Source organism: Pleomorphomonas sp. NRK KF1 (assembly GCF_023721755.1).
Classification (GTDB): domain Bacteria; phylum Pseudomonadota; class Alphaproteobacteria; order Rhizobiales; family Pleomorphomonadaceae; genus Pleomorphomonas.
On record NZ_JAMDLH010000007.1, the window covers coordinates 111,308 to 167,475 of the forward strand.

At 65.7% G+C, this 56,168-nt stretch carries 51 protein-coding genes, 1 tRNA gene and 1 other RNA gene (2 of these 53 running past the window's edge); 27 read left to right on the forward strand and 26 right to left on the reverse strand.

What is annotated here, in order from left to right:
* Positions 1–586 carry the 5' portion of a glycoside hydrolase family 5 protein gene (locus M4J39_RS17300; protein WP_251729663.1) on the reverse strand. The gene continues 680 nt to the left of window position 1, outside the view, so only the first 586 of its 1,266 coding nucleotides appear in the window; it begins with the start codon at positions 584–586; the stop codon falls past the left edge of the window.
* A gap of 184 nt (positions 587–770) precedes the next feature.
* Here M4J39_RS17300 and M4J39_RS17305 point away from each other — a divergent pair, with 184 nt between their 5' ends.
* A complete protein-coding gene (locus tag M4J39_RS17305) occupies positions 771–1,379 on the forward strand; it encodes a trimeric intracellular cation channel family protein (protein ID WP_251729664.1) in 609 nt (202 codons plus the stop codon).
* A 29-nt stretch (positions 1,380–1,408) separates the two neighbouring features.
* Here the strand turns inward: M4J39_RS17305 and M4J39_RS17310 are convergent, their stop codons facing one another.
* The 3 genes from M4J39_RS17310 to cpdR all read right to left on the reverse strand — a co-directional run bounded on the left by M4J39_RS17310 (position 1,409) and on the right by cpdR (position 4,598).
* Positions 1,409–3,433 (reverse strand): methyl-accepting chemotaxis protein, encoded by a 2,025-nt coding sequence (locus M4J39_RS17310; RefSeq protein WP_251729665.1) that lies wholly within the window; start codon positions 3,431–3,433, stop codon positions 1,409–1,411.
* Between the two features lie 574 nt (positions 3,434–4,007).
* Positions 4,008–4,082, reverse strand: a tRNA-Val gene (locus tag M4J39_RS17315).
* 153 nt (positions 4,083–4,235) lie between these two features.
* A complete protein-coding gene (gene cpdR / locus M4J39_RS17320) occupies positions 4,236–4,598 on the reverse strand; it encodes a cell cycle two-component system response regulator CpdR (RefSeq protein WP_026783912.1) in 363 nt (120 codons plus the stop codon).
* Between the two features lie 441 nt (positions 4,599–5,039).
* On the opposite strand from cpdR, the gene M4J39_RS17325 reads away from it, so the two are divergent.
* Entirely contained in the window at positions 5,040–5,936 is an 897-nt protein-coding gene (locus M4J39_RS17325) for an N-formylglutamate amidohydrolase (RefSeq protein WP_251729666.1), read from the forward strand.
* A gap of 497 nt (positions 5,937–6,433) precedes the next feature.
* The gene (gene hisN, locus M4J39_RS17330; protein WP_251729667.1) at positions 6,434–7,267 is read left to right on the forward strand and encodes a histidinol-phosphatase; all 834 of its coding nucleotides are present in this window, start codon (positions 6,434–6,436) and stop codon (positions 7,265–7,267) included.
* On the opposite strand, the gene M4J39_RS17335 is transcribed toward hisN, so the two are convergent.
* Positions 7,245–8,192 carry an alpha/beta fold hydrolase gene (locus tag M4J39_RS17335; protein ID WP_251729668.1) on the reverse strand — a complete coding sequence of 316 codons (948 nt, stop codon included), beginning with the start codon at positions 8,190–8,192 and terminating at the stop codon, positions 7,245–7,247. The genes hisN and M4J39_RS17335 overlap by 23 nt on opposite strands.
* 244 nt (positions 8,193–8,436) lie before the next feature.
* On the opposite strand from M4J39_RS17335, the gene M4J39_RS17340 reads away from it, so the two are divergent.
* Entirely contained in the window at positions 8,437–8,898 is a 462-nt protein-coding gene (locus M4J39_RS17340) for an Hsp20 family protein (RefSeq protein WP_251729669.1), read from the forward strand.
* A 117-nt stretch (positions 8,899–9,015) separates the two neighbouring features.
* Here the strand turns inward: M4J39_RS17340 and M4J39_RS17345 are convergent, their stop codons facing one another.
* Positions 9,016–10,128 (reverse strand): low specificity L-threonine aldolase, encoded by a 1,113-nt coding sequence (locus tag M4J39_RS17345; protein WP_371875475.1) that lies wholly within the window; start codon positions 10,126–10,128, stop codon positions 9,016–9,018.
* A gap of 522 nt (positions 10,129–10,650) precedes the next feature.
* On the opposite strand from M4J39_RS17345, the gene gltB reads away from it, so the two are divergent.
* The gene (gltB, locus tag M4J39_RS17350; RefSeq protein ID WP_251729670.1) at positions 10,651–15,375 is read left to right on the forward strand and encodes a glutamate synthase large subunit; all 4,725 of its coding nucleotides are present in this window, start codon (positions 10,651–10,653) and stop codon (positions 15,373–15,375) included.
* 134 nt (positions 15,376–15,509) lie between these two features.
* Positions 15,510–16,928, forward strand: a complete 1,419-nt coding sequence (locus M4J39_RS17355; RefSeq protein ID WP_251729671.1) for a glutamate synthase subunit beta — start codon at positions 15,510–15,512, stop codon at positions 16,926–16,928.
* 71 nt (positions 16,929–16,999) lie between these two features.
* On the opposite strand, the gene M4J39_RS17360 is transcribed toward M4J39_RS17355, so the two are convergent.
* Both M4J39_RS17360 and M4J39_RS17365 read right to left on the reverse strand, forming a co-directional pair.
* Entirely contained in the window at positions 17,000–18,118 is a 1,119-nt protein-coding gene (locus M4J39_RS17360) for a hypothetical protein (RefSeq protein WP_251729672.1), read from the reverse strand.
* A gap of 44 nt (positions 18,119–18,162) precedes the next feature.
* Positions 18,163–19,434, reverse strand: coding sequence for a lytic murein transglycosylase (locus M4J39_RS17365; protein ID WP_251729673.1), 1,272 nt, complete (start codon positions 19,432–19,434; stop codon positions 18,163–18,165).
* 239 nt (positions 19,435–19,673) lie between these two features.
* On the opposite strand from M4J39_RS17365, the gene galU reads away from it, so the two are divergent.
* Both galU and M4J39_RS17375 read left to right on the forward strand, forming a co-directional pair.
* Entirely contained in the window at positions 19,674–20,549 is an 876-nt protein-coding gene (galU, locus tag M4J39_RS17370; protein ID WP_251729674.1) for a UTP--glucose-1-phosphate uridylyltransferase GalU, read from the forward strand.
* A 215-nt stretch (positions 20,550–20,764) separates the two neighbouring features.
* Positions 20,765–21,403, forward strand: a complete 639-nt coding sequence (locus M4J39_RS17375) for a LysE family translocator (protein WP_251729675.1) — start codon at positions 20,765–20,767, stop codon at positions 21,401–21,403.
* A gap of 38 nt (positions 21,404–21,441) precedes the next feature.
* Here M4J39_RS17375 and M4J39_RS17380 read toward each other — a convergent pair whose 3' ends face one another.
* On the reverse strand, positions 21,442–22,083 hold the full coding sequence (locus tag M4J39_RS17380) for a LysE family translocator (RefSeq protein ID WP_251729676.1): 642 nt from the start codon (positions 22,081–22,083) through the stop codon (positions 21,442–21,444).
* A gap of 129 nt (positions 22,084–22,212) precedes the next feature.
* Here M4J39_RS17380 and M4J39_RS17385 point away from each other — a divergent pair, with 129 nt between their 5' ends.
* Positions 22,213–22,704, forward strand: a complete 492-nt coding sequence (locus M4J39_RS17385) for an Lrp/AsnC family transcriptional regulator (protein WP_251729677.1) — start codon at positions 22,213–22,215, stop codon at positions 22,702–22,704.
* Positions 22,705–22,785: 81 nt separating this feature from the next.
* Here M4J39_RS17385 and serA read toward each other — a convergent pair whose 3' ends face one another.
* The 13 genes from serA to tkt all read right to left on the reverse strand — a co-directional run bounded on the left by serA (position 22,786) and on the right by tkt (position 38,682).
* Positions 22,786–24,372 (reverse strand): phosphoglycerate dehydrogenase, encoded by a 1,587-nt coding sequence (serA, locus tag M4J39_RS17390; protein ID WP_251729678.1) that lies wholly within the window; start codon positions 24,370–24,372, stop codon positions 22,786–22,788.
* 210 nt (positions 24,373–24,582) lie between these two features.
* Positions 24,583–25,755: a phosphoserine transaminase gene (locus M4J39_RS17395; RefSeq protein ID WP_251729679.1), complete on the reverse strand. Its 1,173-nt coding sequence runs from the start codon at positions 25,753–25,755 to the stop codon at positions 24,583–24,585.
* Positions 25,756–25,931: 176 nt separating this feature from the next.
* Positions 25,932–26,786: an outer membrane protein gene (locus tag M4J39_RS17400; protein WP_251729680.1), complete on the reverse strand. Its 855-nt coding sequence runs from the start codon at positions 26,784–26,786 to the stop codon at positions 25,932–25,934.
* A gap of 216 nt (positions 26,787–27,002) precedes the next feature.
* Complete coding sequence (gene glmM / locus M4J39_RS17405; protein WP_251729681.1) at positions 27,003–28,349, reverse strand: phosphoglucosamine mutase; 1,347 nt, start codon at positions 28,347–28,349, stop codon at positions 27,003–27,005.
* 127 nt (positions 28,350–28,476) lie between these two features.
* A complete protein-coding gene (locus tag M4J39_RS17410) occupies positions 28,477–29,505 on the reverse strand; it encodes a peptidoglycan -binding protein (protein WP_251729682.1) in 1,029 nt (342 codons plus the stop codon).
* A 13-nt stretch (positions 29,506–29,518) separates the two neighbouring features.
* Complete coding sequence (locus M4J39_RS17415; RefSeq protein WP_251729683.1) at positions 29,519–30,520, reverse strand: flagellar motor protein MotA; 1,002 nt, start codon at positions 30,518–30,520, stop codon at positions 29,519–29,521.
* 127 nt (positions 30,521–30,647) lie between these two features.
* Positions 30,648–31,436: an inositol monophosphatase family protein gene (locus tag M4J39_RS17420; RefSeq protein WP_251729684.1), complete on the reverse strand. Its 789-nt coding sequence runs from the start codon at positions 31,434–31,436 to the stop codon at positions 30,648–30,650.
* Between the two features lie 259 nt (positions 31,437–31,695).
* Entirely contained in the window at positions 31,696–32,154 is a 459-nt protein-coding gene (locus tag M4J39_RS17425) for a GNAT family N-acetyltransferase (protein WP_251729685.1), read from the reverse strand.
* A gap of 154 nt (positions 32,155–32,308) precedes the next feature.
* Positions 32,309–33,301: a tetratricopeptide repeat protein gene (locus M4J39_RS17430; RefSeq protein WP_251729686.1), complete on the reverse strand. Its 993-nt coding sequence runs from the start codon at positions 33,299–33,301 to the stop codon at positions 32,309–32,311.
* A 66-nt stretch (positions 33,302–33,367) separates the two neighbouring features.
* On the reverse strand, positions 33,368–34,012 hold the full coding sequence (locus M4J39_RS17435; protein ID WP_251729687.1) for a thiamine phosphate synthase: 645 nt from the start codon (positions 34,010–34,012) through the stop codon (positions 33,368–33,370).
* 117 nt (positions 34,013–34,129) lie between these two features.
* On the reverse strand, positions 34,130–35,323 hold the full coding sequence (pgk, locus tag M4J39_RS17440; protein WP_251729688.1) for a phosphoglycerate kinase: 1,194 nt from the start codon (positions 35,321–35,323) through the stop codon (positions 34,130–34,132).
* 168 nt (positions 35,324–35,491) lie between these two features.
* Entirely contained in the window at positions 35,492–36,502 is a 1,011-nt protein-coding gene (gap, locus tag M4J39_RS17445; RefSeq protein WP_251729689.1) for a type I glyceraldehyde-3-phosphate dehydrogenase, read from the reverse strand.
* A gap of 146 nt (positions 36,503–36,648) precedes the next feature.
* Positions 36,649–38,682 carry a transketolase gene (gene tkt / locus M4J39_RS17450; RefSeq protein ID WP_256469792.1) on the reverse strand — a complete coding sequence of 678 codons (2,034 nt, stop codon included), beginning with the start codon at positions 38,680–38,682 and terminating at the stop codon, positions 36,649–36,651.
* 273 nt (positions 38,683–38,955) lie between these two features.
* Here tkt and M4J39_RS17455 point away from each other — a divergent pair, with 273 nt between their 5' ends.
* The 10 genes from M4J39_RS17455 to M4J39_RS17500 all read left to right on the forward strand — a co-directional run bounded on the left by M4J39_RS17455 (position 38,956) and on the right by M4J39_RS17500 (position 46,198).
* Positions 38,956–39,237, forward strand: a complete 282-nt coding sequence (locus tag M4J39_RS17455) for a DUF4164 domain-containing protein (protein WP_251729691.1) — start codon at positions 38,956–38,958, stop codon at positions 39,235–39,237.
* Positions 39,238–39,241: 4 nt separating this feature from the next.
* Complete coding sequence (locus M4J39_RS17460) at positions 39,242–39,595, forward strand: cell division protein ZapA (protein ID WP_251729692.1); 354 nt, start codon at positions 39,242–39,244, stop codon at positions 39,593–39,595.
* Positions 39,596–40,107: 512 nt separating this feature from the next.
* Complete coding sequence (locus tag M4J39_RS17465) at positions 40,108–40,299, forward strand: hypothetical protein (RefSeq protein ID WP_251729693.1); 192 nt, start codon at positions 40,108–40,110, stop codon at positions 40,297–40,299.
* 139 nt (positions 40,300–40,438) lie between these two features.
* Positions 40,439–40,594: non-coding RNA, 6S RNA (ssrS, locus tag M4J39_RS17470), on the forward strand.
* 52 nt (positions 40,595–40,646) lie between these two features.
* Positions 40,647–41,246, forward strand: a complete 600-nt coding sequence (locus M4J39_RS17475; RefSeq protein ID WP_371875479.1) for a 5-formyltetrahydrofolate cyclo-ligase — start codon at positions 40,647–40,649, stop codon at positions 41,244–41,246.
* Positions 41,247–41,278: 32 nt separating this feature from the next.
* Entirely contained in the window at positions 41,279–42,097 is an 819-nt protein-coding gene (locus tag M4J39_RS17480; protein WP_251729695.1) for a TIGR00282 family metallophosphoesterase, read from the forward strand.
* 130 nt (positions 42,098–42,227) lie between these two features.
* Positions 42,228–42,974, forward strand: a complete 747-nt coding sequence (locus M4J39_RS17485) for a YebC/PmpR family DNA-binding transcriptional regulator (protein ID WP_251729696.1) — start codon at positions 42,228–42,230, stop codon at positions 42,972–42,974.
* 253 nt (positions 42,975–43,227) lie between these two features.
* On the forward strand, positions 43,228–43,686 hold the full coding sequence (locus tag M4J39_RS17490) for a GFA family protein (protein WP_251729697.1): 459 nt from the start codon (positions 43,228–43,230) through the stop codon (positions 43,684–43,686).
* A gap of 133 nt (positions 43,687–43,819) precedes the next feature.
* Positions 43,820–44,839, forward strand: a complete 1,020-nt coding sequence (locus M4J39_RS17495; RefSeq protein WP_251729698.1) for a purine nucleoside permease — start codon at positions 43,820–43,822, stop codon at positions 44,837–44,839.
* 294 nt (positions 44,840–45,133) lie between these two features.
* Positions 45,134–46,198 (forward strand): alkene reductase, encoded by a 1,065-nt coding sequence (locus M4J39_RS17500; RefSeq protein WP_251729699.1) that lies wholly within the window; start codon positions 45,134–45,136, stop codon positions 46,196–46,198.
* A gap of 79 nt (positions 46,199–46,277) precedes the next feature.
* Here the strand turns inward: M4J39_RS17500 and M4J39_RS17505 are convergent, their stop codons facing one another.
* From M4J39_RS17505 to M4J39_RS17520, 4 genes are all read right to left on the reverse strand, one after another.
* Positions 46,278–46,496, reverse strand: a complete 219-nt coding sequence (locus tag M4J39_RS17505) for a helix-turn-helix transcriptional regulator (RefSeq protein ID WP_251729700.1) — start codon at positions 46,494–46,496, stop codon at positions 46,278–46,280.
* 3 nt (positions 46,497–46,499) lie between these two features.
* The gene (locus M4J39_RS17510; RefSeq protein WP_251729701.1) at positions 46,500–47,075 is read right to left on the reverse strand and encodes a DUF2975 domain-containing protein; all 576 of its coding nucleotides are present in this window, start codon (positions 47,073–47,075) and stop codon (positions 46,500–46,502) included.
* Between the two features lie 77 nt (positions 47,076–47,152).
* On the reverse strand, positions 47,153–47,800 hold the full coding sequence (locus M4J39_RS17515; RefSeq protein ID WP_251729702.1) for a DUF1062 domain-containing protein: 648 nt from the start codon (positions 47,798–47,800) through the stop codon (positions 47,153–47,155).
* 430 nt (positions 47,801–48,230) lie between these two features.
* Entirely contained in the window at positions 48,231–48,881 is a 651-nt protein-coding gene (locus M4J39_RS17520; protein WP_251729703.1) for a TetR/AcrR family transcriptional regulator, read from the reverse strand.
* A 125-nt stretch (positions 48,882–49,006) separates the two neighbouring features.
* Here M4J39_RS17520 and M4J39_RS17525 point away from each other — a divergent pair, with 125 nt between their 5' ends.
* The 8 genes from M4J39_RS17525 to M4J39_RS17560 all read left to right on the forward strand — a co-directional run.
* On the forward strand, positions 49,007–49,855 hold the full coding sequence (locus M4J39_RS17525; protein WP_251729704.1) for an enoyl-CoA hydratase/isomerase family protein: 849 nt from the start codon (positions 49,007–49,009) through the stop codon (positions 49,853–49,855).
* Positions 49,856–50,218: 363 nt separating this feature from the next.
* Positions 50,219–50,536, forward strand: a complete 318-nt coding sequence (locus M4J39_RS17530; protein WP_251729705.1) for a hypothetical protein — start codon at positions 50,219–50,221, stop codon at positions 50,534–50,536.
* 99 nt (positions 50,537–50,635) lie between these two features.
* Positions 50,636–52,030 (forward strand): hypothetical protein, encoded by a 1,395-nt coding sequence (locus tag M4J39_RS17535; protein ID WP_251729706.1) that lies wholly within the window; start codon positions 50,636–50,638, stop codon positions 52,028–52,030.
* Between the two features lie 219 nt (positions 52,031–52,249).
* Positions 52,250–53,626, forward strand: a complete 1,377-nt coding sequence (locus M4J39_RS17540) for a PAS-domain containing protein (protein WP_251729707.1) — start codon at positions 52,250–52,252, stop codon at positions 53,624–53,626.
* Between the two features lie 144 nt (positions 53,627–53,770).
* Positions 53,771–54,286 (forward strand): crossover junction endodeoxyribonuclease RuvC, encoded by a 516-nt coding sequence (ruvC, locus tag M4J39_RS17545; protein ID WP_251729708.1) that lies wholly within the window; start codon positions 53,771–53,773, stop codon positions 54,284–54,286.
* A gap of 17 nt (positions 54,287–54,303) precedes the next feature.
* Entirely contained in the window at positions 54,304–54,921 is a 618-nt protein-coding gene (ruvA, locus tag M4J39_RS17550) for a Holliday junction branch migration protein RuvA (RefSeq protein ID WP_251729709.1), read from the forward strand.
* A gap of 58 nt (positions 54,922–54,979) precedes the next feature.
* The gene (locus M4J39_RS17555) at positions 54,980–55,819 is read left to right on the forward strand and encodes an SDR family NAD(P)-dependent oxidoreductase (protein ID WP_251729710.1); all 840 of its coding nucleotides are present in this window, start codon (positions 54,980–54,982) and stop codon (positions 55,817–55,819) included.
* 249 nt (positions 55,820–56,068) lie between these two features.
* Positions 56,069–56,168 carry the beginning of an esterase-like activity of phytase family protein gene (locus M4J39_RS17560; protein WP_251729711.1) on the forward strand. It continues 2,090 nt past the right edge of the window, so 100 of the gene's 2,190 nt are visible here — the first part of the coding sequence; it begins with the start codon at positions 56,069–56,071; its stop codon lies off the right edge, out of view.

The window sequence follows — 56,168 nt, forward strand, 5'->3', positions numbered from 1 at the left end:
GGTCGGGCCAGCGGTCGGTCAGGGCGAGGTAGGACCCCCAATCCTGGTTGGGCTCGTTGATCGGTTCGAGAAGGGTCTTGTCGGGGGGGAGGGTGGCGAGGCGACCGGCGAGGCGCGTGACGAGGGCGAGGTAGCGGTCCCAGAGGATGGGCGGATGGTCATCGGTGCCGAGCACGTCCTGCAACCCGTCGGGCCGCTCCTGGTCGACAGGCAGCAGGTGCATGTCGACGATGACGGCAAAGCCCACGGCCTGAAGCCGCTCCGTCGCCGCGACGATGCGTCCGATCAGCGGACCGGCGCCGTCGTCGCCCGCCCAGAGCAGGGCGGCGGCGTCGATGTTGAGGCGGACGAAGTCGAAGCCCTCGGCTTTCAGGTTGGCGAGTTGACGATCATCGATGCGTCCCATCCAGTCGGGAAAGTTGCTCCTGTCGAACTCGGGCGCGAGAAAGGCGTCGCGGGCGGTCCACGTCTGCCAGACCTCGAAATTGATGCCGCGCTTGAGGACGGGCGCGGCCGTGGCCGGCAGCACGGTGAGGAGCGCGAGGCAAACCGCCGCCAGACGGGCGAGAGGCACGGAACGGGGCATCGGGTTCTCCTCCTGGCCGGGCGGGGGCCGGTGACGGGATCATGCCGGGACGCTGCGATCGACGCAACGGACAGGTGCGGTCGTTGACCATCTTCCGTCCGACGCGCCGACGTGAGAGAAGGCAGCCAGAAACTCATGTGATCCGGCGTGGGCATCCCCCTCCGGAAAGACCGGTAGACCCATCATGTTCCTCACCCTGGTCGACTTCGTCGGCTGTTTCGCCTTTGCCCTGAGCGGCGGCACCCGTGCCGTCGAGCGGCGGCTCGATCCGTTCGGTATCGTTTTCCTGGCCTTTGTCGCCGCCACCTTCGGCGGCATCATCCGCGACGTGGTGATCGGCGCCGTGCCGCCGGTTGCCTTTGCGACCTGGCACTATTTCGCCATTTCCTGCGTCGCCGGCTTCTGCTGCATCTTCGCCCACCACCTGATCGCGCGCCTCGCCGCGCCGGTGGCGGTGTTCGATGCGCTGGGCCTCGGGCTCTACGTGGTGGTGGGAACGCGCAAGGCGATGGATGCCGGACTGTCGCCCTTGATGGCGGCGGTGCTCGGCATGCTCACCGCCATCGGCGGCGGCATCGGCCGCGACATCCTGGCGGCGCAGACGCCGATGGTGCTGCACAAGGAAATCTACGCGCTGGCGGCGCTGCTTGGCGCGTTGGTGGTGTCGATCGGCGATTATTACAATCTGCCGGGCGTGCCGGTGGCCATCGTCGGCGGCGGCCTGTCCATCCTGCTGCGCCTCGCCGCCATGCGTTGGGACTGGAACCTCAAACCCCCGACCAGCCGCTCGTAAGCGGCTGGCCTGCAGGGACGGGGCGTTCCTCAGCCGGCGCGGATGCCGGAGAGGAAGGTGTCGACCTCGCGCCGCAGGGTGTCGGACTGCCGGGCAAGATCGGTGGCGGCGGCCAGAACCTGAGAAGCCGCGCCGGAAGATTCGGTCGCTGCCTGGGTGATGCCAACGACGTTCTGCGACACCTGATGGGTGCCGATCGACGCCTGACTGACGTTGCGGGCGATCTCCGATGTGGCGGCGCCCTGCTGGTCGACGGCGGTGGCGATCGACGTGGCGATGCGGTTGAGGTGCTCGATCACGCCGGTAATCGTCACGATCGCCTCGGCCGACGACTGCGTCGACGACTGAATCTCTCCGATCTGGCTGGAGATCTGCGAGGTCGCCCGCGACGTCTGGTCGGCGAGCTGCTTCACTTCCGCCGCGACGACGGCGAAGCCCTTGCCGGCCTCGCCCGCCCGCGCCGCCTCGATGGTAGCATTGAGCGCCAGAAGGTTGGTCTGGCTGGCGATGCTGTCGATGAGGTTGACGACTTCGCCGATGCGATTGGCGCTCTCGGCCAGTTCGCGCACCCGTTCGGCCGTCAGCTGGGCATCCTTGCTGGCCTTGGAAGCGACGACCGTGCTCTCGTCGGCCTGGCGCTTGATCTCGGCGATCGAGGTGGCAAGCTCCTCGGCGGCGGCAGCGACGGTTTCGACGTTGGTGGACGCCTCCTCGGCGGCGCTCGCCACCGTGACGGACTGGTTGGAGACCTCTTCGGTCGCCGCCGACATCGACTGCGCCGACGCCTGCAACTGCGTCGAGGCGCCAACCACCATTTCGACGACGCCGCCGACGGCCGTTTCGAAGGCGTCGGCCATTTCCTTCATCTCGGCACGGCGACGGGTCTCGGCCTCCGCCTTGGCCTGCTCCTGTTCGGCGCGCATGCGCAGGTTCTCTTCGAGGCCCTGCTTGAACACGTGGAGCGTCGCCGCCATCGTGCCCACCTCGTCGCTGCGGCCGAGGCCCGGAACGGCCACCGACAGATCGCCCTCCGAGATTCGCTGCATGGCTTGGGTGATGGATACGATGGGGCGCGACAGGCTGCGTCCGATCAATACGGAGAGCACAAGTCCGAGCAGCAGGCCGCCGACGCCGAAACTCCACAGGCTGGTGGTCGTCGAGGCCTGGGTCGCCTCGGTGTCGGCCTTCAGCTTGACCTGCGCGGCCTGGACGGCCGACTGGAAGCCGGCGAAGTCGTCGGCGATCCTGGCGACGAAGGTCCGCATCTCCGTGGCTTGTTGTTCGATGCTGGTGGTCATTGCCAGGGAGGCGTTGAAGCTCTCCACATATTGCCCGATGTGGTCGCGGATGCTGCCAAGGCGGTTGGCGAGCGCCGGAGAGGCGCCGGCAATGGCCTCGACAAGCGAGGCGTCGGCGTCTGCGAAGGCGTTGAGAGCGTGCTTGTCGGCGTCGGCCTCGCTTTTCGCCGTCGCCTTGGTGGCGAAGATGCGGCCGGTGAGGATGAAGCGCAGGGCCCGCTCTGATGCGATGGCGGTCGGCGTTCCCTGGCCGGCTTCGTCGATGATCGCTTCGAGGTCGGTACGCAGCGCCACGCCGAGCGGATTGAGCTTCTCGGCCGAGAGGGCGTTGACGTCGTTGCGGGTCTTGATGAGCGCGGCGAGCAGCCCGTCGTAGGTCTCGAAGCTGGCCTGCATGGCCTTGAGGTGGTCGAGCTGCGCCGCGTCGCTGGCCGATTTCAATCCGTCGGCGAGCGCCGCCCGCATGGCCGAGGCGCGTTCGGTCACGGCGGCCTCGGTGTCGGGGAGTGTCGTGTAGATGACCTCTCGCGCCGCCCGTCGGTATTCGAGAAAAGTGGTCTGGATCGTGTTGGCCTTGTCGGTGACATCGATTTGGGTGAACAACGTTCCGATGACGCCGCCAATGCCCGTCAGGCTTCTGAGCGACATGCCGGCCGTGACGGCCAGGATCACCAGAATGGCGGCAAAGCCGAGCCCGATGCGCGTTGAAATGGTCATGGACCGTCGGAACCCGGCGGTGTGGGACTGCGTCTGCATGTTCGTCGCTTCCTCCTGTCGGCCAATAATGAATCCAACTTCAGGTAGAACGGCCCTTACTCGCGACTCGCCGCTGCCGGAATTCCTTATGTGTCGATTCAAATTGGTTAACAGGCTCCTAATTTAAAATAATATTCTATGGATCGTATGTATTATGAATATGGGTGACGCTAGCTTAACTTTGAGGTTCCCACTATGGAATCCCGCATAAATCTAGTTATATTTATAACTACAAATAATTATTGAAAGTATAGTTGAAATCTAAAGCGTTGGCCCGAAAGAATTTTCATAGTTAAATATTAACTAGTTTCTTATCGGACATTATTGCGATATATCCGCGCATCTTTCGCATTGTAACATTTATCCATTTTGTCGCCATATTTGTAAGAGGCGCGCTCCCACAACGTTTTCATGCGCGAGGGTGACTGTGGAGAAGCGACGAGCGGATGCTTCGACCCGTCGGAGAGCCTTGCGATGGTCTTCGACGGTTCGGAACCGAAAAGCTCCTTGGCGCGGAGCTAGAAACGAGAATGGCGCCCGAGGCGCCATGATCTCTGTCGTTCTGGAAACCGGATGGTGGGCGTGACAGGGATCGAACCTGTGACCCCTACGATGTCAACGTAGTGCTCTCCCGCTGAGCTACACGCCCGTTTCCGTTTTTGCGGGGCCACCTCGTCGGTGGCGTGGGCGGGGATATAGCGTCCTTTCCCTCCCCACGCAAGGGGCTTGAGACGCTTTTCCGAATTCCCCTTCAACCCTTTGTCTGAAAAGTCTTTTCCGTCCGAAAATCTACCGGTGGCCGTCAGGCGGCCGCCAGCATCTTTTCGACCTCGCGCACGAGATCCTTGAGATGGAAGGGTTTGGACAGCACCTTGGCGTCCTTGGGGGCCTGGCTGTCGGGATTGAGCGCCACGGCGGCGAAGCCGGTGATGAACATGATCTTGAGATCGGGATCGAGCTCGGTTGCCCGGCGGGCCAGCTCGATGCCGTCCATCTCCGGCATGACGATGTCGGTGAGAAGCAGCGTGAAGGGTTCTTCGCGCAGGCGTTCGTAGGCGCTCCGGCCATTATCATAGGAGACGACGTCGTAACCGGCGTTGGCGAGCGCCTTGGCCAGGAAACGGCGCATGTCGTTGTCGTCTTCGGCCAGGAGAATACGGTTCATTTGCAGTTCCGGTCAGATGAGAAGCGGCGGCGGGCCGCGCGATGCTCCAACTATCTCACAAGAGCACCAGTACGGTAAACTTGCGGTTAGCAGGCCGCGTTTCAGGCCGTTCCCCTCTATGTAGAACTTTTCAGGGGGGCGTTCAAACCCCGTAATGGAGCGAATTTGACTTTTGGTTTTCGCCGTCGGGCGAGGGCGGGCGCGTCGGCGCAAGCGCAGGACCGAGACTTCCGGTCCGGCGCCCTTCATCGGACGCCGCGCGACGTCGGCGCCGTCCTCGGGCTGTCGCGGTCTGGTTCGGGCGGCGTCGGGACGACGCTCAGCCACGTTAATAATAGACAGGCCTGATAAAACAGGGCAGATTTCAGAATCAGGAGTACAAAAGCCCTGTTTTCCCGGCCGCTAGCGGACCGGGTGGCAGGCTCCACGGACTGGAGAGGGATGCGCGTCGTCACCGATTTCCGCTCGGAACCGCCCTTCGAGATTCTGTCCCCCGCGGAGCAGGTGCATCCTTTCGTCTTCAACTCGCCGCACTCGGGCGATGCCTATCCGGAAGACTTTCTCGCGGCGAGCCGACTCGACAGGCGACGCATCCGCCTGTCCGAGGACGCGCATGTGGACAAGCTGTTCATGCATGCCGTCACGGTGGGTGCGCCGCTGCTCAGAGCGCATTTCCCGCGCGCCTATCTCGACGTCAACCGCGAGCCCTACGAGCTCGATCCGCGCATGTTCGATGGACGGTTGCCCGCCTTTGCCAACGTCCGCTCCATCCGGGTGGCGGGCGGCCTGGGCACGGTGCCGCGCGTCATCTCCGAGAGCGAGGAGATCTACGCCGGGCCGATGCCGATCGAGGTCGCGCTCGATCGCATCGAGGCGCTCTACAAGCCCTATCATGCGGCGCTGACGCGGCTTCTGGCCCAAACGCACGTGCGCTTCGGCCGCGCCGTTCTGATCGATTGCCACTCCATGCCGTCGTCGGTCAGGGGGCAGGAGACCAAGGGGCGGTCCGACTTCGTGCTCGGCGACCGCCACGGCACGTCGGCCTCGCGAGCGCTGATCGATCACGCCGCCGGCGCGCTCACGGCGCTTGGCTACAAGGTGGCGATCAACCGACCTTATGCCGGCGGCTTCATCACCGAGCATTACGGGCGGCCCGCCAAGGGGCTGCATGCCCTGCAGATCGAGATCAACCGGTCGCTCTACATGGACGAGAAGACGCTGGAGCCGCATTCGGGTTTCGTTCGCCTCACCGCCGAGCTTGCCGACTTCATCGAGGGTCTGACGCGATTGCCGCTCGAGGTGGTCTGTCCGTCCCCCGGCCGCTTCGCGGCCGAGTAACCAGAATGGGCCCGCTTCGCGGCCGAGTAACCAGAATGGGCCGCTCGGCCGCCGGATGATTTCTAGTCGCTCCCGCTCCGAATGCCCTTGCTGCGCTTCATCCCCGAATGACGTCGCAAACTTTGAAACGTTTTCAGAAAATCGCGGTGCTGGCGCAGGCCGACCTGGCGGGATAGGCTTAAAAGAAAAAGGGGCCGTCGCAAAAGCGGCGGCCCAAGTCTTAGGGAGGAAACGCCCAAGGAGGGCGGGCAGCGCGGAAACCCACGCTGCACCCCTCTACAATGCCTACTTTCGTCGTATTGGTCAACCCCTCGCGGTAGAAAGTGCGTCAGCTACTCGCGTTTTGGTGGGGATGACATCATTGGATACAAAGGTTGGTGCGAGCCGGGAAATTGCATTTCTTTGAAACCAAAAATAAAAACAACGGGATGAACCGGGCCGGCGAAACGGGTCGCAACGTTGCTTCGTTTTCGCTCCATGTGGGAAACATATCGGATATGCAGATCACACCTATCTCCAAGGCCTTCTTCGACCGGTTGGCCGACGCGGCTTCGGCGGCGATCCTGCCGCATTTCCGGACCGAGCTCGCCGTCGAGAACAAGCTTGAGGGCGCCTTCGATCCGGTGACCGTCGCCGACAAGGCCGGCGAGGTGGCCATGCGCGAACTGATCGAGGCCACCTATCCCGATCATGGCATCCTGGGTGAGGAGTTCGGCAACGTCGGGCTCGACCGCGAGCGCGTCTGGGTGCTCGATCCGGTGGATGGCACGCGGTCGTTCATTGCCGGCATTCCGCTCTGGGGTACGTTGATTGGCCTCAGGGCCGGCGGCAAGGCGGTGCAGGGCATGATGGCCCAGCCCTTCACCGGCGAGCGCTTCTATGGCGATGGGGTCACGGCCACCTATACCGGGCCGGGCGGCGAGCGGCCGCTCAGGGCGCGGCCTTGCGGCGATATTTCCCAGGCAACGCTGTTCACCACTTCGCTCCGCCCGTTTTCGGACAGCGAGCGGGAGGCCTACCTCTCGATCGAGGGGCAGGCCAAGCTCGTTCGTTACAGCGCCGACTGCTACGCTTACTGCATGGTCGCGGCGGGGCAGGCCGATCTCGTCATCGAGGCGGGGCTGCAGCCCTACGACATCACCGCACTGATCCCGGTGATCGAGGGGGCGGGCGGCGTCGTCACGTCGTGGTCCGGCGGCAGCGCCGTCGACGGCGGCCGCGTGGTGGCGAGCGGCGACCCGCGCCTCCACGAGCAGGTTCTGAAGCTTCTGGCCGCGGGCCTGTCGGATGCCGCGACGGCGCTCGGCGTCATTCCGACGAGCCGGGGATGAAGGCATCGAAGGCCGCCCAGAACTGGGCGGCATAGACCTCGCGCTCCATCATGATTTCGTGGCGGGCGCCGTGGACGAGGACGTAGGCCGGGTTGCGTAGGCGTCTTGCCATGGTCTCGATGGCGAGGCGGCTCACCACGGTGTCGGCACCCGAGTTGACCAGCATGACCGGCGCCGCCACGGTGTCGGCAAGGTCATGGGCCGACAGGAGATCGAACATGCGCGTCGCTGCCGATACCCAGCCCAGCGTCGGGGCGGCGAGCCGGTAGGCCGGCTGGGCGGCGCAGATCGCTTCGTTGATCCGGTAGCGCTCGGGGTTCGAGGTGAGCGGATTGCGCTCGAAGCTTCTCGCCTTGCTCGCCCGGCGGCGCTGGCCGGGGATATAGCGGGAACCTGCGCCGCAATGGACGAGGAGGCGCAGCAGCATGCGCCGGAAGCCCGGCATGGTCGTCCGTTGCGGCAGGCCGAGCATCGGTGCCGTCAGCACCAGCCGGTCGAAGGTGGGAGCGAGGAAACGGCCGGCGGCGAGAAGAATGCCGCCCCCCATCGAATGGCCCAGCGCGAAATAGGGCGGCGGACAGTCCGGCAGCACGACGCGGCGGCGAAAGGCCTCGATGTCGCGCAGGTAATGGCGGAAGGAGCGAACGTGACCCTTGCCGGGATCGTCGGCAAGGCGCGACGATCCGCCCTGACCGCGCCACTCCATGATCGCCACCGCAAAGCCGCGCTGCCGCAAGCGCGTGACGACGTGGAAATACTTCTCGATGGTCTCCGACCAGCCGGGAAACAGGCAGACCGTGCCCTTGGCGCCGCCCGGCAAGGCAGGCCAGCGGGCAGTGCGCAGGCGCACGCCATCCGACGTCGAAATCATCTCCAGCCGGCAGCCGGACGGGATCGGATTGTCGGCCAGTTCGAGAAGTTCCATGGGCGCTCCCCGGCGACCACACCGGTCGCCGCCGCGCCGGTTCTAGCACGGAGCCGAGGGCCGATGCCATCACCGGGAGGGGGTGAAAACGCATCGTCGCCCGCCTCTTGAAAAGCGTTCCGGCCTTACCAAATCAAGGAACGCGGACGCCCCACGGGTCCGCGGCGACCGGACGTTCCGCCTCGGAGAGGGGAACAGAAAACCGGCCGGCCAACCCAAGACTGTCGCTCAACTGGAGGACATCATGCGTAATTTCGACCTTTCTCCGCTCTATCGCTCGACCATCGGCTTTGATCGCCTGTTCTCGCTGCTCGACCAGGTTTCGACCAGCGACGCGTCGGCCCAGTCCTATCCGCCCTACAATATCGAGCGCACCGGCGAGAATGCCTATCGCATCACCATCGCCGTGGCGGGCTTTTCCGAGGACGAGCTGACGATCGAGGCGCGCGAAGCCGTGCTGACGGTCAAGGGCGAGAAGAAGCCCGAAGCCGAGGACAACGGCCACGAGATGCTCTATCGCGGCATCGCCGCCCGCGCCTTTGAGCGCCGCTTCCAGCTTGCCGATCATGTCGAGGTGAAGGGCGCCTCGCTCGAGCACGGCCTCCTGCACGTCGATCTCGTGCGCGACATTCCCGAGAGCAAGCGGGCGCGCACCATTCCGATCGGCAAGGGCGAGGCCCCGCAGATCGAAGCGACCCTCAACTGACCTGAGAGGCGACGGCGGGCGGAGACCGCTTCGCTCGCCGATCGACGAGATGGCCTGAACGACGAAGGGCGCCCCGCGAGGGACGCCCTTTTTGCATGTTCACCCGGACGGGCGCGGTTACTTGCCGAGCGCCTTGAGGAAATGGTCGACCTCGTGGGCGGCGGTGGCGAAGGAGGTGACGAGGCGGACGAGGTCCTCGTCGTTCCCAGGCTTCTCCTCGTCGGCGAGGCCGTCTGGATTCCACTCGTAGAACTGGGCGCCGGCCGCCTTGAGGCGGGCGCTGACCGCCTTCGGCCAGATGGCGAAGACTTCGTTGGCTTCCGGCTCCCACACGACGCGGGCGGTGGACAGCTGGCCGATGCCGGTGGCGAGGCGCTTGGCCATGGTGTTGGCGTGGAAGGCGTTGTCCAGCCAATGGCCGCGGTCGAAATAGCCCTGGAACTGGGCGGCGACGAAGCGGCTCTTGGAGAACAGCTGGCCGGCGCGCTTCCTAATGTAGCCGAAATCCTCGGCCTTCTTGGCGTTGAAGAAAACGACGGCCTCGGCGCACCAGCAGCCGTTCTTGGTGCCGCCGAAGGACAGCACGTCGACGCCGGCCTTCCAGGTGATGTCGGCCGGCTGGCAGCCGAGGAAGGCGAGCGCGTTGGCAAGGCGGGCGCCATCCATGTGGACCTTGAGGCCGTAGGCGTGGGCGACGGCGGCCAGCGCGGTCACTTCCTCCACCGTATAGACGGTGCCCCATTCGGTGGACTGGCTGAGGGAGACGGCGACCGGACGGCCGTGATGGACGGCGGCCGGGAAGTAGCGCGAGATCGCCGCTTCGAGCCCGTCGGGCGTCAGCTTGCCGCGGGCGCCGGGAATGCTGACCAGGCGGCCGCCCGACAGGAACTCCGGCGCGCCCGCCTCGTCGCAGGCGATGTGCGCCACGTCGTGGCAAAGGACGATGCCGGCCGGCTTCATCACCGAGGCGAGCGACAGCGAATTGGCCGCCGTGCCGGTGGCAACGAAGAAGACGGAAACGTCGTGCTCGAACACTTCCGAAAACCAGTCGACGGCGACCCGCGTCTGGTCGTCGGCGCCATAGGCGGGAACGGAGCCGTTTCCGGCGTTCATGAGGGCATTGGCCACTTGCGCCGAAGCGCCGGCCCAGTTGTCGCTGGCAAAGTACATGGAGCCAAGTTTAGCCTTGTCGAGCTCGGGCGACAGCCGCCGAGTTTGCGCACCACCCATGCAGACCGTTCATGCCGGCGTCAATCCTGATTTCGCCCCCAAATAAATGGGTCAGGATGGTTGACGGGACAGTAAGGTTATGCAAATAACGCATCGCGCATTCGGGACCGCGATAGTTTGGCCCCAAGTGAGCGGATCTGGGGGCTCGGGCCTGATTTTCGGAGGAAAGGACGGCCGGCGCGTTTTCCCGAATCCATCGTTTGCGATTTTTGCTTGCCTCGACGGGGCAACGGGTGCAAAGCGCGAACGGGAGGGTTCCGGGGGAGGAGTGAGCTTCGGGATCATCTGGCGAAACGGCTATCGAAGCTGTCTCCTTGTTCCGGTTGAGCGGGATGAGGACGACGGCTGTCGCTGTCGCGCCGTCCGGCGAAAGCGCCGGGCGGCATTGCCAACGAGGACGGGCGGTCCACAGCGCGATCGTAAGCGGGTATATAAGGAGTATACCGCTTCTCGCGCGGAGGCGCCCGGAAAGAGACACCCTACGGCGGAGCAACTCCGCCGCACACTGATGAGGACTTCGCCATGAAGACGCTCGACCAACCGATGCCGCACCTCGCGCCCGCCGCGCCGAATGCCGCAACGAGCGCCACGCGCACGCCGGCCGACGCGATCGCCGACATCCGGCGACAGGCCGGGGCGGAGGGCCTCTACAGCGCCCAGCACGAGCACGACGCCTGTGGCGTCGGCTTCGTCGTCGACATCAAGGGCCGCAAGAGCCACCAGATCGTCAAGGACGCCCTCTACGTGCTCGAAAACCTCGAGCATCGCGGCGCCGTCGGCGCCGACCCGCTGATGGGCGATGGCGCCGGCATTCTGGTGCAGATCCCGCATCTCTTCTTTTCCGAGGAGTGTCGGAAGCTCGGCTTCAGCCTGCCGGAGGCCGGCAGCTACGGCGTTGCCCAGCTGTTCCTGCCGCAGGACGAAGCGGAGCGGACCCGCGCCATCGAGATCGTCGAACGCTCGGTGAAGGGCGAGGGGCTGGAAATCCTCGGCTGGCGCGACGTGCCGGTCGACAACTCCGCCCTGTCGGACGGCGTCCGGGCGACCGAGCCGGTGCAGCGCCAGCTGTTCGTCACGCTGCCGGGCGTCTCCGACTTCGAGCATCTGGAGCGCAAGCTCTACATCGCCCGCAAGGTGCTCTCGGGCGACGTCTACGAAGCCGACTGGAACGGCGCCACCAAGCGCGACCAGGACTCCTTCTATGTGGTGTCCTTCTCCTCGCGCACCGTCGTCTACAAGGGCATGTTCCTGTCCTATCAGGTCAAGCGCTACTACCCCGACCTCTCGGACATCAGGTTCGAGTCGGCGCTGGCGCTCGTCCATCAGCGTTTCTCGACCAACACCTTCCCGTCCTGGAAGCTGGCGCACCCCTATCGCATGGTCGCCCACAACGGCGAGATCAACACGCTGCGCGGCAACGTCAACTGGATGTACGCCCGCCAGGCGACCACCACGTCCAAGGTGTTCGGCGAGGACATCGAGAAGATCTGGCCGATCTCCTACGAGGGCCAGTCGGATACCGCCTGCTTCGACAACGCGCTGGAGTTCCTTCTGCGCGGCGGCTACTCGCTGCCGCACGCGGTGATGACGCTCATCCCCGAGGCCTGGGCCGGCAACGAGAGCATGGATGCCGAGCGCAAGGCTTTCTATGAGTATCACGCCGCCATCATGGAGCCGTGGGACGGCCCGGCGGCCGTCGCCTTCACCGACGGCCGGCAGATCGGCGCGACGCTCGACCGCAACGGCCTGCGTCCGGCCCGCTATGTGGTCACCGACGACGACCGGGTGATCCTCGCCTCCGAGAGCGGCACCCTGCCGATCCCGGAAGAGAAGATCGTCCAGAAGTGGCGCCTGCAGCCGGGCAAGATGCTGCTGATCGACCTCGTCGAGGGCCGCATCATTTCCGACGACGAGATCAAGAAGACGATCTCGACGGCGCAGCCCTATGCCGACTGGATCCAGGACACCCAGCTGGTTCTCGAGGACCTGCCGGCGGTGCGCGCCCGCGCGCCCAAGTCGGCCGAAAACCTCCTCGATCTGCAGCAGGCCTTCGGCTACAGCCAGGAAGACCTGAAGGTTCTGATGGCGCCGATGGCCCTGACCGGCATGGAAGCCACCGGCTCGATGGGTACCGACACGCCGATCTCGGTGCTGTCGTCGCAGTCCAAGCTGCTCTACACCTATTTCAAGCAGAACTTCGCCCAGGTGACCAACCCGCCGATCGACCCGATCCGCGAGGAGCTGGTCATGAGCCTGGTGTCCTTCATCGGCCCGCGCCCGAACCTGTTCGATCGCGGCGGCGATGACGTGCACAAGCGGCTTGAGGTGCGCCAGCCGATCCTGACCAACGAGGATCTGGAGAAGATCCGCTCCATCGAGACCATCGACGGGTCGGGCTTCAAGACCATCACCATCGACATCACCTATCCGGCGGCCAACGGCCCGGCCGGCATGCGGCCGGCGCTGGAAGCCATCTGCATCCAGGCCGAGGCGGCGGTGCGCATGTCGGCGGCCGGTCAGGTCTACAACATCATCGTGCTCTCCGACCGCATGGTCGGCCGCGAGCGCATCGGCATCCCGGCGCTGCTCGCCACGGCGGCCGTGCATCATCATCTCATCCGCAAGGGTCTTCGCACCCAGGCCGGTCTGGTGGTGGAATCGGGCGAGCCGCGCGAGGTGCATCACTTCGCCTGCCTCGCCGGCTACGGCGCCGAGGCGATCAACCCGTATCTCGCCTTCGATACGCTGATCGCCATGAAGGACAAGCTGCCCCAGGGGCTCGACGAGCACAAGCTCGTCTACAGCTACATCAAGTCGATCGGCAAGGGTCTCCTGAAGATCATGTCGAAGATGGGGATCTCGACCTATCAGTCCTACTGCGGCGCGCAGATCTTCGACGCCGTCGGCCTGTCGTCGCGCTTCGTGCAGAAGTATTTCTTCGGCACGGCTACCCGCATCGAAGGCGTCGGTCTCGATCAGATCGCCAAGGAGACGGTATCCCGTCACGCCCGCGCCTTCGGCGCCGATCCGACGCTCACCACCATGCTGGAAGTGGGCGGCGAATATGCGCAGCGCATGCGCGGCGAGGCGCATGTCTGGACGGCGGGCGTCATCGCCGGCCTGCAGCACGCCGTGCGCGCCAACTCGTTCGAGCAGTTCCAGAAGGAGTTCTCGGACACCGTCAACGCCCAGAGCGAACAGGCGATGACCATCCGAGGCCTGTTCCGCGTCAAGTCGGCCGAGGAGATCGGCCGCACGCCGGTGCCGCTCGACGAGGTCGAGCCGGCGCAGGACATCGTGCGGCGTTTCGCCACCGGCGCCATGAGCTACGGCTCGATCAGCCGCGAGGCGCACACCAACCTCGCCATCGCCATGAACCGGATCGGCGGACGCTCAAACACCGGCGAGGGCGGCGAGGAGGCCGATCGCTTCGTGCCGCTGCCGTCGGGCGACAGCCTGCGCTCGGCGATCAAGCAGGTCGCCTCGGGCCGGTTCGGCGTCACCACCGAGTATCTGGTCAACTCCGACCAGATGCAGATCAAGATGGCGCAGGGTGCCAAGCCCGGCGAGGGCGGCCAGCTGCCCGGCCACAAGGTCGACGCGGTCATCGGCAAGGTGCGTCACGCCACCCCCGGCGTGCAGCTCATCTCGCCGCCGCCGCACCATGACATCTACTCGATCGAGGATCTGGCCCAGCTGATCTTCGACCTGAAGAACGTCAACCCGACCGGCGAAGTGTCGGTGAAGCTCGTCTCGGAAGTCGGCGTCGGCACGGTCGCCGCCGGCGTTGCCAAGGCGCGCGCCGACCACATCACCATCTCCGGCTTCGAGGGCGGCACCGGCGCTTCGCCGCTGACCTCCATCAAGCACGCGGGCTCCCCGTGGGAGATCGGTCTTGCCGAGACGCAGCAGACGCTGGTGATCAACGGCCTGCGCTCGCGCGTCGAGCTTCAGGTCGACGGCGGCGTCCGCACCGGTCGCGACGTTCTGGTGGGTGCGCTGCTCGGCGCCGACGGCTTCGGCTTCGCCACCGCGCCGCTGATCGCCTCGGGCTGCCTGATGATGCGCAAGTGCCACCTCAACACCTGCCCGGTCGGCATCGCCACCCAGGATCCGGTGCTGAGGAAGCGCTTCGTCGGCCAGCCGGAGCACGTCATCAACTACTTCTTCTTCATCGCCGAGGAAGTGCGCCGCTATCTCGCAGCGCTCGGTTTCCGCAAGCTGGAAGAGATCGTCGGCCGCACCGACATCCTCGACAAGCAGGCGGGCATCGACCACTGGAAGGCCAAGGGACTCGACTTCTCGCGTCTGTTCTACCTGCCGAAGGCGGAGCCGACCGAGATGCGTCACACTACGGTGCAGAAGCATCCGATCGACGACATCCTCGACCGGAAGCTGATCGCCGAGGCCATGCCGGCGCTCGAGAGCGGCAAGCCGGTGAAGATCGAAACCGAGGTCATCAACGTCAACCGGTCGGTCGGCGCCATGCTCTCGGGCGAGATCGCCAAGCGCTACGGTCATGCCGGCCTGCCGGACGACACCATCCGCGTGACGCTGACCGGCACCGCCGGCCAGTCGTTCGGCGCCTGGGGCGCGCATGGCCTGACGCTCGACCTCGTGGGCGACGGCAACGACTACGTCGGCAAGGGCCTCTCCGGCGCTCGCCTCGTGGTTCGTCCGAACCCCAAGTCGAAGATCGTGCCGGAGAAGTCGATCATCGTCGGCAACACCGTGCTCTACGGCGCCATTGCCGGTGAATGCTACTTCCGTGGCGTGGCCGGCGAACGCTTCGCGGTGCGCAACTCCGGCGCCATCGCCGTCGTCGAAGGCGTGGGCGACCACGGCTGCGAGTACATGACCGGCGGCATCGTCGTGGTGCTCGGCGGGACAGGCCGCAACTTCGCGGCCGGCATGTCCGGCGGCATCGCCTACGTGCTCGATGAGGACGGCAGCTTCAACAGGCGCTGCAACATGTCGATGGTCGAGTTCGAGGAGATGCTCGAAGACGAGCTGGCGCTGCCGATGGGCGTCGACGGCAAGGTCGACATTCGCGGCGACATGACGCGTCACGATTGCGAACGTCTCCGGACGCTGATCGAACGGCACCACGCCTGGACCGGCTCGCCGCGCGCCAAGGCGATCCTCGACGACTGGTCGGCCTACCGCGGCAAGTTCGTCAAGGTGATGCCGGTCGAGTACCGCAAGGCGCTGCAGGCCCTCGAGGCGAGCCGCATGGCCGCCGAGTAACCGAGAGGGACGGCCGACGGGCCGTCCCGCCCCCACCGAGACAGGAAAGGCCCGACAAGATCGTCCCGCGCGCGGCGCCGCAGAACGGCGCTCCCGGTCGGCGAATGGGCCACACAGGCTAGACGGAGTGAAAGATGGGCAAGGCTACCGGCTTCCTCGAGTTCGAGCGTCAGGAGCTCAAGTACCAGAAGGTGGAGGACCGCGTCCGCCACTACAACGAGTTCACCGTTCCCCCACTGGAAAGCGACATGCAGACCCAGGGCGCCCGCTGCATGGAATGCGGCGTGCCCTACTGCCATCGCGGCTGCCCGGTGAACAACCAGATCCCCGACTGGAACGACCTCGTCTACAACGGCGACTGGGAGACGGCCTCGCGCAATCTCCACTCGACCAACAACTTTCCGGAGTTCACCGGCCGCGTCTGCCCCGCGCCCTGCGAGGCGGCCTGCACGCTGAACCTGTTCGAGGCGCCGGTGACGATCAAGCAGATCGAATACACCATCGCCGAGCGGGCCTGGAAGGATGGCCGGGTGCAGCCGGAGATCGCCAAGGTCAAGACCGGCAAGAAGGTGGCGGTGATCGGTTCGGGGCCGGCGGGCCTTGCCGCCGCCCAGCAGCTCGTCCGCGTCGGCCATGACGTGCATGTCTACGAGAAGAACGCCCGTGCCGGCGGCCTTCTCCGCTACGGCATTCCCGACTTCAAGCTCGACAAGCATATCGTCGAGCGGCGCGTGCAGCAGATGGTCGCCGAAGGCGTCGTCTTCCACTTCAACGTCAACGTCGGCGTCGACGTGAAGGTCGACGACCTCAAGGCCGAGTATGACGCGGTGCTGCTCGCCGGCGGCTCGGAAAAGTCGCGCGACCTGCCGGTGCCGGGCCGCGAGCTCAGGGGCGTGCACTTCGCCATGGAGTTCCTGCCACAGCAGAACCGCCGCGTCGGTGGCGAGCCGCTCGGCTCGGTCGATCCGATCTCGGCGCTCGGCAAGCGCGTCGTGGTCATCGGCGGCGGCGACACCGGCTCGGACTGCATCGGCACCTCGAACCGCCAGGGCGCGACCGCCGTCGTTCAGCTGGAGATCATGCCGAAGCCGCCGGAGAAGGAAGACAAGCTCACGACCTGGCCGAACTGGCCGCTGAAGCTCAGGACCTCGTCGAGCCACGAGGAAGGGGCCGAGCGCCTGTTCGGCGTCACGGCCGTCTCCTTCGAGGGCCAGAACGGCGTCGTCAACAAGGTCAACTGCGTGAAGGTCGACGCCAAGTTCCAGCCGATCCCCGGTTCGGAGTTCAGCCTCGATGCCGACCTCGTGCTGTTCGCCATGGGCTTCGTGCACCCGGTGCACGAGGGCATGATCAACGATCTCGGCGTCGACAAGGACGGTCGCGGCAACGTCAAGGCGACCGAGGTCGACTATCGCACCTCGGTCGACAAGGTGTTCGCGGCCGGCGACATGCGGCGCGGCCAGAGCCTCGTCGTCTGGGCGATCCGCGAGGGCCGTCAGGCGGCGCGCGCCATCGACGAGTTCCTGATGGGCGCAAGCGTTCTGCCGCGCTGAGTGGCAACAGGCGATCGATCAAGCGGCCGGGTTCCCACGGGAGTCCGGCCGTTTCTGTCTGTGGGAGAGAGCTACTTCAGCGCCGTCGCGTCGAAACGGCCTGCGACCGGCTGCAGCGGCAGCCCCTCGACGACGAGGCGGTGCAGCGCGGTGCCGGGTTTCGGCGGCACGAGATCGGTGGCGGCCATCAGCTTGTCCTCGCCGGTGGCGGCCGGATCGTTCAGGACCAGAACCGGTCCGTCGCCGGAGATCTGCTGCATCAGGCTGGCGGTTTCCGCGGCGACGTTGAGGACGGTGCCGAGGTTTTGCTGGACATAGAAAGCCAGCTTGCGGGCGCCCGAGCGGGTGAAACCGACGCCGTCCTTCAGGCGCAGCTGTCGCACCTGTCCGTCAAGGTCGGGACCGCTGGCGACGAAGGCGCCGTTCTGCGAGAACGGCTCCCAGACGTCGATATAGGTTGCCCCCTTTTCGTTCGCCTCGACGCGGATGACGCCGTCGATATAGGTGACGTCGTTGGTCGCCTGCGGGCTGGCGACCGGAACGAGGCCGACCCAGAGGAGCGGCACCGCGTGCTCGCGGGCGACGCGCGTCAGCTCGTTGAGGCGGGCCTTGTAGATGGTCTCCCACTCGGGGGAGGGGAACTCGACGGTGCGGTCGGGCAGGTCGATGGGGCGACCATCGGCGCGGCCGATCATGGCGACCACCGCTGCCGGACGCGGCTTGTCGGTCAGACGCGTCTCAAGGAACGCTTTCCAGTCGGTGTCGCCGGTGGTGGCGAGCCCGGCGTCGTCGACGGTCTTGGTCTCGATGCGGACATCCGGCCGGTCGGCGTAGGCGACGTCGAGGCCACGCCCGAGGTCGGCGGCCAGCCGGTCGCCAATCACCAGGACGACGCGCGCGTCGTCGTTCTTGGGGTTCTGCGGCTTGACGACGGCCGGAGGGCGGGCCGCCTTGCGCTGCTGGCCGGGTGGCGGCACCTTGATGATGCGGGCGCCCGGCGGCGGCTGCGCTGGCGGCGGTTCGCCCAACCCGAACAGGCGCATCAGGAAGGGGCGGTTGTCGCGCGCTGGCTCGACGACCTCAACCTGGGTTCCGCGCTGCACCACGACCTGCTGGGCAAGCGCCGGCAGGCCCGCGATCAGCATGGCAAGGATGAGGACCGTCAGGGCCTTTGCCCGGCGGAACGGCATGTGACGAGCCTCCGACACCGTCGCTGTCGGCCATCAGGCCGGCTTCAGCCGCCCCGAAGCATCGTCAGAAGTTCGAGCGACGCGTTGCCGGTGACGGCGAGGCCGCGCTGCGCCTGATAGGCGCGGATGGCGGCGATGGTTTGAGGACCGACCTTACCATCGATCTTCTCGAGAGGGAATCCGATCGCCTTGAGGCGGGCCTGCAACTCGGCTCGGCCGGCTTCGTCGAGCGGCGTGTAGCCGCGCGGCCAGGGCGTGATGAAGGGCGCGCCGCCGGCGAGGCGGTCGGCGAGGTGGCCGACGCCGAGCGCATAGGCCGTGGCGTTGTTATAGCGCTTGATCGCCTGGAAGTTCCTGAGCGTCAGGAAGGCCGGGCCGCCGGAACCGGCGGGCAGCAGCAAGGTGGCCTGATCGCCGGGGCGCGGGAAGGCGGCGCCGGAGGCGCGGGCGATCCCACGCGCCGTCCAGTCGGCGAGGGTTGCCGAGCGGCCTTCCATCGAGGTGTCGAAGCCGGGCGGAAGGACCACTTCGTAGCCCCAGGTGGCGCCGGGCTGCCAGCCGGATTTCCGGAGATAGTTGGCGGTGGAGGCGAGCGCGTCGGGCACCGACGTCCAGATGTTGCGCTTGCCGTCGCCGTCGAAATCGACGGCATAGGCGAGGTAGGTGGTGGGAATGAACTGGGTCTGCCCCATGGCGCCGGCCCAGGAGCCGGTCATGTGGCGGGCGTCGACGTCGTGGTGTTCCAGGATGCGCAACACGGCGTTGAGCTGCTGCCGGCCATAGGCGGCGCGCGAGCCGCCGCGCCAGCCGAGTGTCGCCAGCGCCCGCACGACGTTCTTCACCTTGGTCGGGTCGCGCAGGATGGCGCCGTAGCTGCTCTCCATGCCCCAGATGGCGACGACGACTTCGCGGTCGACGCCATAGGTCGCCTCGATGCGATCGAGTAGCGCACGATGGCCGACCAGCATGTCGCGGCCGGTGGCGATGCGGCTTTCCGCCGCCATGTCGTCGAGGTAGTCCCAGATGGCGCGCGAGAACTCCGGCTGGCTGCTCGCCCTGGCAAGCACGTCGTTGTCGGGGCCGACGCCGCGGAAGGCGGCGTTGAAGGTGGCGCGCGAGACGCCGCGCGCCTCGGCGGCCGGCCACTGGCTTTCGACGAAGGCGGTGAAGGCCGGCGGGATGGGGCCATCGGCCAGCGGCGGCAGGCCGGTGCGATCGCCGGCGTCGAACTCGTTGCCGAGGATGGCGCAGGCACCGAGGAGGGCGGCGAGCGTGAGGGCGGCGGCGCCCCGGATGGCCCGTGATACCTTCGTCATGACGCGCTCCTCTCTTCGACCGGTGTTGTCTTTTCAGAGACGGGACTTATGGTAAACGATAAGTTAAGTTCCGTATCGTCTGGTCTTGGTCGCTCGCATGCGGCCTTTCATGAGGGGAATTTTTTCAATCGACCCGACATTTCCAAAATTAAACATTTTTCCGCTATTGATGGTCCCGCCCACGCGGCAGACGTCCAGACGTTCGGACCGTCACCAAAGTTGCCGCTCAGGAGTGCTTCATGTCCAAACGTATTCGTAAAGCCGTCTTTCCCGTTGCCGGCCTCGGCACCCGTTTCCTTCCCGCCACCAAGGCCGTGCCGAAGGAGATGATGACCGTCGTCGATCGGCCGGCACTTCAGTATGTGGTCGACGAGGCCAAGGCGGCCGGCATCGAGCATTTCATTTTCGTCACCGGCCGCGGCAAGGAGGTGATCGAGAATCACTTCGACCTCGCCTACGAGCTTGAGGCGACGCTCGCCGCCCGCAACAAGATGGCCGCCCTCGAAGAGCTGCGCGCCGAGCGCCCGGCCGCCGGCACCACCTCCTTCACCCGCCAGCAGGAGCCGCTCGGCCTCGGCCATGCCGTCTGGTGCGCCCGCGACATCGTCGGCGATGAACCTTTCGCGGTGCTGTTGCCCGACATGCTGATGAAGCACACGACGCCGTGTCTGAAGAGCATGGTCGACGCCTACGAGGCGAGCGGCGCCAATGTCGTCAGCCTTGAGGAATGCGATCCCGCCCAGACCTCGTCCTACGGCATCGTCGCCCTCGGCAAGACGCTGTCGACCGACGTGTTCGAGGTCACCGACATGGTCGAGAAGCCGAAGCCGGCGGACGCGCCGTCCAACTTCTACATTTCCGGCCGCTACATCCTGCAGCCGCGCATCTTCGAGCTTCTGGGCAACCAGGAAACGGGCGCCGGCGGCGAGATCCAGCTCACCGACTCCATGCTGCGGCTTGCCAAGGAACAGCCGTTCTGCGGCGTGCGCTTCCGCGGCACGACCTTTGACACCGGCACCAAGCTCGGCTTCCTCAAGGCCAACATTGCCTATGGCAGCGAGCGCACCGATATCGATCCGAACATCGTCAACGAGCTGAAGAGCGTTCTGGGCTAGCCTCAGTCGCCGACGGGCCTCCGGCCCTTAGGCTTCCGCATTCGAGGCGATTCTTGCCTCGAATGCCGCTCCGCGCGGGCGCCGCTTGGCGCCGGAAGCCGCTTTGCGGCTTGTTGTGTGGCGGACCAGAAGCCACCAAGAAAACCTGACCTGCGCGCTTGCCTTATAGCCGATCCTGTGAATTGCTCGATGTTCTGGTAGCTTGGAGCATGAGCATGTCCATCGAACTCTGGCTGGCTTTCGTCGCGGCATCGGCGGTCCTGCTGGCCATCCCGGGACCGACCGTTCTTCTGGTGATTTCCTACGCGCTCGGTCATGGCAAACGCGCCGCCGTGGCGACGGTGACGGGTGTCGCCCTCGGCGACTTCACCGCGATGACCGCCTCGATGCTCGGCCTCGGCGCGCTTCTCGTCGCGTCCGCCACCTTGTTCGTCGTCTTGAAATGGATCGGGGCGGCCTACCTGATCTATCTCGGCATCAAGCTCTGGCGCGCGCCGGTGGCACGTGTCGATGCTTCGGCAGAGGCAGCGCCGACCGAGAAGGAGCGGCCGCTCCGCATCTTCCTTCACGCCTATGCCGTCACCGCCCTTAACCCGAAAAGCATCATCTTCTTCGTGGCGTTCCTGCCGCAGTTCCTGAACCGCAACGAGCCGGTCAGCCTCCAGATGGCCGTCTTCGAGGCGACTTTCCTCGTGCTGGCTGCGGCCAACGCCGCGGCCTACGGCCTGTTGGCTTCCATGGCTCGCAAGACGATCCGCAAGCCGCGCGTCCAGCGGCTGGTCAACCGCGTTGGCGGTTCTCTGATGATCGGCGCCGGCTTCCTCGCCGTGGGTTGGAAGCGGGCAGCTGCCTGATTCCGGTCGTTCGGTTTGGCGGGCTTGCTCTGGCAGCTTCACACCGGCCGTTGCGACAGGGTGAGACGCAGGCCGAAGCCGATCAGAAACGCGGCGAAGGTCCAGCGCTGGACGAACTGCGCCAGCGGATGACGTCCGGCCCACCGGCTGAGCGTCGATCCGGCGCCGGCATAGACGACGTCGAACATGACGCCGATGGCAACGAGAATCGCTCCGAGCACCGCGAACTGCAGCGCCACGCTTCCATTGTCCGGTCGGACGAACTGCGGCAACAGAACCGAGCAGAACAGCAGCGCCTTGGGATTGAGAAGATTGGTCAGCAAGCCGCGAAGCATGGCGCTCGACCAGGATTGCCGGCGATCGTTCGTCCGGGGGGCGGGATCTTCCGGCGGAGAGGATGAAGTCCTGAGGATGGCGAGGCCGAGCCACACGAGATAGGCCGCTCCGGCAAAACGCACGACTTCGAAGGCGGCGGGCACCGTGTTGAGAAGCGCCGCCAATCCGGCCGCCGCCAAGAGCACGTGGGTTGCGCGGGCGGCGGCTAGCCCCGCTGCCACGGCAAGGGCCTGCGGTCTGCCCTTAAGCAGGCCGGTCTGCAACACCAGCACCATGTCCGGTCCGGGAACGAGATAGGCGACGGCGAGCGCGCCGGCGAACATCCAGAAATCGGTCATGCCCATGCGGTCTTCCTCGCTCTTGCTTGTTTGAAAGCTAGCGCTTGAGGTCGGGGCATGTCCTTGCGTGTTGCGCTTCGATCGGACCTCGGATTAGCATGTTGTGCCAAGAGAAGGGGCTGGAGCTGCCTGAATATGCCAACGATGAAGCTTGACGCCATTGACCGTCGGATTCTGGCCGCGCTCCAGAGGGACGCCCGTCTCACCAACGTGGAGCTGGCCGAGGAGGTCGGACTGTCGCCATCGCCGTGTCTGCGTCGGGTCCGGATTCTGGAGAAAGCCGGCGTGATCGGTGGCTATCATGCCACTCTGGATCGCGGTGGCGTCGGGCTCGACCTGACGGTCTTCGTCGGGATCAAGGTCGAGCGCCATCACGACGACTCGGCAGCGGCCTTCACGGAAGCCGTGCGCGCATTGCCTGAGGTCGTCTCCTGCCATCTGGTCTCGGGAGAGTCCGATTTCCTGTTGCAGGTCGTCCTGCCCAATCTCGCCGCCTACGAGCGCTTCCTGCTCGGCACGCTTCTCAAGCTGCCAGGGGTCAGCGACATCCGCAGCAATTTCGCTATCCAGACCGTGAAGGCACAGGCGTCACTGCCGCTGGATCATCTGCCGGACGAGGATGCGTGAAACGACAGCGCGACGACCCTGAAATGGCAAAAGGGCGCCCTGCCGGACGCCCTTTCCTGTGTCATCGCCTTTTCCGAATGATCAGAACTTCAGGGCCTTGACCTGGCGGACCACCGGGATGGCCTTGACCTTGTCCAGCACGTCGGCCGGCACGTCGCCGTCCACCTCGACCAGACAGATGGCGTCGGCACCCTGTTCCAGGCGGCCGAGGGCGAAGGTGGCGATGTTGATGCCGGCGTCACCGAGAATGCCGGCGAACTTGCCGATGAAGCCCGGCTTGTCCTCGTTGGTGACGTAGATCATCGACGGCGCGAACTCGGCGTCCATCTTGATGCCCTTGATCTCGACGATGCGCGGGTGGCCGTCGGCGAAGACGGTGCCGGCGATCGAGCGCTCCTGACGGTCGGTGGTCAGCGTCAGGCGGATCAGGCTCTCGAAGTTGGCCGAAGCGTTGTTGCGGACCTCGGCGACGGCGATGCCGCGTTCCTTGGCCATCACCGGCGCCGACACCATGTTGACCGACTGCAGCAGCGGCTTCAGCACGCCGGTGATCGCGGCGGCGCTGAGCGCGCGGATGTTCATGCCGGCGACTTCGCCTTCATACTCGATGCGGATCGACTTGAGGCCGGTCTCGGTGAGCTGGCCGGCAAACGAGCCCAGGAGCTCGGCGAGCTTGACGAACGGGGTGAGGCGCGGCGCTTCCTCGGCGGTGATCGACGGCATGTTGAGGGCGTTGGAGACGGCGCCCTTCATCAGGTAGTCCGACATCTGCTCGGCGACCTGCAGGGCGACGTTCTCCTGCGCTTCCGTGGTGGAGGCGCCGAGATGCGGCGTGCAGACCACCTTGGGGTGGCCAAACAGCGGATGGGCGGTGGCCGGCTCGGTCTCGAACACGTCAAGGGCGGCGCCGGCGACATGGCCGGAATCGAGGGCGGCCTTGAGGTCGGCCTCGACGATCAGGCCGCCACGGGCGCAGTTGATGATGCGCACGCCCTTCTTCATCTTCAGGATGGCGGAGATGTCGATGATGTTGCGCGTCTTCTCGATCAGCGGCACATGCAGCGTGATGAAGTCGGAGCGGCGGAACAGCTCGTCGAGCTCGACCTTCTCGACGCCGAGTTCGACGGCGCGCTCGTTCGACAGGAACGGATCGTAGGCGATGACGCGCATCTTGAGGGCGACGGCGCGGTCGGCGACGATGGAGCCGATGTTGCCGCAGCCGATGACGCCGAGCGTCTTGTTGGTCAGCTCGACACCCATGAAGCGGTTCTTTTCCCACTTGCCGGCGTGCGTCGAGGCGTTGGCCTCGGGAAGCTCGCGGGCGAGGGCGAACATCAGGGCGATGGCGTGCTCGGCGGTGGTGATCGAGTTGCCGAAGGGCGTGTTCATGACGATGACGCCGCGCGCCGTGGCGGCGGGCACGTCGACGTTGTCGACGCCGATGCCGGCGCGGCCGATCACCTTGAGGTTCTTGGCGTTGGCCAAGAGTTTCTCGGTGACCTTGGTGGTCGAGCGGATGGCGAGGCCGTCGTAGTTGCCGATGATCTCGGCCAGCTTTTCCTTGTCCTTGCCGAGATCGGGCTGGTAGTCGACCTCGACGCCGTGGTCCTTGAAGATCTGGACGGCGGTGGCGGACAGCTTGTCGGAAATGAGAACGCGAGGAGCCATGAGAATACTCTCCTGAGACAGCGTGAAGTGGCTTCGTCGCTTACCCCTCTCCCTATCCCTCCCCCACAAGGGGGGAGGGGACGCGGTTTGGGCGCAAATCATAAGTTATGGGGCGCGACGCTGGATCATTTGGGTCCCCTCCCCCCTTGTGGGGGAGGGACAGGGAGAGGGGTGGGCCGAAGGCTTCGTTCCCTCTCCGGCAACTATCCGTCAGGCAGCCTTCAGGCCGGCCAGCGCCTTGGCAAAGGCCCAGTCGATCCACGGCGTCAGGGCGGTGACGTCGGACGTCTCGACGGTGGCGCCGCACCAGATGCGGAGGCCCGGAGGGGCATCGCGGTAGGAGGCGATGTCGAAGGCGACGCCTTCCTTCTCCAGAAGGCCGGTCAGCGTCTTGACGAAGGCCTGCTGGCCAGCGACGTCGAGGGCTGCCACCTCGGGGTGGACGAAGGAGAGGCACACCGACGTATTGGAGCGGATCGCTTCGGTCTTGGCCAGGAAGGCGACGGCCGGCGTCCTGGCGACCCAGTCGGCGATGGCCTTGGTGTTGGCGTCGGCGCGGGCGATCAGCGCGTCGAGGCCGCCGATGGCGTCGGCCCATTTCAGCGCGTCGATGTAGTCCTCGACGCAGATCATCGAGGGCGTGTTGATGGTGTCGCCCTTGAAGATGCCTTCAATCAGCTTGCCGCCCGAGGTGAGGCGGAAGATCTTCGGCAGCGGCCAGGCCGGCTTGTAGCTCTCCAGGCGCTCGACGGCGCGCGGGGAGAGGATCAGCATTCCGTGGCCGCCTTCGCCGCCAAGAACCTTCTGCCAGGAGAAGGTGACGACGTCGAGCTTGTCGAAGGGCAGGGGCTGCGCGAAGGCGGCGGACGTGGCGTCGCAGATGGTGAGGCCCTGGCGGTTCGCCGGGATCGCGTCGCCATTCGGCACGCGCACGCCGGAGGTGGTGCCGTTCCAGGTGAACACCACGTCGCGGTCGAAGTCGACCTTGGCGAAGTCGACGATGTCGCCATAGGGCGCTTCGAGGACGCGGGCATCGAGCTTCAATTGCTTGACGACGTCGGTCACCCAGCCGGAGCCGAAGGACTCCCAGGCCAGCATGTCGACCGGGCGCTGGCCGAGCAGCGACCACAGCGCCATTTCAACGGCGCCGGTATCGGAGGCGGGGACGATGCCGATGCGGTAATCGGCGGGAACGCGCAGCACCTTGCGGGTGAGGTCGATCGCCTCGGCGAGCTTGGTCTTGCCGATCTTGGCGCGATGGGAGCGGCCGACCGGCGCTCCCGAGAGGGCCTCGACGGTCCAACCTGGGCGCTTGGCGCAGGGGCCGGAGGAAAAACGGGGATTAGCCGGCTTGAGAGCCGGCGCGGCGGTCGCGTCAGTCATGTAACTATCCTTTCAGATAGGCGCTCCTCGGTGGGGAGGAGTGTCCCGCCGCCTGAGCTATCGGAAAGGCTATGCGCCGTCAAGTCGGGCCTCAATGGCTCGACCAAAGGTGTTGCCAAAAAGACAAGCGGCGGGACATGAGCCCCGCCGCTTGCTTCAGACCGGTTCGTTTGGGTTCAGTTGAGGTAGTAGCGCAGACCGACACGCACCTCGTGGGCGGTGATGTCCTCGTACTTCATGCGGGACGAAACACCTTGCGCGTCCGTGACGGAGGCGGTCTGGGCGTCGCCGAGGTTCAGGTAACGGTAGCCGAGGTCGACGCTGAGGCGGTCGCTGATCGGATATTCCACGCCGGCCATCAACGCCCAAGCGAAGTTCCACTTGCCGTCGCCCTTCGGGCTGTTGCCGTCGAGCCCCTTGGCCGCACTCTGGACGTCGCTGGTGCGAAGGTAGGACGCACCGATGCCGCCGCCGATGTAGGGAATCACGCCATGGAAGTTGCCGAGATCGGCGTAGACGTTGGCAAGCGCGCTATAGGCTTCGATCTTGACGCTCTCGCTGCCGATGTAGGCTCCGGTCGCACAGGTGCCTGCGTCCTGACACCAGATCGAGCCCTTGAACTTGGCCGGCGTCTCGTAGTCGAGCACTACGTCTGCCCGGAGGTAATCGTTGAACTTGTAGCCCGCGCCGACGCCGATATCCAACGCACCGAGCATCTTCTCGTTGATCATCTGGTCATGACCGCCGGTGGTGTACGGCCAGGTGTCGGGTACGCCACCGTTGTCGTTGCCGTCGTCATAGCCGCCCCACCGGGTGTTGCCGATCGAGCCCTTGGGCTTCTCATAGAGCTTGTAGCCGATGTCGCCGCGGAGATACCAACCGCCGACGGCGGCCAGAGGCATCGGTTCGGGCGCTTCGATGATCGGCGGATATTCCACCGGCATGTCGGCCGCTCGGGCGACCCCGGCGAAGGCCGAGAGGCCGAATGTCGCAGCCACGGCCAGTGAAAGGTTGATTGTGAGACTGCGCATGGGATGATCCTTCCGCTAAAGCATGATCGCCAGGCGGGAGCCGCCGTTCATCATCGCTTTGAGAGGGATTTTTAGGGCAAGTCGGTTAATCTCGACTTAACTACGTTGCTTAACCTTGATGATCGATGAAAAAGATCAGTCGGTGGATGAATCCGACGAAAACGCCCCGGTCGCGTCGAGCGGCCGGGGCGTTTTTCGAAGTGTCTGGGACGAGGATCAGGCGGCGACGTTGCCGATGGCGTCGACGATGTCGCCAACGGCCGCCGCGACGAGATCGGCGTTATCGCCTTCGCCCATGACGCGGATCAGAGGCTCGGTGCCGGAGGCGCGAACAAGGATGCGGCCGCCGGCGCCGAGCCGACCCTCGGCGGCAATGATCGCCGCCTTGACGCCTTCGTCCTCCAGCGGCTTGCCGCCCTTGAAGCGAACGTTCTTCAAGAGTTGCGGCACTGGATCGAAACGGTGGCAGACCTCGCTCACCGGCTTGCCGGAGGCCTTGACGACGGCCAGCACCTGCAAGGCGGCGACCAGACCGTCGCCGGTGGTGGCGTAGTCGGAGAGCACGATATGGCCGGACTGTTCGCCGCCGACGTTGTAGCCGCCGGCCCGCATGGCCTCGACGACGTAGCGGTCGCCGACCTTGGTGCGGACGAGCTCGAGGCCGATGCCCTGGAGATAGCGCTCAAGGCCGAGGTTGGACATGACGGTGGCGACGATGCCCGGCCGGGCGAGGCGGCCGTCGTCCTTGAACGAGGCGGCGACGACGGCCATCAGCTGGTCGCCGTCGACCACCTGGCCCTTCTCGTCGATGATGATGACGCGGTCGGCGTCGCCATCGAGCGCGATGCCGATGTCGGCCCGGACCTCGCGCACCTTCTCGGTGATGGCGGCGAGGCTGGTGGAACCGCAGTCGCGGTTGATGTTGAGGCCGTTGGGATCGACGCCGAGCGCCACCACTTCGGCGCCAAGCTCCCAGAGCACTTCCGGGGCGACCTTGTAGGCGGCGCCGTTGGCGCAGTCGACCACGACGCGCAGGCCTTCGAAAGAGATGTGGCGGCTGAGCGTGCGCTTGGCGGATTCGACGTAGCGGGCGCGCTCGCCGTCGACGCGCTTGGCGCGGCCGAGATCGGCGGGGGCGGCGAGGCGGCCGGTGAAGTCACCGTCCAGCATCTCCTCGATGGCCAGCTCCACCTCGTCGCTGAGCTTGTAGCCGTCGGGTCCGAACAGTTTGATGCCGTTGTCGGCGAAGGGGTTGTGCGAGGCGGAGATCATCACGCCGAGGTCGGCCCTGAGGCTGCGCGTCAGCATGGCGACGGCCGGCGTCGGCACCGGGCCGGTCAGGAAGACGTCGACGCCGACGGCGGTGAAGCCGGCGGTCAGCGCCGGCTCGATCATGTAGCCGGAGAGGCGGGTGTCCTTGCCGATGACGACGCGATGGCGATGGTCGCCGCGATGGAAGGCGAGGCCGGCGGCCATGCCGACCTTGAGGGCGATTTCAGGGGTGATGGGCCAGGTGTTCGCCGTGCCGCGGATGCCGTCGGTTCCGAAAAATCTGCGTGCCATGTCGTTCGTCCGCGCTTTCCAGTCCTGCGCCGCTCTCGGGCGCCTCGCTCTTATCTGCGGCCCGGATGATAAACGGCCGGTGAACGGCAAAGAGTCAAAAATTGTGAACGACTGTTACGGCTTGGCGTCAGCGCTCGGTCAGTTTCAGCTCGATGCGCCGGTTCTTGGCGTTGGCTTCCTCGCTGTTGCCTTCTTCGAGCGGCTGGAACTCGCCGAAGCCGGCGGCCACCAGATGGTTCGGCGAGATGCCCTTGCTGATCAGGTATTTGACCACGGATATGGCGCGGGCGGACGAGAGCTCCCAGTTGTCGCGGAAGCGGCCGGTGCCCGAGAGCGGCCGGGCGTCGGTATGGCCGTCGACGCGCAACACCCAGGCGATTTCCGGCGGGATCTGCCCTTCGAGCTGCAGCACCGCCTCGGCCAGCTTGTCGAGTTCGCCCTGGCCGGCGGGGTTGATCTCGTCGTTGCCGGAATCGAACAGCACCTCCGACTGGAAGACGAAGCGGTCACCGACGACGCGGATGTCGGACCGCTGCGACAGGATTTCCCTGAGGCGCCCGAAGAAGTCGGACCGGTAGCGGGCCAGTTCCTGAACCCGCTGGGCCAGCGCCACGTTGAGGCGGCGGCCGAGGTCGGCGATCTTGGCCGAGCTTTCCCTGTCGCGCGACTCGGACGCGTCGAGGGCATCCTCAAGGGCGGCGATCTGGCGGCGGAGCGCGGCGATCTGCTGGTTGAGCAGCTCGACCTGGGCCAGCGCCCGCTGGCTGACGCGCTTCTCGTCGGAAAGCTGGGAGGTCAGCGACTGGACCTTGCTGTCGGCGGCGTCGGCGGCGCCCGACTGGTTGGCGATCAGGCCCTGAAGGCTGTCGCGAGCGGCCAGTGCGTCCCGGAGGTTCGATTCCAGGAGCGACACGTTGTCCTGCAGGTCGCGGTTGGAGGCGCGCTCCATGGCGAGCAGTTCGGTCAACTCGGCGATCTGGGCGTTGAGGCGGCCGAGCACGGTGTCCTTGTCGGTGATCTGCTGGCTCAGGAAGAACTGGGCCAGCGAGAAGACGGACAGCAGGAAGATGATCGACAGCACCAGCGTGGTGAGCATGTCGACGAAAGCCGGCCAGTAGTCCTGCTGGGTCGAAAACCTGCGGCGTCCGAGGGCCATGAAAGAACTCCGTTCAGCCGCGTTCCGACCGCTCGACGGCGCCGGTCAAGAGTTCGAGCAACCGGCGGATTTCCTTTTGCTGCTCGCCCTGGCTCTCGGCCCAGGCGCGCACCAGCTGCTGTTCGGCGCGCATGTGCTGGACGAGACCCTGAATGCCTTCGGCAAGATTGGCCATCGCCTGGCTGGACCGACCGCCGGACCCACCCTCGTGGATCTGCTTGGAGAGGTGTTCGAGGGCGCCCCGGAGATCGTCGAGGTTCTTGGCGTCGCGGATGCTGGCGCCGACGTCGCCGGCCGAATCGAGCTCGGCCTGGGTGGACAGCCAGTCTTCGAGGTCGAGGTAGAAACGGTTCTGCGCCTGTCCCGCCTGAAGGTCGAGGAAGCCGACGATCAACGAGCCGGCGAGGCCGAACAGTGAGGACGAGAACGCGGTGCCCATGCCGGAGAGAGGCGCCTGCAGGCCGCTCTTCAGGTCCTCGAAAATGACGCTGGCTGTGCCTGAGCCGACGTCGAGGTTCTGGATGGTGGAGCCGACCGAGTTCACGGTGGAGATCAGGCCGTAGAATGTGCCAAGCAGGCCGAGGAACACCAGGAGGCCGGTCATGTAGCGCGAGATGTCGCGCGCCTCGTCAAGGCGGGTGGCGATCGATTCGAGCAGCGAGCGCATGGCCGAGGCGGAAATCGCCCGCTGGCCCAGCCTGTCGCCCAGCAGCGTCGCCATGGGCGCGAGCAGCACCGGCTGCTTGCGCACTTCGAGGCCGGGCTCGCCGTAGCGGTAGGAGTTGACCCAGCGGACCTCGGGGAACAGGCGGATCACCTGGCGGAAGATCAGCAGGATGCCGACCAGCGCCACCGAGAAGATCAGGCCGTTGAGGCCGGGATTGGCCATGAAGGCGGTCTTGAGCTGCCGTGACAGCAGGAGGCCGACGAAGGCCGCGATGACCAGGAACACCGCCATCCGCCAGAGGTACACCTGGGGGCTGGTGAGCTTTATACCGGACGCGTCTTTGGCCATGGCTCTATCGCTTGCTCTCTCTGATCGCGGCATAGTAAACGCGATTTAAGGCAGAAAGAGCAAGGCGTACGGGCGGTTCCCCCGAATTTTTCGGGGGAAGCCACTTGGCTCGGATCATGCTGCGCCGTCAGGCCTTCTTGAGCGTGGCGAGAAGCTGGGCGTGGATCGCCTCGTTGCCGGCCACCAGCGTGCGGGAGGCGTGCATGTCGTCCTTGCCGGCCTTGTCGGTGATGAAGCCGCCGGCCTCCTTGATCATCAGCCAGCCGGCCGACGTATCCCACGGGTTGAGGTCGTCTTCCCAGAAGCCGTCGAGCTTGCCGGCCGCGACGTAGCAGAGGTCGAGGGCTGCCGAACCGAGGCGACGGATGCCGGCGCAGTTGGCCATCACCTGCCTGAGTTCGTTGAGATAGCGCGGGTGGTTGCCGCGGCCGAGATGCGGCACGCCGGTGCCGATGACGCAGTCGGGCATGTCGCGGCGGGCGGAGACGCGCAGGCGGCGGTCGTTGACGAAGGCGCCGGCCCCGCGCTCGGCGGTGTAGAGTTCGTCGGTGGCCGGGTTGAACACCACGCCGGCGATGGGAACGCCGTTGCGCTCAAGCGCCACCGAGATGGAGAAGATCGGGATCGAGTGCAGGAAGTTGGCCGTGCCGTCGAGCGGGTCGACCACCCAGCGGTGCTGCTCGTCCTCGCCGGCCACCTCGCCGCGCTCTTCCATCAGGAAGCCGTAGGTGGGACGCACCCGCTTCAGCTCCTCGAACAGCGTCTGCTCCGAACGCTTGTCGGCGGCCGAGACGAAATCGCCCGGGCCTTTCATCGACACCTGCAGGTTCTCGACCTCGCCGAAATCGCGGGCTAGACCGCGTCCGGCCTTGCGGACGGCCTGGACCATGACGTTGAGGAGGGCGGAACGAGCCATTTTGGGGAGATCCTTCAGGAAAAACGTTGGCTGCGTAGCCATCACAAACCGCCGCCGAGCGCAAGCCCTAACCCGGTATTCGCTTAAAAGCGATTGCCGGGTTCGGGCTTGTTTGTTGCCTGCCTCAGTCGCCGGCGGGCCTCCGGCCCTTAGGCTTCCGCTCCGCTAGACGCCTTCGAGACGCTTCGTGTCTCGAAGGCCGCTCCGCGCGGCGCCCCTTGGTGCCGGAAGCCGCCGGTGGCGACTTCCGGGGGGCGATCTATTGCCAGCGCGTCAGGCGCATGTGGGCGTTTTCGAACGGCTGTCCCTCGTCGTCCTCGGCCCGGCGGGACATTTCGGCGAAACCCAGGCTTCTGTAGAAGCGGACGGCCTGGGTGTTGTCGGTGTAGACTTCCAGTTCGAGTTCGCCCTTGAGAGCCAGCGCGTGGGCGATGAGGGCTCGCCCGATGCCGTGGCCTTGCCGGTTCGACGCGACGAACAGGCCGCCAACGAAGTTGCCGAGCAGGCTGATGAAGCCGACGGGGGCGCCTTCGAGACACGCGACCCAGGTCTCGGCGTTGGGAAGATACTTCTCCTCGATGAGGATGCGTTGCTCGCCCAAACGCTGCTCGCCGATGAAGGCGTGCGCGAGGCGTGAGGCTTCGAACCAGATGGTCGAGAGCGCGTGGAGATCCTTGGCCTCGTCATAGGCGCGGATCGTCAGACTTTCGATTTTCATGATGTTTCCGGAGAGAATGCAACAAAGACTGCGCCGACACGGGCGCTACGAAAACCGCCTTCGGCGGGTTCAACTGAGGTCTCTGCGCATCAATCTCCTTCTGTTGGGCGCGAGGATACAACAGGCGTTCCTCGGCTTCAACGATCGCCCGCCGTCAGTTTCCGGCATCGACGCCGGGCAGGGCAGGTGGCTTCTCCGCCGTCTTTTGTGCCTCAGCCGACAGTTGCTGTTCGAGCCAGTCGTCGACAAGGCCGGCACGCCTGGCATAGCCATTCCACTGGCGGGCCTTGTCCAGATCACGCGGCACGCCTTCACCGCTGGCGTAAAGGCGGGCAAGGCGGCTCTGGGCGACGGGGTTGCCGGCTTCCGCTGCCACCTTGAACCAGGCCGCGGCGGTTTTCTGGTCGCGGGCGACGCCGGTGCCGTTGAACATCATGATGGCGTATTCGACCTGGGCGGCGATATGGCCCTCGCGCGCCGCCTCGCCCATCAGCCGGGCGGCCTCCGCTTCGTTCTTCACAACGCCCTGTCCCTCGCGGAAGAGCGCGGCGAGGGCGTAGGTGGCGTCGACGTTGCCCTCGTCGGCCGCGGCCCTGAACAGGGCGGCGGCGCGGGCGTAGTCGAGAATGCCCGACGATGGGTCGATGCAGAGGAGGCCCAGCCAGTAGTTGGCCTCGACGACACCCTTGCCGAGCGCTTCCTCCAGATAGGTGGCCGCCTTCTTCTTGTCGACCGGCATGCCGACGCCGAGCGCGGCGAGGTTGGCGAGTTCGACGAGCGCTTGCGGATCGCCGTTCCTGGCGGCGAGCTGGTACCAGATGATCGCTTCCTCGGGCTTTTTCGGCAGGCCGAGCCCGTTGGCATAGAGGTAGCCGATCAGGCTCTGCGCCTTGGCGTCGCCGAGCTTGGCGCGCTCGACGGCGATCTCGAAGGCGGTGAGGTAGTAGCCGCGCTGGAAGGCGCCGAAGGCATAGTCGATCTTGTCGTTGTCGGGCAGCGAGGCCAACAGGTCCGGAACGGCGGCTTCGGTCGACGGCGGCTTCGGCGGGGTCGGCGCGGTTTCGGCGGCGACAACCGGGGCGGCAAGAACCGAAAGGCCGAACGCGGCGGCTAGGCAGGCGGCGCGGATTTCAGGCGGCATCGGCATCGCAGTCTCGGCTCGGCTGGAAACGTGCGGCAGGGTTACCGGCCAAGTTGGCCGGCAATGCGGCGACTACTCGGCGTCTGGCGATTCGAGCGCGACGCGGTCGAGGATGGCGTTGGCCTCGGCGATGGCGGCGGCCGGTCCGTCGGGGTGCTCCCAAATGGCGGTTCGGACGGCGACAAAGTCGGCACCGGTGCGGGCGCAGGTCTCGACGGACGCCATGGATCGGCCGGACAGCAGCACGCAGGGCGGCTCGAACAGTTCGGCCCACCAGGCGCCGAGGTCGATGGTCTTGCGGTGTGCATCCTCGCCTTCCTCAAGGTCGAGCAGGCCGAAGAAGATGTAGTCGGCCCCGGCCTCGCCGGCCTCCATCGCCTCATGACGGGCGCGCAGGTTGCCCGCGCCGACGATGGATTTCGGCTGCAAGGCCTCGACCGCTTCCTTCAGCGCCTCTTCGCCGGCTTCAATGTGGATGCCGTCGGCGCGGGCGCGGCCCATGACGCGGCTGTTGCCGAGGACGAGCGCGGCGACGTCGTGCTTCTGGGCGATCGGCACCAGCACTTCGGCGATGGCCTGAAGTTCGTTCTCCGTGGCGGCATCGGGGGCGATCAGCAGCGAGGCGACGTCGCCGGCGGCCAGCGCCGCTTCGAGCTGGGGCGCAAGGGCGGCGACATCGACGACGCGGGGCGTGATCAGGAACAGGCGGGCGCGCAAGGAAACCTCCGGCAACAAAAAACCCCGTGCCCGGAAAGGGGCACGGGGCGCTTCATATCACAAAGGAGCTCAACAAAAACTAGTTAGTCCCGGCTGAACTCCCGAAGCCGCGGGGCCTCAGCCTTCGAGCGCCTTGACGCCCGGCAGCTCCTTGCCTTCCATCCACTCGAGGAAGGCACCGCCGGCCGTCGAGATGTAGGTGAAGGCTTCGGCGGCGCCGGCGTGGTTGAGCGCCGAGACGGTGTCGCCACCACCGGCGACCGTCAGGAGCTTGCCGGCCTTGGTGGCGGAGGCGGCATACTGGGCGGCGGCAACGGTGGCCTTGTCGAAGGGCTCGATCTCGAAGGCGCCGAGCGGGCCGTTCCAGACCAGCGTCTGGGCCTTGTCGATGGCGGCCTTGACGGCGTCGATCGACTTCGGACCGGCGTCGAGGATCATGGCGTCGGCCGGAACGGCGTTGACGGACACGACCTCGTTGGCGGCGCCGGCCTTGAACTCACGGGCGACGACGGCGTCGACCGGCAGGACGATCTCGCACTTGGTTTCCTTGGCCTTGGCCAGGATGCGCTTGGCGGTCTCGGCGAGGTCGTGCTCGCAGAGCGACTTGCCGACGTTGACGCCCTGGGCGGCCAGGAAGGTGTTGGCCATGCCGCCACCGATCACCAGGATGTCGACCTTGGCGACGAGGTTTTCGAGCAGGTCGATCTTGGTCGACACCTTGGCGCCGCCGACGACGGCGAGCACCGGACGTTTCGGCGTGCCGAGGGCGGCGCCGAGGGCGGTCAGCTCGGCCTGCATGGTGCGGCCGGCATAGGCCGGGAGCTTGTGGGCCAGGCCTTCGGTGGTGGCGTGGGCGCGGTGGGCGGCCGAGAAGGCGTCGTTGACGTAGATGTCGCCGAGCTTGGCGAGCGCGTCGACCAGCGCCGGGTCGTTCTTCTCTTCGCCCTTGTAGTAGCGGGTGTTCTCGAGCAGCAGGATCTCGCCGTTGGACAGGGCGGCGACCGCCTTCTCGGCCACGTCGCCGATGCAGTCGTCGGCGAAGGCGACCGGCTTGCCGATGGCCTTGGCCAGCGGGGCGACGATCGGCTTCAGGCTGTCCTCGGCCTTGCGCTCGCCCTTCGGGCGGCCGAAGTGGGCGAGGAGGACGACCTTGGCGCCCTTGTTGGCGAGGTCGAGAATGGTCGGGACGATACGATCGATGCGGGTGGTGTCGGTGACGACGCCATTTTCCATCGGAACGTTCAGGTCGACGCGGACGAGGGCGCGTTTGCCGGCGACGTCGGCGTCATCGATGGTCTTGAAGCTGCTCATGGCTTTGGTCCCAGGTTCGTGCGCCGCCGGGAGCCGGTGGTGTCTGTCGCTCTTGCGCGACGAGGAACCGGACCACAGGTCGGCCGCTGGATGGAGCGGTCGAGCCCGCCCCCCGAGACGGCCCCGTGGGGCCGACCGAAGAGCGGGCTCGATCGTGTTGGATCGACCTCAGAGGGTCTTGGCGATGGCGACGGCGGTGTCGGCCATGCGGTTGGAGAAGCCCCACTCGTTGTCGTACCAGGAAAGGATACGGACGAGGGTGCCGTCCATGACCTTGGTCTGGTCGAGGTGGAAGATGGACGAGTGGCTGTCGTGGTTGAAGTCGGACGACACGTTCGGCTGGTCGGTGAAGCCGAGGACGCCCTTCAGCGGACCGGAGGTCGCGGCGGCCTTGATGGCCTCGTTGATCTCGGCGACCGAGGTGGCGCGCTTGGCGTTGAAGACCAGGTCGACGACCGACACGTTCGGGGTCGGCACGCGGATGGCGACGCCATCGAGCTTGCCCTTGAGCTCCGGCAGCACCAGGCCGACGGCCTTGGCGGCGCCGGTGGAGGTCGGGATCATCGAGAGGGCGGCAGCGCGGGCGCGGTAGAGATCCTTGTGCAGCGTGTCGAGCGTCGGCTGATCGCCCGTGTAGCTGTGGATCGTCGTCATGAAGCCCTTCTCGATGCCGATGACATCGTTGAGCACCTTGGCGACCGGGCTGAGGCAGTTGGTCGTGCACGAGGCGTTCGACAGGACGATGTGGTCCTTGGTGATCTTGTCGTGGTTGACGCCGTAGACGACGGTGAGGTCGGCGCCGTCGGCCGGGGCCGAGACCAGGACGCGCTTGGCGCCGGCGGTCAGGTGCATCGAGGCCTTGTCCTTGGCCGTGAAGATGCCCGTGCATTCCATGGCGACGTCAACGCCGAGCTCGCCCCACGGCAGCGTCGACGGATCCTTGATGGCCGTGACCTTGATCTTGCCGGTGCCGACGTCGATCCAGTCGGCGCCAGTGGTCACTTCGTGCGGGAAGCGGCCGTGAACGCTGTCGAAGCGGATCAGGTGGGCGTTGGTCTCGACCGGGCCCAGGTCGTTGATGCCGACGACCTCGATGTCCTTGCGACCGGACTCGACGATCGCGCGCAGAACGTTACGACCGATACGACCAAAGCCGTTGATGGCGACCTTTACTGCCATTGTCTGTCTCCTGATGCTGAGGCGGGCATCTTTCGGCCCGATCCTCGTTTGGAACGGAGGAAGTCCGGCGGGTTCCGGACCTTCCCCCAACTTTCCTCACCCGGTGGGAAAGGCGGAAGGCCCGCCGTCCCCATCGGGCAATGCCGTCAACCCAACTTGACCGAGGCGAGCTCGGCGATACGGCTCGCGGAAATGCCGAACTTCTCGTAGAGCAGCTCGATCGGCGCCGAAGCGCCGAAACCGGTCATGCCGACGAAGATGCCGTCGGAACCGATGATCTCGTCCCAGCCCATGCGCAGGGCGGCTTCGACGCCGATCTTCACCTTGGCGCCGCCGATGACTTCGGCGCGGTAGGCGTCCGACTGGGCGCGGAAGTTCTCGAAGCTCGGCACCGAAACGACGCGGGTCGGATGGCCGGCGGCGTCGAGCAGCTTCTTGGCGTCGATGGCGATGGCGACTTCCGAACCGGTGGCGAAGATCGACACTTCCGCCCGGCCGTCGGCCGCCGCGACTTCATAGGCGCCCTTGGCGACCTTGTTGTCGGCGCTGACCTCGAAGCGGACCGCCGGCAGGTTCTGACGCGACAGCGCCAGGGTCGTCGGGCCCTTCTTGTGGTTGAGCGCAAATTCCCAAGCCTCGGCCGTCTCGTAGGCGTCGGCCGGACGGATGACCGTCATGTTCGGAATGGCGCGCAGCGAGGCCAGGTGCTCGATCGGCTGATGGGTCGGGCCGTCTTCGCCAAGACCGATGGAGTCATGGGTCATGACGTAGACGACGCGCTGGTGCATCAGGGCCGACAGGCGCATGGCCGGACGGGCGTAGTCGGAGAACACCAGGAAGGTGCCGCCGTAGGGGATGAAGCCGCCGTGCAGGGCGATGCCGTTCATGGCGGCGCCCATGCCGAACTCGCGGATGCCGTAGTGGATGTAGCTGCCCTTGTAGTCGGGCGCCTTCACCGCTTCCTGGCCCTTGGTCTTGGTCAGGTTGGAGCCGGTGAGGTCGGCCGAGCCGCCGGCCATCTCGGGGATGGAGCCGTTGACGACTTCGAGGGCCATCTCGGAGGCCTTGCGCGAGGCGACCTTCGGCAGTTCGGCGACCAGCTTGGCCTTGTAGGCGGCCATGGCCTCGTTGAAGGCGGCCGGCAGGTCGCCCTTGACGCGGCGGTCGAACTCGGCGCGCGTCTTGGCGTCGAGGGCGTTGTAGCGGGCAAGCCAGGCCTCGCGGTCCTTGGCGGCGCGCTTGCCGGCGGCACGCCAGTCGGCGAGGATCTCGGCGGGAACCTCGAAGGGCGCGTAGGGCCAGCCGAGCTTCTCGCGGGCGCCGGCGATTTCCTCGGCGCCGAGCGGGGCGCCGTGAACGGCATGGGTGCCGGCTTTCTTGGGAGCGCCGAAGCCGATGGTCGTTTTGGCGGCGATCAGAACAGGCTTGTCGGATTTCTTCGCACGCTCGAGGGCGGCGAGGATGGCGACGGGGTCATGGCCGTCGACGGCGTCGGTGTTCCAGCCAGCGGCGCGGAAGCGGGCCGGGATGTCGCCGCTCTCGGAAACCGAGATGGGTCCATCGATTGAAATGCCGTTGTCGTCCCAGATCAGAACGAGCTTGTTGAGCTTGAGGTGGCCGGCCAGCGAGATCGCCTCGTGGCTGATGCCTTCCATCAGGCAGCCGTCGCCGGCCAGCACGTAGGTGCGGTGGTCGACGAGGTCGTCGCCGAACTCAGCGTTCAGCATGCGCTCGGCGAGCGCGAAACCGACCGACATGGCAAGGCCCTGGCCGAGCGGACCGGTGGTGGTCTCGATGCCCTGGGCATAACCGTATTCCGGATGGCCGGCGCACTTGGAGCCCCACTGACGGAAGGTCTTGAGATCGTCCATGCTGACGTCCTCGACACCGATCAGGTGGAGGACGGAGTAGAGCAGCATCGAGCCGTGGCCGGCCGACAGAATGAAGCGGTCGCGGTCGGGCCAGGCGGGGGCGGCGGCGTCGAACTTCATGACGTCGCCGAAAAGAACAGTGGCGATGTCCGCGGTGCCCATGGGCATGCCGGGGTGGCCGGACTTGGCCTTTTCGACAGCATCCATCGCAAGAGCGCGGATGGCGTTGGCCATATTCTTGTACCGGGCAGAGTCAGTCATTGTTATTTCCTGACAGGATTTGGCCGGAAAACTCCTTGGGCAAGCCAAATGACGGACAAATACGTATCTTCCGGCAGATACGACGCGCCATTACGTCTTTCGGCTAAAGCGGCCGATCAATAGCAGGGCGGTATCATCTGTCAATGACGACGGGCCCTTGCCAAAGCGCTCGCAGGCCAAAAAAGGGGAAAGCTGGTATTTTCCCAGATCGCCGGCAAACGGACCGTTGTCAGGTCATTATCTTTGTGGCAACCAAGCCAGACAAGTGATGAGTTCTCCGGCCGATCTTCCGTCGACCCGGTAGAGCATCCGGAGGCGGTCATGGCCGGAGCGGCGTCTTTGGACGCGGCCTTTGAAAGGCTCGACCAGGCACTGGGGCGCCTGGAACTTGCGGTGGAACGGCGGCTTGCCGGCGAGCGCACCATTTCCGGTCTCGAGGACGAGTTGTTCCGCCTCGGGGAGGATCGGTCGCGCCTTGCCGGCGACCTCGACGACGCGCTCGCCAAGGCCGGCCGCCTCGAGGATGCCAATCGCGAAGTGTCCCGCCGCCTCGTCGCCGCCATGGAGTCGATCCGCTCCGTTCTCGATGCCCACGGAGGCTGACCCCTTGAGCCAGGTGACCGTGACGATTGCCGGCAAGACCTACCGCATGGCCTGCGACGACGGCCAGGAGGAGCATCTCTACGGGCTTGCCAGCCGCCTCGACGCCATCATCAACGAGATCCGCGGCGTGTTCGGCGAAATCGGCGACCAGCGGCTGACCGTGATGAGCGCCATCACCGTGCTCGACCAACTGTCGGAGACCGAGCGGCGCCTGAAGGGCCTCGAAGCCGAGGTGCGTTCGCTGCGCGAGAGCCGCGACGCACTTCTCGAACGGCAAGGCGAGGTGGAACGCCGCCTGGCCGAGAAGGTGCTCACGGCCGCGGCCCGGATTGAGGTCATCGCCGAGAAGATGGTCTGAAAGCCTGGCCCGAAACTCTACTGGGGCGGGCATCCCGGGCATCCGCTTGGCCCGAAAAGTCTGCAACTTTTCGGGCGGATGCCTGAACTTCGAGTTCTGCGCTTCCGGTGCTCACGAACCCCTAGGCATTGGCGGTTCACCGCCAATGCCCTGTGTCTTGCTCGACGCAACTCCGGACGCAAAACCGGTTCCCACTTTTGCTGGAGTTGCTCAAGTTCGCTCCGCTCCGGTGCTCGAACTCATCGCCATCTGCGGCACCCCAGCGAGTTTCGAGCCAGGCTCTGCCCTCCCGACCGCCGCGTCGCCTTGCCTGCCGACCAAACGTCGGATGGACATGAGCTTTCGTCTACTGGTGGCAGAGACGAAATAGGGGCACCTTCTTCATTGGAATGGCTCGGTATTTCCTTCGGAGGTCCATGCAAGCGGCGCAGAGCTGATGCGGCGAAAGCACCGTTGCCTCGCTACGGATAATTCCATATATGGGGCTCGACAGGATTACTCGGAGGACTTTCATGGCCAGTCAGGAGCCGGCAAACGAACATCGCGGTGCGAGCGCCTGGACGGTACTCGGGGCCATGGTCGTTGTCCTCGCAGCTGGCATCGGAGCGGTGGCGCTGTTCGGCTATCCCGCCCTGATCGTCCTCGCCCTGGCCGGAACGGCGGCGATGCTTGCAACGCTCGTCGTCATGACGGCCGGTCGGTAAACGGCTACTGCGATCCGCGCAGCGACTGGGGCGGTGGGCTTTCCTGCCGCCCCTTCTTTTTGCCCGAACTAATCTTGAGGCTTTTTGTCGCAGTTGGGCTCTTTGCCGGACCGACGGTCTCGCCTATATAGATGCAGTGGCGTAGCTGCGCTTCTCGTTAGGAATCAATATCCCCGGGGCCTTAATGATCCTGAAGGGAGCTGTCCCCGCCCGAACCCGTGGGTTTGGGCACACGGCGCCCACCTACGTTGTAGGTTTCCCGGGATCACACTTCCGACGGTCGTTCGCGGGCGCCACACCCTCTCAGGCTTTCGGCCTTTCCGCATTTCCGGAGGCGTGCCATTTCCATCGAAGCTTCCTCCGTCCCTTCCCGTGCGCTCGTTGCCACCGAGAAGGCGCGCGTCCGCGCCTCGGCGCTGACCCGCCGCGACGGGCTCGACGCCATGGCGAGGGCGAACGGCTCGGCCGCCATCGTCGCATCGGTTCTGGCTCTCGATCTCGAACCGGGGTGCGCGGTTTCCGCCTTTCTGCCGATCCTGAGCGAGGTCGATCTCACCAAGGCCATCGCCGGGCTGGACGGGCGCGGCCATCCGGTGGGCTTGCCGGTGATGGTGGAAAGCGGCCTCGTCTTCCGGCGCGTTCGCCCCGGCGACAGGCTGGTGCCGCTCGGCTTCGGCACGCGCGGACCCGGTCCCGATGCCCCGGAAATCCAGCCGGACGTTCTGCTGATGCCGCTCACCGCCTTCGACCGCAACGGCGGCCGGGTCGGCTACGGACGGGGCTACTATGACCGCGCCGTCGCGCGTTTGCGCGCTGCTGGCCGTTTTCCCCGCTTGATCGGCATCGCCTTCTCGGTGCAGGAAGTGGCGGTGGTGCCCATGGAACCCCATGATGCGCCGCTCGACATGATCGTCACCGAGCGGGACGTGTTCCGTTTCGCTCCTTGAGCCTGACAGCACATGGGGGAGACCGCCGGACGATGCGATTGCTGTTCGTGGGAGATGTGGTGGGCCGCGCGGGCCGCAATGCCATTTCCGACATCCTGCCCGGCCTGATCGCCGACTACGGTCTCGATCTGGTGGTGGTCAACGGCGAGAACGCCGCCGGCGGCTTCGGCATCACCGAGGAGATCTGCCAGGACTTCCTCGACGCCGGTGCCGACGTGGTGACCACCGGCAATCACGCCTGGGACCAACGCGAGGCGCTCGTCTTCATCGAGCGGCAACCGCAGCTTCTCCGTCCGGCCAACTATCCGCCCGGAACGCCCGGACGTGGCGCCACCGTGGCCATCGCCCGCAACGGCGCGCGGGTGCTGGTGGTGAACGTCATGGGCCGCGTCTACATGGACGCGCTCGACGACCCCTTCGCCGCCGCAGACCGCGAGCTCAATGCCTGTCCGCTCGGCGGCATGGTCGATGCCGTGGTGGTGGACATGCACGCCGAGGCGACCAGCGAAAAGCAGGCGATGGGCCACTATCTCGACGGCCGGGCGTCGCTCGTCGTCGGCACCCACACCCATGTGCCGACCGCCGACTACCAGATCCTCGATGGCGGCACCGCCTATCTCTCCGACGCCGGCATGACCGGCGATTACGACAGCGTGCTCGGCATGGAGAAGGATGAGCCGGTCAACCGTTTCCTGCGCAAGATTCCGACGGCGCGCTTCCAGCCGGCGCTGGGCGAGCCGACGCTGTGCGGCGTCGCCGTCGAGGTGAGCGATTCCACCGGGCTCGCCGAGGCGATCGCTCCGGTCCGGATCGGCGGTCGTCTCGCGGAGGCGCTGCCGACGTTTTGGTAGGACCCCCGGCTGGATTTAAGGCCAACAAACGCCTATAAGGCGGCCCATTCGTGGATTTGTGCCGTGATCGATGGTCGCGGAGGCGTGTGCATGCGCCCCGCGCCCTTTCGCGGCTCCCTCAGGAGGCACTATGGCCGGTCATTCACAGTTCAAGAACATCATGCACCGCAAGGGCGCGCAGGACGCCAAGCGGTCGAAGATCTTCGCCAAGCTCGCCCGCGAAGTCACGGTGGCGGCCAAGATCGGCGGCATGGATCCGGCGATGAACGCCCGTCTGCGTCTCGCCATCCTCAACGCCCGCGCCGAGAACATGCCCAAGGACAACATCGACCGGGCGATCAAGAAGGCGGCCGGCGCCGACACGGAGAACTTCGACGAGGTGCGCTACGAGGGCTACGGCCCGGGCGGCACCGCCGTCATCGTCGAGGCGCTCACCGACAATCGCAACCGCACCGCCTCGGTGGTCCGCTCGATCTTCACCAAGGCCGGTGGCGCTCTCGGCGAGACCGGCTCGGTCGGCTTCATGTTCGATCGCCTCGGCGAGATCAGCTATCCGCTCAGCGCCGGCTCCAATGACGCCGTGCTGGAAGCCGCCATCGAGGCCGGCGCCGACGACGTCGAATCCGACGAGGAAGGCCACTTCATCTACTGCGCCTTCGAGTCGATGGGCGAAGTGACCAAGGCGCTGGAAGCCTCGCTGGGCGCCGCCGCCTCGATCAAGTCGGTCTGGAAGCCGAAGACCACGTCGAACCTCGACGAGGAGAAGGCCCAGAGCCTGATGAAGATGGTGGATCTCCTGGAAGACGACGACGACGTGCAGAACGTCTACACCAACATGGAAGTCTCGGACGAAGTGGCGGCCAAGCTCGCGAGCTGAGGCTGGCTTCGACGATCGGACAGTTCATGCCCGCCGTTGCCTGAGGGGTGACGGCGGGCTTCTCGTATGTGCCTGCCGGTTCGTACACGGTTTGGGCCTACCCGCCGCTGGAAGGCTCGACTTGCCCGGAAAATGGGTCGGCAGTTCCCATCGTACCCTCCCCCCTTGTGGGGGAGGGACCAGGGAGAGGGGCGCAGCGCGCTCTCGGCATGCCTGTCCGCTCCATGCTATCGTCTCCCTTCGGAGGTGCGAGATGGGTGAAGACGGTCACTCCGGCGGATGCCAGTGCGGACGGGTGCGCTTTCATGTCGACGGACCGCTCGGGCGAGCGAGCATCTGCCATTGCCGCATGTGCCAGAAGGCGTTCGGCTCGTTCTTCGGGCCGCTGGTGTCGGCTCCCAACGATCGCTTTTCCTGGACGCGCGGCGAACCGGCGTGGTTCCAGAGTTCCAACAAGGTTCGGCGCGGCTTCTGCAATCATTGCGGCACGCCGCTCGCCTACGATTGGGGCGGACCGGCGCTGGAACTCGCCATCGGCGCCCTGGACGATCCCGAAAGCGTGCCGCCGACCATACAAGTCGGTCTCGAACACCGGATGAGCTGGTTCTCCCGCCTCGCAGACCTGCCGACCCGGCCGCCGGAGGAGCAGGCTAAGGTCGACCGCTTCCAGGCCGACATCGTTTCCTTCCAGCATCCCGACCACGACACCTGAGGGAACGACGCCTGCTTGTTTGGTGACCTCCCATGCCCATTGTTTGTCCTTGAGATGGGGGAAGGCGGCTGTTAGCCCCGCGACGGTTGCCCGCTGTGGCATCCACCCCGTCGTCCGCTGTCAAGGAGCTGCCATGAACCCGTCTCTTCCGTTGTTTGCCGCCGCCGGTGCGCTGATGGCCGCCTCTCCGGCGATGGCGACCGACGCGCCGATTGCGCCCAAGGTGCTGGTGATCAGCATGTTCAAGCACGAGGCGACGCATTGGCTCGAGCGTGAAAAGCTCGATACCAAGACGCCGATTGCCGGTCTGTCCGAAGCCTTTCCCGACCTGTCGTGCAACGCGGCCGGTCTCTGCCTGGTCACGACGGCGATGGGCTACGCCAACGCGGCCAGCTCGATTTCCGCGCTGGTCCACTCCGACAAGCTGGACCTCAGCCACACCTATTTCCTGATCGCCGGCATCGCCGGGGTCGATCCGGCCGACGGCACCACGGGGTCGGCTCTCTGGGCGCGCTATGCGATCGACGGCGGCCTGCAGTGGGAGGTCGACGCCCGTTCGCTGCCGGAGGGCTGGAACACCGGCCTGTTCGGCATGTACTCCAAGGCGCCGGGCGAGAAGCCGAAGTCGCTCTACGGCACCGAGATCTACCATCTCGACGACGCGTTGGTCGACAAGGCCTATGCGCTGAGCAAGGACGTCGCTCTCGCCGACAGCGATGATGCGCGCGCCTACCGGGCGCTCTATCCGGCCGCGCCGGCCAACGCCGCGCCGACGGTGTCGATCTGCGACACCGTTTCCGGCGATACGTGGTGGCACGGCAAGGCGATGAGCGATGCCATCGACGCCTGGGCGAAGCTGTTGACCGACGGCGCCGCCAACTACTGCACCACCCAGCAAGAGGATAACGCCACGCTGACGGCGCTGAAGCGCGGCGCCGACATGGGACGGCTCGATTTCAAGCGGATCGCGGTGCTGCGCACGGCCTCGAACTTCGATCAGGAGCATCCCGGGCAACTGCCCAGCGACTCGCTCAACGCCAACTCCGGCGGGTTCATGCCTTCGCTGGAGAATGCCTATCGCGTCGGATCGGCGCTCACCGGCGCCATCATTGCCGACTGGGATGTGTGGAAGGACGGCGTTCCCAAGGACTGAGACCCAACGTCGTCGCAAGCGGCGGTTGGTGTTCGAGAACTTCTCGGGTCTCTCAGGGACCCGGGAAGCTCTCAACTCCCTCAACGAGCGGCGATCCGGCGTCCTGGCAGGTTGACATGCCGGGACCGCGCCTGCCGGTGTTGAGGGCAAGGCATTGGTTCCGATGTCATTTCTGGACTTCACGGAAATGTTCACAGCTCGGCCCTAGGCCCGAGCGGCGGTGTGCACTAGAAAAGCGTGCATATACCCCTAATTCCGGTTGGTCCTTCCGTCCAGCCCGCCAGGAACCGTTCCATGCCCACACTCTTCGATCCTGTGCGCCTTGGCGCTCTCGAGCTCCGCAATCGTATCGTCATGGCGCCGCTGACGCGGGCGCGGGCCACCGCCGACCGCATCCCCACCGACGTGATGCGCGAATATTACGAGCAGCGGGCGTCGGCCGGCCTCATCCTCACCGAGGCGACCATCGTCACGCCCAAGGGCGCCGGTTATGCGGCGACGCCCGGCATCTACTCCGACGCTCAGGTCGAGGCCTGGAAGCCGATCACCGACGCGGTGCATCGCAAGGGCGGCAAGATCGTCATGCAGCTCTGGCACGTCGGCCGCATTTCCGATCCGTCGCTGCTGGATGGCGATTTGCCGGTGGCGCCCAGCGCTCTCCAGCCGGCCGGCCACGTCAGCCTGCTCCGGCCGATGCGCCCCTATCCGACGCCGCGCGCCCTCGACATCGACGAGCTGCCCGGCATCGTCGAAGCCTATCGCAAGGGAGCGGAGAACGCTCGCGAGGCGGGCTTTGACGGCGTCGAGATCCATGGCGCCAACGGCTACCTGCTCGACCAGTTCCTGCAGGACGGGACGAACAAGCGCACCGACGCCTATGGCGGCCCGGTCGAGAATCGCGCCCGGCTGATGCTGGAGGCGGTGGATGCGGCGATCAGCGTCTGGGGCGCCAGCCGCGTCGGCCTGCATCTCGCCCCGCGCAGCGACAGCCACGACATGAGCGACAGCGATCCGAAGGCCACCTTCGGCTACGTCGCCCGCGAGGCGGGCAAGCGTGGCATCGCCTTCATCTTCACCCGTGAGCATCTCGGCGACGATCGCCTGACGCCCCACATCAAGGAGCAGTTCGGCGGCGCGCTGATCGCCAACGAGGGCTTCACCTTCGATCAGGCGACGACGGAAGTCGCCGCCGGCCGGGCCGACGCGGTCGCCTGGGGCAAGGAGTTCATCGCCAACCCCGATCTCGTCGAGCGCTTCCGGGCCGGTTCGACGCGCAACCCGCTGGTACCCGAGACGATCTACGCCGAGGGCGCCCTCGGCTATACCGACTACCCGGCGCTCGAAACCGTTTCGGTCTGAGAGACACGCAAGTCGAGTGTAACAAAAACGCCCCGTGGCAGGATCGTCGCGGGGCGTTTGTCATGTTGGATGAGACCGTTCAGGCTCCCTCCGCCTCAAGGCGGTATTCGAGGATGTCGCCGGGCTGGCACTCCAGTGCCTCGCAGATCTTGGCCAGCGTCTCGAAGCGGACGCCGCGCACCTTGCCGGACTTCAGGAGCGACAGGTTGGCCTCGGTGATGCCGATGGCGGCGGCGAGTTCCTTGGAGCGCATCTTGCGCTGCGCCAGAACGACGTCGAGATTGACGACAATGGGCATCGCTCAGACGAAACTCCGGTTTTCCTCGGCCAGGCCGAGCGCTTCCTGCATCACTAGCGAGAAGACCAGGAACAGGAAGCCGAACATCAGCGCGGCCAGCGCCTGCGAATCAACGCCGATCGTGAGCATGTGGTGCCCCGGCGGGTTGGCCGACGTCATGAGCAGCGTCACAAGCGTCTTGCACATGACCGTGGCGGCGCAGCTTGAAAACGCCAGCCAGCCGACGCGGCCGAGCCGGCGCGGCACCACCGGATCGAACACCGAACCGTCCGCGAACAGCCGGAAGAGCCGTCCGAGTTCGACGAGCATGGCGACCAGCAATGCGACGGGCACCATGGCAACGGCGCCGGCGGTGCCCACCATCATCGGGGAGGGCGTCACCATGACGCCGTCGGCCGACTCGACAAGCCATTCGGCAAGCGCTCCCTCGATGAGCCAGAGGTAGGCGGTGGCGAGCGCGATGAGCGCCGTCGACACGAAACTGGCCCATGAGGCGAAGCCGGCGAGCCGCGTCAGGCGGCGACGGCGCGACGTGCCGGCCGAAACCTGCGCCATGTCAGAGAGTGTAAGCGAGTTCATGATGTCCACACCTTGTCTGCGTTGACAAAATTATCGTAATTCAATAATTCAACATCGTCAAACAGAAATATCTGTCGTCACGCGTGACCCGTCAAACGGTTCGTCGGCTGTCGGGCGGCGTCGCTGATGGCGCGTCCGTCGTCGAGCCCCACGAGGTCGAGGAAAATGGCCTGGCCGTCGCGAGGTGGCCGCTTCAGCGCGTTGCCGCCGTCTCCGACAGTCAGGCGGCCGGCCTTCGCCAGGGCAGCGATCCGGCCGCGTGCGCAGCCGAGTTCGACCGCCAGCAGGCGGTCGACACGCAGGCCGACCGGGTAGGGTATGGCGAGTGCGATTTCGACGTTCGTCGAAGCGCCGGTGCCGCCGAGCACCGCCTTGTCGACCGCCACGCTTTCGGACTGAATGATGGTTGGCGTCTTGCGGCGGAGCGCGGCGAGATCGAAGGCGAGGCGACGAACAAGGGCCGGGTCGCCGGATCTCAGGGCAGCGAGCTCGGCCGGAGGAATGTCGGCGGCGAGCCGCCGCTCCAGGAACGGCCGGTTCCAGGTGCGGTCGCAATCGTCACACTTGTAGATCAGCCAGGCATCGAGCCGCTTGCCGTTGGCATTGAGGCGGATCTTGCCGCTCGGGTGGTAGGGGCGGTCGCCACCGCAGGTCGGACAGGCGAGAACGGGACGGGGACAGTCGCGCGGAACGATGGTCCAGCGGACGTGGAGACAGTCGGACATGCCAGGGTCTTCCTTGAAGGAAGTCCAGCGGCATGGCGGACGAGGCCCGGCGGAGCGGGCGCGGCATGGCGGGTGCGCGGATCAGTTCGTGTGCGGCGGGATGCCGACGGCGACAAGGCCAGGCCGGTCTCGATCCGCCACCCGATGGACGTCAAAAGTCATCCGGAAACCGGGGTTTCCGAAAATGCGGGTACTGCGGGATGAGACCGGCATTACGACGGCAAGGCGACGCCTCGTGTGTCCATTCAAGGGAAGCCGCTCATAGCATGGCCGACGGCGGGTGCAACCGTGCAATGGTCGATCCGTCATCTTGGGTTGTCGTCTGTGGCGGCGGCGCAATGGTCGGTCACGCCGGCTTCAACCGCCGGGAGGAGGCCCACATCAGGCCGAGGAAGAAGGTGGTGAGCTGACAGGCGTCCGCTGCTGCTCCCTATTTGGCCTGAAGCAGCGGCAGAAAAATCGTATCCACCCAGGCTTGCCGCAAGGCTTCCGGAGGCGCGGCGAAGTTCATGACGACGTGATAGCGGAAGAGATCGCTGAGCAGCGATGAAACAGGGGGAACCAGTCGCTCTGCATCGATCTGGCCCCGCTCGACGGCTCGTTGCAGGATGATGGCAAGATACCGCGTCTCCCCCTGTGCGAGCGCCGCCTGCAAGTCCTTGGGAGCAGATGAGCTTTCCGAGAAATACTCGTTCGAGATCAAGGTGAAGGCAGCGGCGATGCCGAAGGCGCGCGCCGATGCCCGTTCGAGAAACTCCAGCAGCTCCGTACGCAGATCGCCTCGGTCGGCGACCTCCATGGGGTGTTTGGTCAGTTGCTGTCGGATGGCGGCAACGGCCAGCTCCGACTTGGTCTCCCAACGTCGGGCGAGCACGGGACGGCTTGTGCCGGACCTTTCTGCGACCCGCTCCATCGTCAGCCCCGCATAGCCCCGCTCTACCAGTTCGGCCCAAGCCGCCTCGAGGATGGCGCGTTCGAGACTTTCTCCCCGACGCCGTTCCGCCATTTGATCGTTTGCCCCAAAAAATAAGATGCACTCATGAATCTTGACGGCGCGACGTGAGGCCGCTACTAGATCCATGAGTGCATCTTAAATCGTTGTTGTTGCCCTGGCAACCATCCTGCGTGCTGCTTCCGCTTGCCACGGCGAACGTCGGATTTGCGACGAAAGCCGGCTGCCGAAACTCGAATCTTGGAGACCTCCCCATGACGTGGAATCCGGCTCAGGAATGGGCGGGCTATGTTCCGCCTACCCCGTTCGAGGAGTACTCGCGGCGCTATGCGGAGTTCTTCGGGATGAGCCGCCGGGATGGCATCATCGAAGCCCGCATGCATACCGACGACGGTCCCTACCGGCACAGCCCGGCGGCGCACAATGCATGGGCCCGGGTGTGGCAGGACATCGGCAACGATCCCGAGAATCAGGTGCTCATCGTTACCGGCACAGGCGACAAGTGGATGACCGGTGACGCCAAGGGGCTCAATCCGAAGCCGGCTTCCGATCTCGACCCCGATCACATCTTCCAGCGGATGATGGATGGCTGGAAGCATATCGAGAGCTTCGTCTACAACATTGACATTCCTACCATTTCGGCCGTCAACGGTCCCGGCGTCCACACCGAGTTCGCCTTGCTCTGCGACGTCACCCTGGCAGTCCCCGATGCCGATTTCATGGACCCGCATTTCTGGTTGGGCAGTCCGCCGGGAGACGGTCATGGCATGGCGTTGCAAACACTTATGGGACAGAAGCGGGCGGCGGCGGCCATTTACGGCGCGAAGCCCATCCCGGCGAGCGAAGCGCTGGAACTTGGCGCGATCTCCGACGTGGTGGCGCGCGGCGACCTCCTTGAGAAGGCCTGGGATATCGCCCGGTTCATCATGAAGCGGCCGCGCTACGCGCGCTGGGCCACGCATAACATCGTGTCGCGGCCCTGGAAGAAGGCGATCGCCGAAGATTTCGGCTTCCACATGGCGCACCAGATGCTGGCCAACGTGGCAAGCAAGTCGCTCGTTCCGGACCCGGAGCTGCTGGCCGATCCGGGTAGGCCGTTCTGAGCCAATTCGGAAATCGACAAGAAATCCGCCTGTTCCAGCCGCTCGAACGAACCGGTCGGCGTCGCCATCGGATGAACGCCATGACGAACGGAAACTCGGAGCGCGGTGTCGGCTCGGGCGCCCCCCCGGCACGCGAGAAATCTCTTCTGAGCCGAAGGACCTTCTGTGCCGCTACGCTGTCGATGGCTGCGTTGCCCGGTATCGCGTCTTCCTTCGAACGGGAAAGTCCGCTGATCGATCGGCCTTCGCCCCCCATTTTATGGGAGTACGCCTATGTTTACGCGTATCGGTAGAATAGTGCGTGCTCCCGTCCTCCCGCAGCTGATCCGGCCCGCTCGTTTCGGCCTCGTCCTGTTGTCGCTCATGACGGACGGCGTCGCTTCCGAAGGCGGGTTGGCTGGCGCCCCGTCGGCGGCCGTCAAGGAACAATGCGGCGCCGAAATTCGGTCGCTTTGTCTGCGTCCATGGCGGCTGATGCCGAGCTCCATCGCCAGTTGTGTCGCCGAGCATCGCGAGAACCTCTCGCCGGTATGCCAAAGCTTCTGGGATACCGCGCATGCCTGCCAACTCGAAATGCAGACGATCTGCGGCGGGCTTTTCCCACTCACGATCAGACGCTGCTTGTCCACCTCGCAGGCACAGTTCTCCCCGCTTTGCCAGCAGGTTCTGGATCTTCATTAGGGCATTGCGCGGAGACGGACCCGACACCTCCGAAAAAGCGATGCGGAAACAATAGATGATGACGGTTGGTCTTCCGGCCCTTCTAGCGGAAAGCGCGATATGAAGAGTTTTCTCGGACGTGTCTCCCGTCGCAGGCCGGCGTCGCGCCGGTCCCTGCCGAGCCTGATATCCGTCGGCCTCGTCGTCTTGCCCGTGCTGGCGGGATGCGCTTCCAGAGACGCCAACGGCAAGTTCTTCGACTATGCCTCGCCTCCGGCACAAGCGGCGGAGGCGAGATCATCGAAATCGAAAGAGACGACGGAAGCGCCCAAGCCTCGTTCGGCGGCCGCTTTGCTCGGAACCTATCGGACGGGGGCCGGCTATGAGGTGCAGCCGGACGTGGCGAGCGACGGGCGGTACAACATCTATGCTTTCGCAACGAAGGCAGGTTCCTATACGGTCACCGGCGACGGTCTTGCCCGCAAACATCTGCAGGAACTGCTCGCGCTCGATGCTCTCGAAAAGCGATCACCCGCAGGTGAGTTCATCCAGGGCGTCGGAGGCGCCGTGGCCAGTCCGGTTGTCGCTGTCTATCACACGGTAACCGATCCGATCGGCGCCACGAAGGCCGGCTACTCCAACATCACGCGAAAGGTCCATTCGGTCCGGCGCGGCGTGTCCGGCGCTGGCGAGTTCATCACCACCCTCGGCCATCCGGAGAAAAAGCGGCCGGATCGGGAAGATGACAGCCTGCTCCAGAGTTTCGTCGGCATAGCGAAGACAAAACGCCGTCTCGCGGCGCAGTTGAAGGTCGATCCTTACACGCACTATCTGCCGCTGGCCGGTGAACTCGACAAGGTTGCCTCCTACTCAGCGGTCGGCGGCTTCGGTATCGACAAGGCCATCGGCTTTGTTCCCGGCGTCGGTGGCGCAATCATGTCCGGTCTCGGGACGCTGGATTCCGTGACGGAGCGAACACTCGACATGGACCCGGGCGAAAGTGCCGCCGTCAACCGGAATCGTCTGACGGCTCTCCATGTTCCGGAAGCGACGATCAAACGGTTCTTGCTGAACGACAAGCTGACGCCGACGGAGAAAACACAGGCCGTTGGCTATCTGGTCGGCCTCTCGGGCACGCCAGGGCTTGCCGATCTGGCAGGCTTCATCGCCGACGGTGACACCCGGATTGGCGCTTTCGCGGCGTTGCAGACGCTCGCCTATCTGGCCTTTCGTCCGTCCGATCTCAACCGCATCGATGGCATGCAGATCGTTGGCGGCGTGCCGATGCTAGAGGTGGCTGGCGGCAGGGTTGCGCTGTTCACCGCCGACGAACTTGCCTGGACGGCGCCCAATGCCGGTTTGCTCTCCGAGGTGGAAGCCATGCTGGCTGGCAGCGGCGGAAAAGGCGGACGGAAGGAGATCCGCATCTCCGGGGAGGCCTCGGTCTTGGCAGTGCGGCAACTGCAGAGCCACGGCTGGATCGTGAAGACCAACGCGTTCGCCACCGTGCTGTGACCGCCAACGAGCGGCTGCCCTTCGTCATTTGACGGGCGATTGCGCCCATGTCAGGCAAGCGGGGCGCTACTGCACTCAAAGGTTGGCTTTGAGTGCATTTCTTTGTGAATTATACAAGTTTTAATAACTGTTCCGGCGTAGGCTCAATCTTCGGCTTGCTTTGCCGCATCCGAGAGCCAGGATTTTTCCAGAGGACCGCCCGATTCAGGGGAGCGTATTATGGGAACCAGTCACACCACGCATCCGGAAGTGCAAACTGACCCCCTTGCCCGAGTTGAGCCGGCGCGAACCAACACCAAGGTCGAGGCGCGCGAGTACGAGGCGGAAATCACTGCGCTCAAAGCGCAGATTTCGAACTACCGAATGGCGTTCGGCAACATTTCGCAGGGCGTTTGCCTGTTTGACGGCTCTCGCAAACTCGTCTTCTGCAACGACCGCTATGCCGAGCTCTATCGCCTGAGGCCCGAGCAGGTGCGTCCGGGAACGTCTCTTCAAGACATCATTGAAGCCCGGTGCGCCGTTGGAACGTCGCCCGTGTCGGCGGAGGAGTATCTGCGTCTGGGGGAGGAGATCAACGCCTCAGGTCCCCCGACGTCGAGGCTCACGGAACTCCCCGACGGCCGGCTCATCTATATCTCGAACCAAGGCATGCCGGGCGGCGGTTGGGTGTCGACGCATGAGGACGTGACCGAGATCACGACCGCGCGGGCCCTGGCATCCGAGCGCATCTCCCTGCAGCTCCTGATCGACCTGGTTCCCGACTATTTGTGGGTCAAGGATGCCGAGGGGCGCTTCGTCGTCGTGAACCGGGCTCTCGCAGTCGATACGCATTACGCCCGCACCAGCGACATGATCGGCACGAGCGACGCGCAGCTCCACGCTCCCGAGATCGCCCAGGAGTTCAGGGCCATCGAAGTCGAGATCATGCGCAGCGGCATTCCCATGGTCGATCGGGAAGAACTCGTCACCGACGCGGCCGGCGCCCAGAAATGGATATCCTCCACCAAGGTTCCGCTTCGCAACGACCGGAACGAGGTGATCGGCCTGGTCGGGATCGCCCGCGACATCACCTCCCGGAGACTTGCCTCGGCCTTGCAGGCAGGACAGATCAAGATCCTGGAACAGATCGTCGCCGATGCGCCTCTGGAAGATGTGCTCGATCAGGTGGTTCTCCTGACCGAGTCCCAGAGCACCGGGTTGTTCTGTTCCCTGCTGCTGCTCGATGCCGACGGCGTCACCTTGCGGCGCGGCGCGGCGCCCAGCGTGTCCGAGCCGTTTCTGGGGGCTGCAAAGGGGATCCGCGTGGGCCCGTACAACGCATCCTGCGGGGCGGCCGCCCATCGACGCGAGATGGTGGTCGTGTCCGACATCCTGAGCGATCCCCTGTGGAACGACTATCGGCTGGTGGCAAGCGCTCACGGCTTCCGCTCCTGCTGGTCCACGCCGATCATTTCGCGCAAGGGCGATGTCCTCGGCACGTTCGCCATGTATTCGAGGACAGTGCGGGAGCCGGTCAAGGCCGAATATCAGCTGATCGAGTTCGCCGCGCGCCTTGCCGAGATCGCGATCGAGAGAACCCGGACGACCGCCGCTTGAGGAAGCCGCTGCCTGGTAGCAAAGGATCCGGGGCGGCCATGTCGCCCCGCTCCCAGGGCCGCTCGTGCTCCGCTATCCCGTAACCGGTGGACGTCTCCCAGGCTCTATCTGTACAAACCATGAACGCACGGCTAGCGTGCCGCCATGACTACCGTCACGCGAATCATCGGCATCGATCCCGGGCTCAGGCGCACCGGCTGGGGCGTCATCGACAGCCTCGGCAACTCGGTGCGTTTTGTCGCCTCAGGGGCGGTCACCTCGGATGGCGACATGGATCTCGCCTCGCGGCTTGTCCAGATCCACGACGGGCTCGACGCGGTGCTGCATCAGTTCCAGCCGGACGAGGCGGCCATCGAGCAGACCTTCGTCAACAAGGACGCCGGTGCGACGCTGAAGCTGGGGCAGGCGCGCGGCGTGGCGCTTCTGGTGCCGGCCCGGCGCGGCCTGCCGATTGGCGAGTACGCGCCCAACGCGGTGAAGAAGGCGATCGTCGGCGCCGGGCACGCGGAAAAGGGGCAGATCCGAGTCATGGTCAAGGTCTTGATGCCGAAGGCGACCTTCGATAGCGACGACGCCGCCGACGCGCTGGCCATCGCGTTGACGCATGCCCATCACCGGGGTTCGGTGGTGGGGCGGCTCGCCAAGCTGGCGGCCGGGTGAGTGGAGGGCAGGGCAGCATGATCGGCAAGCTCAAGGGCGTGGTGGACAGCTTCGGCGACGACTGGATGATCCTCGACGTGCACGGCGTCGGCTACCAGGTCTACTGCTCGTCGCGGACCTTGCAGCGCCTGCCCAAGGCCGGCGAAGCGGCGACGCTGGCCATCGAGACCATGGTCCGCGAGGACATGATCCGCCTCTACGGCTTTTCCAACGACATCGAGCGCGAGTGGTTTCGCCTGTTGATGACGGTGCAGGGCGTCGGCGCCAAGGTGGCGCTCGCCGTGCTGTCGGTGCTCGATCCGGGCCAGCTCGCCACGGCCATCGCCATGCGCGACCTCACGGCCATCTCGCGGGCGCCCGGCGTCGGCAAGCGCGTGGCCGAACGCATCGCTACCGAGCTCAAGGACAAGGCGCCGGCCTTCGCCGACGCCGATCCGTCGGTGATCCGCGTCGCCGCCGACGTCGCCGAAGCGCGCGTCTCCGGTCCGGTGGCCGAGGCGGTGTCGGCGCTGGTCAATCTCGGCTATGCCCAGTTGCAGGCCGCCGCCGCCGTTCAGGCCGCGGCCAAGTCGATCGGCAGCGAGGCGACCACCACCCAGCTGATCCGCCAGGGCCTCAAGGAACTGGCGCGCTGATACACGCGGCGACGGCCGCGACCCAACGAGAGACAACCAAGACAACAAGGGGGGCAACATGGCCGACGAGATCGTCAAAGCGGGCAATGTCGCGGTGATCACCGGCGCGGCGCGCGGCATCGGACGGGCGGCGGCGCTGCGCCTCGCCCAGAAGGGCATGAAGCTGGTGCTGGCCGACGTGGTGGGCGGAGAGCTGGCCGCCACGGCCTCGGCGGCCAAGGCGGCCGGCAGTCCGGAGGCGATCGCCGTGCCCACCGACGTCGGCGACCGCATCGCGGTCGAGGCGCTGGCCAACGCGGCCTTCGAGCGCTTCGGCGACGTCGACCTCCTGATGAACAACGCCGCCATCGGCGAGGGCGGTGGCGTGCTCGAGAATCCCGACAACTGGCGGAAGCTGATGGATGTCAACTTCTGGGGCGTCGTCAACGGCACCCAGGCCTTCGTGCCGCGCATGATCGAGGCCGGCAGGCCTGGCTACGTCATCAACACAGGCTCCAAGCAGGGCATCACCACGCCGCCGGGCAACGCCGCCTACAATACCTCGAAGGCGGCGGTGAAGGTGGTGACCGAGCAGCTGGCCCACGAGTTGCGCGGCCGCGACAGCCGGCTCTCCGCCCACCTCCTGATTCCCGGCTGGACGTTTACCGGCCTGACGGCGTCCGATCCCTCGGCCGAAAAGCCTGACGGCGCCTGGCATGCGGTGGAGGTCATCGACTTCATGCTGGCTTCGCTCGCCAAGGGCGACTTCTACATCCTCTGCCCCGACAACGAGACGCCGCGCCGTCTCGACGAGAAGCGCATGGCCTGGGCGATCGGCGACGTCATCTACAACCGCCCGGCGCTGTCGCGCTGGCACCCGGACTTCAAGGACGCCTTCGCCCGCTACATCGAGGAATAACCGGGGAGAATTGACCGGGTAGGGTGGGGAAACCGGCAGGGAGGGATTGGCGGCCATCCCCGATGCCCATGGTCGGTCATGGACGATCCGGAGTCCGAGTGAATCGCCGTGAACCTGCATGGACTCGGCTGAATCTGTCTATTTGCGGAAAACGGGGCGGCCCGCCTTCGCCGCATTGTCATGATTGCGTCATCGCAGCGTCATCTCCTCCCCATTGACTGCGATCCTCTACAACAATGGGGGATCCCGATGACATCTCGTCTGCTTGCTGGCCTGTTGGCCACTACCGTGCTCGTTGCCTGTCCGGCGGTCGCCGCGCCCGTGTTCAACCGTGTCGCGACCTTTGAGA

What these genes read in the sequence shown, in the direction of transcription:
- ruvA (WP_251729709.1), top strand. Translation starts at nt 54,304, where the DNA reads ATGATCGGCAAGCTCAAGGGCGTGGTGGACAGCTTCGGCGACGACTGG.
- M4J39_RS17455 (WP_251729691.1), top strand. Translation starts at nt 38,956, where the DNA reads ATGGCCGGAGCGGCGTCTTTGGACGCGGCCTTTGAAAGGCTCGACCAG.
- M4J39_RS17465 (WP_251729693.1), top strand. Translation starts at nt 40,108, where the DNA reads ATGGCCAGTCAGGAGCCGGCAAACGAACATCGCGGTGCGAGCGCCTGG.
- M4J39_RS17375 (WP_251729675.1), top strand. Translation starts at nt 20,765, where the DNA reads ATGTCCATCGAACTCTGGCTGGCTTTCGTCGCGGCATCGGCGGTCCTG.
- M4J39_RS17400 (WP_251729680.1), bottom strand. Translation starts at nt 26,786, where the DNA reads ATGCGCAGTCTCACAATCAACCTTTCACTGGCCGTGGCTGCGACATTC.
- M4J39_RS17310 (WP_251729665.1), bottom strand. Translation starts at nt 3,433, where the DNA reads ATGCAGACGCAGTCCCACACCGCCGGGTTCCGACGGTCCATGACCATT.
- M4J39_RS17305 (WP_251729664.1), top strand. Translation starts at nt 771, where the DNA reads ATGTTCCTCACCCTGGTCGACTTCGTCGGCTGTTTCGCCTTTGCCCTG.
- M4J39_RS17410 (WP_251729682.1), bottom strand. Translation starts at nt 29,505, where the DNA reads ATGGCCCTCGGACGCCGCAGGTTTTCGACCCAGCAGGACTACTGGCCG.
- galU (WP_251729674.1), top strand. Translation starts at nt 19,674, where the DNA reads ATGTCCAAACGTATTCGTAAAGCCGTCTTTCCCGTTGCCGGCCTCGGC.
- M4J39_RS17355 (WP_251729671.1), top strand. Translation starts at nt 15,510, where the DNA reads ATGGGCAAGGCTACCGGCTTCCTCGAGTTCGAGCGTCAGGAGCTCAAG.
- M4J39_RS17420 (WP_251729684.1), bottom strand. Translation starts at nt 31,436, where the DNA reads ATGGCTCGTTCCGCCCTCCTCAACGTCATGGTCCAGGCCGTCCGCAAG.
- M4J39_RS17510 (WP_251729701.1), bottom strand. Translation starts at nt 47,075, where the DNA reads ATGAACTCGCTTACACTCTCTGACATGGCGCAGGTTTCGGCCGGCACG.
- M4J39_RS17430 (WP_251729686.1), bottom strand. Translation starts at nt 33,301, where the DNA reads ATGCCGATGCCGCCTGAAATCCGCGCCGCCTGCCTAGCCGCCGCGTTC.
- M4J39_RS17480 (WP_251729695.1), top strand. Translation starts at nt 41,279, where the DNA reads ATGCGATTGCTGTTCGTGGGAGATGTGGTGGGCCGCGCGGGCCGCAAT.
- M4J39_RS17345 (WP_371875475.1), bottom strand. Translation starts at nt 10,128, where the DNA reads ATGGGTGGTGCGCAAACTCGGCGGCTGTCGCCCGAGCTCGACAAGGCT.
- serA (WP_251729678.1), bottom strand. Translation starts at nt 24,372, where the DNA reads ATGGCTCCTCGCGTTCTCATTTCCGACAAGCTGTCCGCCACCGCCGTC.
- M4J39_RS17525 (WP_251729704.1), top strand. Translation starts at nt 49,007, where the DNA reads ATGACGTGGAATCCGGCTCAGGAATGGGCGGGCTATGTTCCGCCTACC.
- M4J39_RS17395 (WP_251729679.1), bottom strand. Translation starts at nt 25,755, where the DNA reads ATGACTGACGCGACCGCCGCGCCGGCTCTCAAGCCGGCTAATCCCCGT.
- M4J39_RS17555 (WP_251729710.1), top strand. Translation starts at nt 54,980, where the DNA reads ATGGCCGACGAGATCGTCAAAGCGGGCAATGTCGCGGTGATCACCGGC.
- M4J39_RS17425 (WP_251729685.1), bottom strand. Translation starts at nt 32,154, where the DNA reads ATGAAAATCGAAAGTCTGACGATCCGCGCCTATGACGAGGCCAAGGAT.
- M4J39_RS17380 (WP_251729676.1), bottom strand. Translation starts at nt 22,083, where the DNA reads ATGGGCATGACCGATTTCTGGATGTTCGCCGGCGCGCTCGCCGTCGCC.
- M4J39_RS17500 (WP_251729699.1), top strand. Translation starts at nt 45,134, where the DNA reads ATGCCCACACTCTTCGATCCTGTGCGCCTTGGCGCTCTCGAGCTCCGC.
- cpdR (WP_026783912.1), bottom strand. Translation starts at nt 4,598, where the DNA reads ATGAACCGTATTCTCCTGGCCGAAGACGACAACGACATGCGCCGTTTC.
- M4J39_RS17325 (WP_251729666.1), top strand. Translation starts at nt 5,040, where the DNA reads ATGCGCGTCGTCACCGATTTCCGCTCGGAACCGCCCTTCGAGATTCTG.
- M4J39_RS17415 (WP_251729683.1), bottom strand. Translation starts at nt 30,520, where the DNA reads ATGGCCAAAGACGCGTCCGGTATAAAGCTCACCAGCCCCCAGGTGTAC.
- M4J39_RS17505 (WP_251729700.1), bottom strand. Translation starts at nt 46,496, where the DNA reads ATGCCCATTGTCGTCAATCTCGACGTCGTTCTGGCGCAGCGCAAGATG.
- gltB (WP_251729670.1), top strand. Translation starts at nt 10,651, where the DNA reads ATGAAGACGCTCGACCAACCGATGCCGCACCTCGCGCCCGCCGCGCCG.
- M4J39_RS17520 (WP_251729703.1), bottom strand. Translation starts at nt 48,881, where the DNA reads ATGGATCTAGTAGCGGCCTCACGTCGCGCCGTCAAGATTCATGAGTGC.
- gap (WP_251729689.1), bottom strand. Translation starts at nt 36,502, where the DNA reads ATGGCAGTAAAGGTCGCCATCAACGGCTTTGGTCGTATCGGTCGTAAC.
- M4J39_RS17485 (WP_251729696.1), top strand. Translation starts at nt 42,228, where the DNA reads ATGGCCGGTCATTCACAGTTCAAGAACATCATGCACCGCAAGGGCGCG.
- glmM (WP_251729681.1), bottom strand. Translation starts at nt 28,349, where the DNA reads ATGGCACGCAGATTTTTCGGAACCGACGGCATCCGCGGCACGGCGAAC.
- M4J39_RS17340 (WP_251729669.1), top strand. Translation starts at nt 8,437, where the DNA reads ATGCGTAATTTCGACCTTTCTCCGCTCTATCGCTCGACCATCGGCTTT.
- M4J39_RS17490 (WP_251729697.1), top strand. Translation starts at nt 43,228, where the DNA reads ATGGGTGAAGACGGTCACTCCGGCGGATGCCAGTGCGGACGGGTGCGC.
- M4J39_RS17335 (WP_251729668.1), bottom strand. Translation starts at nt 8,192, where the DNA reads ATGGAACTTCTCGAACTGGCCGACAATCCGATCCCGTCCGGCTGCCGG.
- M4J39_RS17365 (WP_251729673.1), bottom strand. Translation starts at nt 19,434, where the DNA reads ATGACGAAGGTATCACGGGCCATCCGGGGCGCCGCCGCCCTCACGCTC.
- M4J39_RS17530 (WP_251729705.1), top strand. Translation starts at nt 50,219, where the DNA reads ATGACGGACGGCGTCGCTTCCGAAGGCGGGTTGGCTGGCGCCCCGTCG.
- ruvC (WP_251729708.1), top strand. Translation starts at nt 53,771, where the DNA reads ATGACTACCGTCACGCGAATCATCGGCATCGATCCCGGGCTCAGGCGC.
- M4J39_RS17360 (WP_251729672.1), bottom strand. Translation starts at nt 18,118, where the DNA reads ATGCCGTTCCGCCGGGCAAAGGCCCTGACGGTCCTCATCCTTGCCATG.
- M4J39_RS17495 (WP_251729698.1), top strand. Translation starts at nt 43,820, where the DNA reads ATGAACCCGTCTCTTCCGTTGTTTGCCGCCGCCGGTGCGCTGATGGCC.
- M4J39_RS17515 (WP_251729702.1), bottom strand. Translation starts at nt 47,800, where the DNA reads ATGTCCGACTGTCTCCACGTCCGCTGGACCATCGTTCCGCGCGACTGT.
- pgk (WP_251729688.1), bottom strand. Translation starts at nt 35,323, where the DNA reads ATGAGCAGCTTCAAGACCATCGATGACGCCGACGTCGCCGGCAAACGC.
- M4J39_RS17535 (WP_251729706.1), top strand. Translation starts at nt 50,636, where the DNA reads ATGAAGAGTTTTCTCGGACGTGTCTCCCGTCGCAGGCCGGCGTCGCGC.
- hisN (WP_251729667.1), top strand. Translation starts at nt 6,434, where the DNA reads ATGCAGATCACACCTATCTCCAAGGCCTTCTTCGACCGGTTGGCCGAC.
- M4J39_RS17385 (WP_251729677.1), top strand. Translation starts at nt 22,213, where the DNA reads ATGCCAACGATGAAGCTTGACGCCATTGACCGTCGGATTCTGGCCGCG.
- M4J39_RS17540 (WP_251729707.1), top strand. Translation starts at nt 52,250, where the DNA reads ATGGGAACCAGTCACACCACGCATCCGGAAGTGCAAACTGACCCCCTT.